The organism is Pseudomonas sp. LB-090624, from assembly GCF_003205205.1.
Lineage (GTDB): Bacteria > Pseudomonadota > Gammaproteobacteria > Pseudomonadales > Pseudomonadaceae > Aquipseudomonas.
Genome location: NZ_QJRL01000019.1, coordinates 57672 through 108915, shown reverse-complemented (window position 1 = coordinate 108915; position 51244 = coordinate 57672). Strand labels below are relative to the sequence as shown.

Annotated in this window: 31 protein-coding genes (1 of these 31 running past the window's edge); 14 read left to right on the top strand and 17 right to left on the bottom strand. The window is 64.7% G+C overall.

Annotated elements, in window-relative coordinates; translation table 11 throughout:
- Positions 1 to 159 precede the first annotated feature (159 nt).
- The 8 genes from DMX11_RS17760 to DMX11_RS17725 all read right to left on the bottom strand — a co-directional run bounded on the left by DMX11_RS17760 (position 160) and on the right by DMX11_RS17725 (position 6216).
- On the bottom strand, positions 160 to 1212 hold the full coding sequence (locus DMX11_RS17760; protein ID WP_110745689.1) for an AI-2E family transporter: 1053 nt from the start codon (positions 1210 to 1212) through the stop codon (positions 160 to 162).
- Between the two features lie 11 nt (positions 1213 to 1223).
- Positions 1224 to 2018: a DUF4892 domain-containing protein gene (locus DMX11_RS17755; RefSeq protein WP_110745685.1), complete on the bottom strand. Its 795-nt coding sequence runs from the start codon at positions 2016 to 2018 to the stop codon at positions 1224 to 1226.
- Positions 2019 to 2126: 108 nt separating this feature from the next.
- The gene (locus DMX11_RS17750) at positions 2127 to 2981 is read right to left on the bottom strand and encodes an alpha/beta hydrolase (protein WP_110745684.1); all 855 of its coding nucleotides are present in this window, start codon (positions 2979 to 2981) and stop codon (positions 2127 to 2129) included.
- Positions 2978 to 3766 (bottom strand): alpha/beta fold hydrolase, encoded by a 789-nt coding sequence (locus tag DMX11_RS17745; RefSeq protein WP_110745683.1) that lies wholly within the window; start codon positions 3764 to 3766, stop codon positions 2978 to 2980. Before DMX11_RS17745 ends, DMX11_RS17750 begins: the two co-directional genes overlap by 4 nt.
- Before the next feature lie 92 nt (positions 3767 to 3858).
- Positions 3859 to 4233, bottom strand: coding sequence for a hypothetical protein (locus tag DMX11_RS17740; protein WP_110745688.1), 375 nt, complete (start codon positions 4231 to 4233; stop codon positions 3859 to 3861).
- A 130-nt stretch (positions 4234 to 4363) separates the two neighbouring features.
- The gene (gene sixA, locus DMX11_RS17735) at positions 4364 to 4822 is read right to left on the bottom strand and encodes a phosphohistidine phosphatase SixA (RefSeq protein ID WP_110745682.1); all 459 of its coding nucleotides are present in this window, start codon (positions 4820 to 4822) and stop codon (positions 4364 to 4366) included.
- Positions 4819 to 5166 (bottom strand): DUF4389 domain-containing protein, encoded by a 348-nt coding sequence (locus DMX11_RS17730; RefSeq protein ID WP_110745681.1) that lies wholly within the window; start codon positions 5164 to 5166, stop codon positions 4819 to 4821. Before DMX11_RS17730 ends, sixA begins: the two co-directional genes overlap by 4 nt.
- Before the next feature lie 24 nt (positions 5167 to 5190).
- Entirely contained in the window at positions 5191 to 6216 is a 1026-nt protein-coding gene (locus DMX11_RS17725) for an NAD(P)H-dependent glycerol-3-phosphate dehydrogenase (protein WP_110745680.1), read from the bottom strand.
- A 239-nt stretch (positions 6217 to 6455) separates the two neighbouring features.
- Between DMX11_RS17725 and DMX11_RS17720 the strand changes: the two genes are divergently transcribed.
- The 5 genes from DMX11_RS17720 to fabB all read left to right on the top strand — a co-directional run bounded on the left by DMX11_RS17720 (position 6456) and on the right by fabB (position 13377).
- Entirely contained in the window at positions 6456 to 8603 is a 2148-nt protein-coding gene (locus tag DMX11_RS17720) for a TonB-dependent siderophore receptor (RefSeq protein ID WP_177410758.1), read from the top strand.
- The gene (locus DMX11_RS17715) at positions 8603 to 9493 is read left to right on the top strand and encodes an ABC transporter substrate-binding protein (protein ID WP_110745679.1); all 891 of its coding nucleotides are present in this window, start codon (positions 8603 to 8605) and stop codon (positions 9491 to 9493) included. Before DMX11_RS17720 ends, DMX11_RS17715 begins: the two co-directional genes overlap by 1 nt.
- Positions 9490 to 11421: an ATP-binding protein gene (locus DMX11_RS17710; RefSeq protein ID WP_110745678.1), complete on the top strand. Its 1932-nt coding sequence runs from the start codon at positions 9490 to 9492 to the stop codon at positions 11419 to 11421. Before DMX11_RS17715 ends, DMX11_RS17710 begins: the two co-directional genes overlap by 4 nt.
- A 208-nt stretch (positions 11422 to 11629) precedes the next feature.
- Positions 11630 to 12145, top strand: coding sequence for a 3-hydroxyacyl-[acyl-carrier-protein] dehydratase FabA (gene fabA, locus DMX11_RS17705; protein ID WP_008089108.1), 516 nt, complete (start codon positions 11630 to 11632; stop codon positions 12143 to 12145).
- 11 nt (positions 12146 to 12156) lie between these two features.
- On the top strand, positions 12157 to 13377 hold the full coding sequence (gene fabB / locus DMX11_RS17700; protein WP_110745677.1) for a beta-ketoacyl-ACP synthase I: 1221 nt from the start codon (positions 12157 to 12159) through the stop codon (positions 13375 to 13377).
- 63 nt (positions 13378 to 13440) lie between these two features.
- On the opposite strand, the gene DMX11_RS17695 is transcribed toward fabB, so the two are convergent.
- Positions 13441 to 14448: an amidohydrolase family protein gene (locus DMX11_RS17695; RefSeq protein WP_110745676.1), complete on the bottom strand. Its 1008-nt coding sequence runs from the start codon at positions 14446 to 14448 to the stop codon at positions 13441 to 13443.
- 116 nt (positions 14449 to 14564) lie between these two features.
- Here DMX11_RS17695 and DMX11_RS17690 point away from each other — a divergent pair, with 116 nt between their 5' ends.
- Positions 14565 to 15428, top strand: a complete 864-nt coding sequence (locus DMX11_RS17690; protein WP_110745675.1) for a pirin family protein — start codon at positions 14565 to 14567, stop codon at positions 15426 to 15428.
- A 30-nt stretch (positions 15429 to 15458) separates the two neighbouring features.
- Here the strand turns inward: DMX11_RS17690 and DMX11_RS17685 are convergent, their stop codons facing one another.
- The 4 genes from DMX11_RS17685 to DMX11_RS17670 all read right to left on the bottom strand — a co-directional run bounded on the left by DMX11_RS17685 (position 15459) and on the right by DMX11_RS17670 (position 19176).
- Positions 15459 to 16184, bottom strand: a complete 726-nt coding sequence (locus DMX11_RS17685; protein ID WP_110745674.1) for a dienelactone hydrolase family protein — start codon at positions 16182 to 16184, stop codon at positions 15459 to 15461.
- Between the two features lie 63 nt (positions 16185 to 16247).
- On the bottom strand, positions 16248 to 18152 hold the full coding sequence (gene htpG / locus DMX11_RS17680) for a molecular chaperone HtpG (protein WP_110745673.1): 1905 nt from the start codon (positions 18150 to 18152) through the stop codon (positions 16248 to 16250).
- Between the two features lie 68 nt (positions 18153 to 18220).
- Entirely contained in the window at positions 18221 to 18703 is a 483-nt protein-coding gene (locus DMX11_RS17675) for a PaaI family thioesterase (protein WP_110745672.1), read from the bottom strand.
- On the bottom strand, positions 18700 to 19176 hold the full coding sequence (locus DMX11_RS17670; RefSeq protein ID WP_110745671.1) for a PaaI family thioesterase: 477 nt from the start codon (positions 19174 to 19176) through the stop codon (positions 18700 to 18702). The genes DMX11_RS17675 and DMX11_RS17670 overlap by 4 nt, the downstream gene beginning before the upstream one ends.
- Positions 19177 to 19329: 153 nt before the next feature.
- Between DMX11_RS17670 and DMX11_RS17665 the strand changes: the two genes are divergently transcribed.
- The 8 genes from DMX11_RS17665 to DMX11_RS17630 all read left to right on the top strand — a co-directional run bounded on the left by DMX11_RS17665 (position 19330) and on the right by DMX11_RS17630 (position 32488).
- Positions 19330 to 19614 carry a hypothetical protein gene (locus DMX11_RS17665; RefSeq protein WP_023381347.1) on the top strand — a complete coding sequence of 95 codons (285 nt, stop codon included), beginning with the start codon at positions 19330 to 19332 and terminating at the stop codon, positions 19612 to 19614.
- A gap of 205 nt (positions 19615 to 19819) precedes the next feature.
- On the top strand, positions 19820 to 20983 hold the full coding sequence (locus tag DMX11_RS17660; protein ID WP_110745670.1) for an efflux RND transporter periplasmic adaptor subunit: 1164 nt from the start codon (positions 19820 to 19822) through the stop codon (positions 20981 to 20983).
- Positions 20984 to 22954, top strand: a complete 1971-nt coding sequence (locus DMX11_RS17655) for a MacB family efflux pump subunit (RefSeq protein WP_110745669.1) — start codon at positions 20984 to 20986, stop codon at positions 22952 to 22954.
- Positions 22951 to 24390 (top strand): efflux transporter outer membrane subunit, encoded by a 1440-nt coding sequence (locus DMX11_RS17650; RefSeq protein ID WP_110745668.1) that lies wholly within the window; start codon positions 22951 to 22953, stop codon positions 24388 to 24390. The genes DMX11_RS17655 and DMX11_RS17650 overlap by 4 nt, the downstream gene beginning before the upstream one ends.
- A 75-nt stretch (positions 24391 to 24465) precedes the next feature.
- Positions 24466 to 25485, top strand: coding sequence for a GNAT family N-acetyltransferase (locus DMX11_RS17645; protein WP_110745667.1), 1020 nt, complete (start codon positions 24466 to 24468; stop codon positions 25483 to 25485).
- Between the two features lie 22 nt (positions 25486 to 25507).
- The gene (locus DMX11_RS17640) at positions 25508 to 27157 is read left to right on the top strand and encodes a cyclic peptide export ABC transporter (protein WP_110745666.1); all 1650 of its coding nucleotides are present in this window, start codon (positions 25508 to 25510) and stop codon (positions 27155 to 27157) included.
- 167 nt (positions 27158 to 27324) lie between these two features.
- A complete protein-coding gene (locus DMX11_RS17635) occupies positions 27325 to 31572 on the top strand; it encodes a non-ribosomal peptide synthetase (RefSeq protein ID WP_256590630.1) in 4248 nt (1415 codons plus the stop codon).
- Between the two features lie 37 nt (positions 31573 to 31609).
- Positions 31610 to 32488 (top strand): formylglycine-generating enzyme family protein, encoded by an 879-nt coding sequence (locus tag DMX11_RS17630; RefSeq protein WP_110745665.1) that lies wholly within the window; start codon positions 31610 to 31612, stop codon positions 32486 to 32488.
- Between the two features lie 57 nt (positions 32489 to 32545).
- On the opposite strand, the gene DMX11_RS17625 is transcribed toward DMX11_RS17630, so the two are convergent.
- The 4 genes from DMX11_RS17625 to DMX11_RS17610 form a co-directional block, all read right to left on the bottom strand.
- Positions 32546 to 35038: a TonB-dependent receptor gene (locus tag DMX11_RS17625; protein WP_110745664.1), complete on the bottom strand. Its 2493-nt coding sequence runs from the start codon at positions 35036 to 35038 to the stop codon at positions 32546 to 32548.
- A gap of 298 nt (positions 35039 to 35336) precedes the next feature.
- Entirely contained in the window at positions 35337 to 38516 is a 3180-nt protein-coding gene (locus DMX11_RS17620) for an amino acid adenylation domain-containing protein (protein ID WP_110745663.1), read from the bottom strand.
- Positions 38513 to 48811: a non-ribosomal peptide synthetase gene (locus tag DMX11_RS17615; RefSeq protein ID WP_110745662.1), complete on the bottom strand. Its 10299-nt coding sequence runs from the start codon at positions 48809 to 48811 to the stop codon at positions 38513 to 38515. Before DMX11_RS17615 ends, DMX11_RS17620 begins: the two co-directional genes overlap by 4 nt.
- A gap of 12 nt (positions 48812 to 48823) precedes the next feature.
- Positions 48824 to 51244: the 3' portion of a non-ribosomal peptide synthetase gene (locus DMX11_RS17610; protein WP_110745661.1), read on the bottom strand. 969 nt of this gene lie beyond the right edge of the window; the window shows 2421 of its 3390 coding nt (coding positions 970–3390); its start codon lies beyond the right edge, outside the window; it ends in the stop codon at positions 48824 to 48826.

Below are 51244 nucleotides of genomic sequence, written 5' to 3'. Positions count from 1 at the left end.
GATCAGGGGGCGGGGGAGGGGATAAAGAATGCGTAAAGATCAGCGTTGGAGTTTGCCTGTAACGGCCTCTTCGCGGGCACGCCCGCTCCCGCAGGTACTGCACAGCCTTCAAGGCCTGTGTTGTACCTGCGGGTTTCCCCGCGAAAAGGGCGGCGCAGGCTACTGCTGTGGCGGCGGCTGCGTCGCGTTCCGGCTCCAGTCCAGCAGCAGGCTGTAGCCTACCGCCAGCAAGGTCGGCCCGATGAACAGGCCAATGAAGCCAAAGGCAAGCAAGCCACCGAACACCCCCAACAGCACGATCACCAGCGGCAGGTTGCCGCCCCGGCTGATCAGGTAGGGCTTGAGCACGTTATCCACGCCACTGATGACGAAGGTGCCCCAGACCCCCAGGAACACCGCCATGCCATATTCGCCCTTCCACACCAGCCAAGCCGTGGCCGGGATCCAGGCCAATGGCGGGCCCATGGGGATCAGGCTGAGCATGAAGGTCACCAGGCCCAGCACGATGGCGCCCGGCACCCCGGCGATCAGGAAACCGATCAACGCCAGCAGCGCTTGCGCCGCCGCAGTGCCGATGACCCCATTGACCACCCGCTGCACGGTGCCAGCCACCAGGTCCAGGTAGTACTCGGCACGGTCGCCCACCAACCGATGCAGCAAGCGCAGCACGAACGCTGACAAGCGCGGGCCGTCACGGTAGAAGAAGAATACGAACACCAGGCTCAGGGTCAGCTCCAGCACACCGCTGCCGATCTGCGCGCTGCGCGCCAGCAGCCAGTTGCCAACCTGCCCCAGGTAAGGCTTGAGCGAGGCCAGCAGAGCCGCGCCCTGCTGGTCCAGTGATTGCCACCAGCCGACCAGGCGCTCGCCCACGAACGGGATGCCGCCCAGCCAGGCCGGTGCATCGGGCAGGCCGTCGACCTGCACGTCACGCACGAACGCCGTAGCATCACGAATGTGATCGGCCAGGTTGAAACCCAGCCACACCAGTGGCAGCGCCACGATCAGGATCCAGGCCGTGGTCAGCAGGCCGGCCGCCAGTGTTTCGCGCCCGCCCAGCACACGCGTCAGCAATCGCATCAGTGGCCAACTGGCAAAGGCCAGGATGGCGCCCCACAGCAGCGCCGAGATGAACGGCGCCATCACCCACAGGCCGGCACCCAGCAACGCCAGCAGCAGAATCTGGACCAGCAGGCGATCATTGTTGACCATGGTGCGCTCGTTCATCGAATCAGTTCGAGGTGCAAGCCATCGGTTGGCTCATTGCCAACTTCCAGCCGACCGTTACGCACACCCGCCTTGACCAGTGCTTCGCGCCAGGCTTCGGCCTGGGTGCCACTGAGGCTGGCACGCAAGGTGCTGTCGAGGTTCAGGCTTCGCGCCAGCAGGTTGACCCAGGTGTCCTGCGGTGCGGCCAGGTCAGGGTAGTCGAGCTTGCCCGTGTCGCGCATTTCGCGCAGCACCGTGGCCGCAGTCGGCAGCAGTTCGCCCAGCGGGCTGCCGGAAACGAACTCTTCCACATGCAGGTAGGCGCGCCGATTGCCACGTGTGACGCTGTACAACGCGACCAGGGTGTCGGCCTCTTCTGCCGAACGACGCAGCAGGATGAACGCCTGCTGTTCGTCGCCACCGTTGAGGCGGGCGTTGGCGAATACATCGTTGGCCCACAAGCTGGCCTCGCCGCAATCGCGACCCTGGCACCAGAACAGCGGGTAGCCACCGTCGCGCTGCAGTGCTTCGCGGGCGCTGGTGAAGGCTTCGCGGGCAGTGCGTTCGACCGGCAGTTCATAGGTGACCGAGCTGACCTGGCCGCGGCTTTCGACCTTGTCGTCCAGCCGCAGGCGGCCACTGATCTTGCGCAACGGGCCCATCGGGTAGACCCGCTCTTGCTCAACGGCCGGGCGCTGATCGACCACCTTGGCGTCTGCGGGTACCGGCAGGCTACCGGCCCACAGCATGGGGCTGGCGAGTGCCAGGCAGGCAGCGACAGCGGTACGGATGGCTAGCGGCGCGCTCATTGGCGAACCGGACGGCGCCTTGCGCCGGATTGAAGCTCCAGGATGTCTGGCAGTTGCATGGTTGTCTCCCTTTCAACCCGCCAAGCCTCGACACTTGTCCGATGCAAGTCAAGCAAACCCAAAGAAGCGATTGAAACAGTCTGCGACAAGGGCCGCGCCCTGCTCATCGTTCAGGTGCAGGTGGTGGCCACCGGGCAGGGTCACCTGCTCAAAGGGTAGCTGCTCCAACAGCGCAGTGTGACGCACCAGCATGCCATCGGCGGCTACCACCAATTGCACCGGGCAGCTCACCCGGCGCACATAGGCCATCGCCTGCGCTTCACTCAGGCGCACCGGCGACGGCAGGGTCAGGCGGCTGTCGCTGCGCCAGCTGTAGCCACCGGGCACCGGCATCAGGCCGCGCCGGGCCAGCAGTTCGGCCGCCTCGCGGCTGACCGCGACCATGCCTTTCATGCGCGCCTGCACGCCCTGCTCGAGCGTCGTGTAGACGGATTTGCGCTTGCCATCCAGGCGCAGCTGGGCCTGCAGAGCGATGCCCAGGCGTTCGCCGGCATCCTGTTCGGCGCCGGTTGGCGGGATGACGCCGTCAATCAACGCCAAGTGGCTGACCCGCTCCGGCAACGCACCGGCCAGTTGCACCGAAATGATTGCCCCCAGCGAATGGCCCAACAGGGCGAAGCGCTGCCAGCCCAGTTGCTCGGCCACGCGCAGCACGTCATGGGCATAGTCGGCCAGGGCATAGCCGGCACCCGGCGGGCGGTGCTCCGAATAGCCATGCCCGGCCAAATCCAGGGCGACGATACGCAGACCCCGCAAGCGTGGCGCCAGGCGGGCGAAGCTGTTGGCGTTGTCCAGCCAACCGTGCAGGGCAATCACCGGCAGCCCGTCTTCGGGGCCGAACAGGTGCGCCGCCAGTTCGATATGGCCCAGGCTCAGGCGGATTTCCTCGACCTGCGCGCTCATGCCTGGCTCCAGCGGTCGAACAGGCCTTTGATCAGGCTGGCGGTGTCGGCCGGCCGTTCCAATGGGAACATGTGCCCGCCCGGCACGCTGTGGTACTCACCGTTGGGCATGCCACGTACCGCAAGGGTGTGGTGGCGACGAATGACATTGCTACGGTCGCCACGCACCATGGCCAGCGGCACCTGCAACTGTCGCGCGGGGGCGGGGCTGGTGTGGGGGATGCTGCGGTAGATGCTGATTTCGGTCGCCGGGTCGAAGCGCAGCTGCAGGCCCTGCTCCATCGCCTGCAGGCCGTGCTCGACATAGGCGTCAAGGCAGTCGGGGTCAAAATGACGGAACAGTGACTTGCCGGCAAAATAGTCCCGGGCGCTGTCGCGGTCATCGAAGGTTTCGCGGCGCCCCAAGGTGCGCCCGGCCGGGGTGATGCGGTCGATGAAGCCAAAGCGCTTGGCAGTGCGCAGCAACCACTGGTCAGCACGGGTGAGCACCGGCGAGTCGAGCATGACCACTCCCCGGTAGTACTCGGGGCAACGCAACGCCGCATGCAGGTGCAATACCCCGCCCAGCGAATGGCCAACGCCCCAGACTGGCTGGTCCTGCTGCGCCAGGTGATGCAGCAGTTCGTCCACCAGGCCCTGCCAGTTTTCGCCCACCGGAAACCGCGGGTCGTGACCGTGCTGGGCCAGGTGCTGCACCTGGTAGTCCGGCGCCAGCGCGGCGAACAGCTTGCCGTAGGTGGCCGAAGGGAAACCGTTGGCATGGGCGAAGAAGATCTGCTGCGACATGGCGCCGGGTCCGGACGGGAATAATGGCCCATTGTCGGTATCGCGGTGCCGTTCGGCAACGTTTGTAAAGGTCATCGGCGAGGGCTATCAGGTCATGCCGAGCGGTCGAAACTGCCCAGCGACCGGCGCAGGCAGGCTTGCATGTAGGCCAGCTGGCTCTCCAGCGCTTCACGGGCAAGGCGCTGGTCCTGACAGGACAGTTGCAGGCGGCGCAAAGCCAGGCAACTGGTTTGTAGCAGGTGGGATACACGCAGGCAGGCGTGTTGCAGCGTGCGCAGGTCGTGCTCGCTTTGTTGCCTGGCGGCGGTCTCCAGCCCGGTGTTGCCTTCGACCTTGCGCAGCAACTGGTAGAATTTGGCCTCAGCCGATTCACGCAGCAGGCTGTACTGGGCAAAGTCCAGCAAAGCGCCTTGTTCAACCTGCTCGAGGGTAGTTCGCAGGTCCAGTGAGGACAACAGCTCCCCCATCACATCGCTCATGCGCCGCTCCCTGACTGTGTTTGGGCCAACGCTAGCAAGGGGTGATGAAAGGTGACAACTGGCAGAAATGCCAGTTGTCTCGTCGATCTGCGGGGCTGCTGTGTGGCCTTGCCTGGGCTCAGTCAGGGGCGTTGAGCGCCCGCAGGGTCATCAAACCGGCCAGCGGCCACTCCCCTTCCAGCTCGGCAAGGCTGGCAGTGCTCATGGCTGCCGGGTGCTGCTTGTGGCCATGTTCCAGCGTACCGACCAACGTCCCTACCAGTGGCTGATGGCTGACCAGCAACACATGCTCCAGCCCCAGGCGCTCGAGCTCGGCAATGGCCTGCTGCACATCGGTCTCCGGGGTGAGCCACGGCACGGTGCGCACCGGCTCGGCAAAGCCCAGGGTGTCATGCACCAGCGCTGCCGTCTGCTGGGCGCGCACATAAGGGCTGGCGATGATCGCCTGCAACGGCTGCCCAAGCAGGCGCGCGGCGCTGTGCAACACCTGTTCGCGACCGTGGGCGGTCAGGCGGCGCTCGGCATCGGTATTGGCCCGGGGCTCCGCTTCACCATGACGCAGTACCCACAGCTTCACAGCTTGGGCTCCTCGTCCCGTACCGGGTGCGGTGCCGGCGCCACGGCGTGCGCTGCTTCACCTTCCGGGGCGCGCGGTGTCGGCCAGTCAGCGAACGGCCAAGGCTTCTGGTCGCTGTGGAAGCTGCCGAAACGGCCGATCTGCGCCAGGTACTGGCTCAGGCTGTCGCCAAAGTTCATCAGGCTGGCGCTGGGCGCGCCGTACACCAGGCGGTAGATCAGCTGTACCAGCACCAGCCCGCCCAGCAGCAACTCGGCCAGTTGCCAGACCACCAGGAACACCAGCATCCACAGCACCCGCAGGATGATCGACTCGCGCTGGGCGCGCTCCGGGGTATCGTTCATGTATCGCTCCTTGCTCTGCTTGGCTCAGTTGAAGCCGCTGATAGAAATGAAATCGACATCGGTCTTGGGTTCGGCGCGCATCAGGTGCTCGATCACCTGGTTCAGCGTGCGCCCTTCGAACAGGATGGCATGGAGGCCCGCCACCAGCGGCATGTACACCTGGACCTCCTGGGCCTTGGCCTTGAGTACCTTGAGCGTGTTGACGCCCTCGGCCACTTCGCCCAGGCGGTTCACCGCCTCCTCCAGGGTCTGGCCCTGGCCCAGTGCGTAGCCAACCTGGTAATTGCGGCTCTTGGGCGATGAGCATGTGACGATCAGGTCACCGACACCGGCCAGACCGAGGAAAGTCATGGGGTTGGCGCCCTGGCTGACGGCAAATCGGGTCATTTCGGCCAGGGCACGGGTAATCAGCATGCTCTTGGTGTTCTCGCCCATCCCCAAGGCCACGGCCATGCCGGCGATGATCGCGTAGACGTTCTTCAGCGCCCCACCCAGCTCGACGCCAAAGCGGTCGGCACTGGCGTAGACCCGGAAGGTGCGGCCGTGCAGCACCGCCTGCACCTGCTGGCACAGCTTTTCGTCTTCGCTGGCGACCACCGTGGCGGTCAGCGCATGCTCGGCGATCTCCCGTGCCAGGTTGGGCCCCGACAGCACACCGATACGCGCCTGCGGGGCGATCTCTTCAAGGATCTGGCTCATCAGCTTGAAGCTTTGCGCTTCGATGCCTTTGGTCAGGCTGACCAGGCCCTTGCCGCGCAGCAGCTCGGCATGCGGCGCCAGCACGCTGCGCAGGGCACTGGATGGCAGGGCGACGAATACCAGCTCGCTGGCCTGCAGTGTGGCCAGCAGGTCGTTGACCGGTTCAACGCCATCGTGCAGGCGAATACCCTTGAGATAGCGCGGGTTCTCACGATTGACGCGCATGGCCTCGGCTTGCGCCGGGTCGCGCATCCACTGGCGCACCGGCACACCGTTTTCCGCCAGCAGGTTCGCCACGGCGGTGCCGAAGCTGCCGCCCCCCAGAACTGCAACAGGTTGCTGTTCAGTCATATCCAATCCGTTAAAGCCAAAAGTTAAGTGGCGACCCGGCCATTATACGGCTCGCCTGCAATGCGCCAAGGCCAGCAACGCGAATGACACTGCCATGACCACGTTGCAACTGATGCAATCGCGGGCTTGCTCGCGGTGCGTCGCGCGGGCGGCGCTCGATTCCGCCCCATCAAGGCGTCAAGGCCAACACGCTGCAAAACCGCTGCAGATCACTGGAAAATGCGCCACGGTCAGTTACCATGCCTGTTTCAATCCTGATACAAGGCCGCCCTGTGTTCCCTGGCACGCCCCCGTACCCGCGCCTGCTGCTGTTGACCGCCCTGCTCGGTGGCCCGGCCGTGGCCGACGACCTGTTCATCGACAACAGCGACCTGCCGCAGGTTCTGACCGCTACGAGGCTGAAACAATCCCCTGCGGCGGTCCCTGGCAGCATGACCGTGCTCGACAGCGAGCTGATCCGCGCCAGCGGCGCCCGCGACATCCCCGAACTGCTGCGCCTGGTGCCGGGTATGATGATCGGCTACGGGGCCGGCAACCAGCCCACGGTCAACTACCACGGCAGCAACGTCAATGACGCCCGGCGCATGCAGGTGCTGATCGATGGCCGCTCGGTGTACCGTGCCGGCCTGGCCACCGTGGACTGGAGCGACATCCCCCTGGCCATGGAGGATATCGAGCGCATCGAAGTGTTCCGTGGCCCGAACACGGTCAGCTACGGCGCCAACGCGCTGATGGCGGTGGTCAACATCCTTACCCGCAACCCCGCCGACAGCCATGGCACACGCATGAAGCTGACGCGCGGCCAGGACGGCATCAACGATTACTACCTCAGCCACGGGTTCGGCTGGGAGGGCGGCAACATGCGCCTGTCGGTGTCCGGCCAGCAGGACGACGGTTTCGATGAAAACCAGTTCGGCCAGGACTACCGCGACAGCCGCCGCCTCAACCGCTTCAACCTCAGCGCCAGCCACAACCTGGCGGTCGACCAGACCCTGGAGTGGCAACTGGCGGCCAAGGAAGGCAGCAATCAGCGGCCTTATACCTACCAGCCGGTGTTCCCCTATGTCACCCAGCGGGGTGACAACGCTGACGTCAACGCCAAGGACTACGCGGGCTCCGTGCGCTGGAGCATCGATTTCAACCCCGAGCACAGCCTCTACGTCCAGGGCTCGGCACAACACTTCGATCGCCAGCAGGTCTGGCGCGCCTGCGATGCGGCGCTGTCGTTCAGCCCCGAGCTGACCCGACTGTGGCAGTTGAACCCGAATTTCGCCGAGCTGGTGGCGCGCGGGGCCAACAACCCGCCCTCCAGCAGCAACCCTGAAGAACAGGCCCTGGTCGATGCGATCAAGGACCAATGGAACAACCAGGGCGGCAGTAACGTTGTGTGCGGTGACGTCGACCAGAGCACCCGCGAAACCCGCTATGACCTGGAAATCCAGGACACGCTGAACCTGACCGACAGCCTGCGCCTGCTCAGCGGCATGAACTACCGCTATGATCGTGCCGACTCTCAAACCTATTTCAACGGCAGCATCGACGACCAGACCTGGCGCCTGTTCGGCCAGCTGGAATGGCGCGCCGACGAGCACTGGATCGTACAGGGCGGCGCCATGTTCGAGGACTCGCGGCTGTCCGGCAGTTCGCTGACCCCACGTGTCGCGGTCAACTACCTGATCACCCCACGCCATGGCCTGCGCGCAGTGTATTCCGAGGCAGTGCGCTCGCCCGACATGTTCGAGAACAACATCAACTGGAGCTACACGGTCAAGAACCTCAGCCCCAACGCGTTTGGCCAGCAAAACGGAGAGTACTTCGTCAAGACCCGTGGCCCGGGTGACCTCGACCAGGAGCGCATGCGTTCGCGCGAACTCGGCTACAACGGCTATTTCAGCGACATCGACCTGAGCATGGATGTGAAGCTGTTTTACGACGAGATCACCGGAATGATCAGCGAGCCCTTGAAAAACAACCAGTACATTGCCAGCAACGCCAACAAGGCCCGCTTCAGCGGCAGCGAGGCGCAATTGGACTGGCGCCCCACGCTGCGCGACCGCCTGCGCCTGACTTACGCCTACGTCGACGCCTGGGCCAGCAACCCCGACGACCGCCGCCTCAGCGCCCGCAACAGCGGCTCCGCCGGGTGGATGCGCGAATGGGGGGCCGGCTGGTCGAGCGCGCTGTTCTACTATGGCGACGATGCACTCAACCAATACCGCTATGAACGCCTGGACCTGCGCCTGGCCAAGCGCTTTCGGGTACAGGGCAGCAACCTGGAGCTGGCGGCGCTGTGGCAGCAGCGTCTGGACGACCAGCCGACCACAGCAATCCAGAACCGCTACGAAAGCCGTCACCGCCTGAGCGTCAGCGCGGAGCTGGAGTTCTGATGGCCCTGCTGCTGCGCCTGGTGCTGCTGTGCCTGTGGCCACTGGGGCCATTGTCAGCCAGCGAAATTTTGCTGGTGGGCGCGGAAGACCAGCCCGGCATCCGCAGCTTCGTTGCCGCGCTGGAAAGCCGCCGGCCGCATGACCATGTGCAGTTCCAGACCACCACCGACCTGCCACGCCCCGGGAAGCTCAAGGCCGACCAGCGCCTGATCCTGCTCGACAACGTCGCGCTGGAATGGCGCCTGGGCGAAACCGCCGGGCCGCCGGCCCTGGTCATGCGGGTCAGCCGGGTACAGGCTGAACAACGCCTGGGAAAGTCGCGACCCGCGTTCCTCACCTTGTTGTGGAGCGACGCACCACCGGGCCGGCAATTGCGCCTGGCGCGCTACCTGTTGCCGCAAGCCCAGCGCATCGGCGTGCTGTACGGCGAGCACAGCAGTTTTCTGCTTGACGAGTTGCGCCATGCCGCCCGCCCGCTGGGCCTGGAGATCGTCGCCCAGAACTGGTCCGACCCACGGGACAGCCGGCCGCTGCAGCAACTGCTGGGTAGCAGTGATGTGCTACTGGGCGTTGACGACCCCAACCTGTACAACTCCAAGACCGCAAAAAACCTGTTGCTCAGCAGCTATGGCCGGCAGATGGCGCTGATCGGCCCGAACGCCGGCTTCGTGCGCGCCGGCGCCCTGGCCAGCACGTTCAGCGACCAGGATGACTGGCTGGCGGAGCTTGACCAGTTGCTCGACCAGCCCCCCTCGCGCTGGCCACGCAGCCTGTATCCGGCTCGCTACGGCGTCAGTGGCAACCAGCAGGTCGCACGCGCCCTGGGCCTTGAACCGATCGATCCGAACGCCGCCGCCAAGGCCCTGGCCGAAGGAGAACCCACCCCATGAGCAAGCGCCTGAGCTGGGATATCCATACCCGCACCCAGATCATCAGCCTAGGCCCCGCCCTGCTGCTGACTTTGCTGCTGATCAGCTTCTTTACCTTCGTGCGTATCCAGGACTTGCGTCAGGAGCTCAACCACACCGGGCAACTGATCGCCAACCAGTTGGCACCCGCTTCGGAATACGGGGTGATCTCGGGCAACAACGAAGTGCTCGAAGGGTTGATGCGGGCTACCCTCAGCATCCCCCATGTGCGCTTCCTCGAGGTGCAGGACAGCCGCAACCACATCCTGGTGTACGTCGAGCAGTCCGACGAAAGCACCAACCGCGCTCAGCAGGTCGAAGTGTTCCAGGCGCCGATCCGCCTGCAACAGATCCGCCTGGACAGCGACTTCCTGCAGCAGGGCAAGGCCAGCACCCCGGCCATCGGCGACGACTACCTGGGCCGGGTGATCGTCGGCATGTCCGATGACGCCTTCAGCGAGCGCCAGCAGGAAATCGTGATCAAGGCCGGGATCCTGGCGCTGTTCGCCCTGCTGTTCACCTTCCTGCTCGCGCGCCGCCTGGCACTGAGCCTGGCCAAGCCGATCAGCGACATGGGCCATGCGGTCAAGGCCATCCAGCAGGGCGAATACAACACCCCCTTGCCGGTGGTCGACGACAGCGAACTGGGCCACCTGGCGCGCCATATCAACAACCTGGCCAGTGCCCTGGAACAGGCCAGCGATGAACAGAAGCAGGCCATTGCCGAGCTGATCCAGGCACGTGAAGAAGCCGAACAGGCCAACCGCGCCAAATCGGACTTCCTGGCGATGATGAGCCATGAGCTGCGCACCCCGATGAACGGCGTATTGGGCATGCTGCAATTGCTCGAAACCACCCCGCTAAGCCACGAACAGGCCGATTACACTGCAGTGGCCAGCGAGTCCACCGGGCATTTGCTCAAAGTCATCAACGACATTCTCGACTTCTCACGCATCGAACGCGCCGCGCTGCAGCTGGAGCATATCGACTTCAACCTCGGCGAGCTGATCACCAGCAGTGTCCAGTCGTTCCAGCACAGCGCCCAGCAGCGTGGCCTAGGCCTGCACCTGCACTTGCCGGCCGGGGTCGAGCAATTGCAAGTGAACGGCGACCCCACCCGCATCCGCCAGATCCTGCTGAACCTGGTAGGCAACGCGCTGAAGTTCACCGAGCACGGCCAGGTACAGGTCGAAGCGCACTGGCAGGTACTCGACCGGCAACTGATCTGGCTGACCTGCAGCGTGCGCGACACCGGCATCGGCATCGACAGCGAGCGCCTGGAGATGATGTTCGTCGCGTTCCAGCAGGCCGACAGCTCGATTTCCCGACGCTACGGCGGCACCGGGCTGGGCCTGTCGATCGCCCGCACCCTGGCCGAACGCATGGGCGGCAAGCTGCGCGGTGAAAGCCGCGAGGGGTTGGGTTCGACCTTTACCCTGGAAATGCCACTGGCCCTGGCCAGCCCTGCTCCCGTGCCACTGCCGCCCCACAGTGATAGCCAGGCGACGCCGCCAGGCAACGAGCAAGTGCTGCTGGTGGAGGACAACCCGGTCAACCAGAGTGTCATCGAGGCCATGCTGCGCAGCCTGGGGCTGACAGTGTGCACGGCTGAGGATGGCCTCGAGGCGGTTGAACTGGTCGGCCGGCAGCGTTTTGCCGCTGTGCTGATGGACTGCCGTTTACCGCACCTGGACGGCTATGAAGCGACCCGGCGTATCCGCCAGCTGGCCAATGGTGCCGGGCTACCGATCATCGCCCTGACCGCCAATGCCCTCGACGGCGACCGCGAGCGCTGCATGGCCGCCGGCATGGACGACTACCTGAGCAAACCCTTGCGCCGCATCGAACTGCAGCGGGTAATGCAACGCTGGTTGCCCGGTCAGACAACCGCGACTGGCGATAAATGCTAAAGTGCGGCAGTCTTAAACACTGGACAGGATCTTCATCGGACCTGAAAATAGACGTTTCAGTGCACACCTGTACTTCTTTCGCCAGGTGCGCTGTGACTTTCACCACAACGCAATAGTCTACCTGTAGGCTGCCGCCCCGAAGCCGATGGTTTTTCGGGCCGGCCGGGAAGATTCATCCCCTGCCACAGGGGGTTATTGAGGAGCTCGCATGACCAAACAACACGCCTTTACTCGGGAAGACCTGCTGCGCTGCAGTCGCGGTGAGCTGTTCGGCCCAGGTAATGCGCAACTGCCCGCGCCGAACATGCTGATGGTCGATCGCATCACCCATATCAGCGAAGAAGGCGGCAAGTACGGCAAAGGTGAATTGGTCGCCGAGCTGGATATCACCCCGGACCTGTGGTTCTTCGCCTGCCACTTCGAAGGCGACCCTGTCATGCCAGGCTGCCTGGGCCTCGACGCCATGTGGCAGCTGGTCGGTTTCTTCCTCGGCTGGCAGGGTCTGCCGGGCCGCGGTCGCGCCCTGGGTTCGGGCGAAGTGAAGTTCTTCGGTCAGGTTCTGCCTACCGCCAAGAAAGTCACCTACAACATTCACATCAAGCGCGTCCTGAAGGGCAAGCTGAACATGGCCATCGCCGATGGCTCGGTCAGCGTCGACGGCCGCGAGATCTACACTGCCGAAGGCCTGCGGGTCGGCGTGTTCACCTCCACTGACAATTTCTAAGGGTTATTCGCATGCGCCGCGTCGTTATCACTGGTCTGGGCATCGTATCGTGCCTGGGCAATGACAAAGCTACCGTCACCGAAAACCTGCGCAACAGCCGTCCGGGTATCCGTTACAACCCGGAATACAAGGAAATGGGGCTGCGTAGCCAGGTTTCCGGGTCCATCGACCTCAACCTCGAAGAACTGATCGACCGCAAGGTCTACCGTTTCGTCGGCCACGCTGCTGCCTACGCCTACCTGGCGATGCAGGACGCGATCAAGGATTCCGGCCTGACCGAAGAGCAGGTGTCCAACCCGCGTACCGGCCTGGTGGCTGGCTCCGGCGGCGCCTCGACCCTGAACCAGATGGAAGCGCTGGACACCCTGCGTGAGAAAGGCGTCAAGCGCGTCGGCCCATACCGCGTTACCCGCACCATGGGCAGCACCGTTTCGGCGTGCCTGGCCACCCCGTTCAAGATCAAGGGCATCAACTACTCGATCTCGTCGGCCTGCGCCACTTCGGCACACTGCATCGGTACTGCGCTGGAGCAGATCCAGTGGGGCAAGCAGGACATCGTCTTCGCCGGTGGCGGTGAAGAAGAACACTGGAGCCAGTCGTTCCTGTTCGATGCCATGGGCGCCCTGTCGACCAAGCGCAACGACACCCCGGAACTGGCCTCGCGCGCCTACGACGCCGACCGTGATGGCTTCGTCATCGCTGGCGGTGGTGGCATGGTGGTGGTCGAGGAACTGGAACACGCCCTGGCCCGCGGCGCCAAGATCTACGCCGAAATCGTCGGCTACGGTGCTACTTCCGACGGCTACGACATGGTTGCACCGAGCGGCGAAGGTGCCATCCGCTGCATGCAGCAGGCCCTGTCCACCGTCGACACCCCGATCGACTACCTGAACACCCACGGCACTTCGACCCCGGTCGGTGACGTTGCCGAGATGAAAGGTGTTCGCGAGGTATTCAAGGACAAGGCGCCGAAGATCAGCTCGACCAAGAGCTTGTCGGGCCACTCCCTGGGCGCCGCGGGTGTTCACGAGGCAATCTACTGCCTGCTGATGATGGAGAACAACTTCATCGCCGGCTCCGCCAACATCGACGAGCTGGACCCGGAGGTCGCTGACCTGCCGATCCTGCGTAAAACCGAAGAGAACGCCAAGATCGACACGGTCATGAGCAACAGCTTCGGCTTCGGCGGCACCAACGCCACCCTGGTGCTCAAGCGCTGGGAAGGCAAGTAAGACCCTGCTGCTGTAAGCAAAAACGCCCCGACTGGTTCGGGGCGTTTTCATTTGCATGCCTGGTCACTGCTTGATCTTGGGCAGCACCGCCAGAAAGTTCTCCCGGGCCACCTTGTTGGCCACCTGCTCCGGCAAAGCATCCAGAAACGGCTTGAACCCGTGCATCTGCTCCCCCAGGCTGCCGAACCGCCCCACCACATCCGAACCCAACATGAAGCGCTCCGGGTGCTGCTCGACCAGCGCCAGCCATGCCTTGCGCGGTACGCCTTTCTCATCCAGCAAATACGGCTGCAGCACACTCCACGACAAATCGACGTACAGGTTCGGGTAGTCCTCCAGCAGCCGCGTCAGCACCGGCAGCAGAAAGTCCATCTGCGTCTGGTGCCGGTGGATTTCCATGCTACTGCCGGCATGCGCCCAAATGAACCGTGTGTGCGGGTGATTGCGCAGCGGCTCCTCGATCTCAGCCAGGTACAACGGGTTGCGCTCGCGCTTGGAGGTGATGTTGGAATGCAGCAGCACGGGCAGGTCGCGCTCGGCCGCCAGGTGGTAGATACGCGTCATGGCTTCATTGTTGGCACGTGGCGTGTCGCCGCTGGTCAGCGCTGTCAGGTCATCATGCCGGGTGAACACCTCGCCGATGCCCTGCCACAGCCCCGGGTACATATCGAGCATGCGCTCGATATGGCTGACAGCATTCTTGTCCACCGGGTTGAAGCCGCTGAGAAACGGGTGGAAGCGCTTGCGCTGTTCACTGGGTAATTGCTGCAGCGCCGCTGCCACGTATGTATCGGTGGCGCTGTACCAATAGGCGTCGGCGTCATCGCCGGCGTAATAGCGCGGGCGCTTGGGCTCGTCTTCGTGCCATTTTTTGGCTACCGGTATTCCGGAAATCATCGACTGCTCAATGCCCGCGGCATCCATGGCTTCAAGCAGGGCCGGCATGCCTTCGCTTTCCTGGAAAAAGTCCACGTAATGCAAGTGGGCATCGCTGTAGCGGTAGTCGCGCGCCTGGGCCGCCTGGCTCAGACAGGCAGACAACATCACGCAGGCCAGCGCTCTGGCAATCATGGGCAAGTTCCTTCTACGAGTATGAAAACAGTAGACCGGCCGGCCAGCGAGACGGTTCAGCCACAGCAGGCAAACCGTTATGCTTGGAGCACTGTCACCTCCCTTGGAGCCGTCCCATGAGCAGCCCCCTGGTCATTCACCCCCGCGCCGAATCGGTCGAGGGCCAGCCGATCCTGCGCCCGCTGCCATCGGCCCAGTGCCGCAGCGTTGGCCCGTTCGTGTTTTTCGACCACATGCTCGAAACCGACTACGCCCCGGGGCATGGCATGGACATCCGCCAGCACCCGCATATCGGTCTGTCCACCTTGACCTACCTGTTCGAAGGGGCAATCCAGCACAAGGACAGCCTGGGTTCGGACCAGCACGTGCTGCCCGGTGATGTCAGCTGGATGACGGCTGGCAGCGGCGTGGCCCACGTCGAGCGCACGCCAGCGGACGCCCTGGCGCACGGCTCACGCCTGCACGGCCTGCAGGTATGGCTGGCGTCGCCGCGCGAGCATGAACAAGGCCCGGCAAGTTACAGCCATCACCCTGCGGCGAGCCTGCCGGTCAGCGACAACCTAGGGGTGCGTATCTGCATGATTGCCGGCAGCGGGTTTTGCCTGACGTCCCCGGTACCGGTACTGTCCCCCACCCTGTATGCCCATGTTCGGATGCAGCCGGCGACCACCCTGCTGGTGCCAGAAGAACCTGCGCAGCGTGCGCTGTACCTGCTCGACGGAGAGCTGGTAATGAATGATGAGGATGTGGCGCCGTGCAGCCTGGTGGTGCTCCCGGAGGGCGAAGCGGTAACGTTGTACGCGGAGGGTGAGTGTGAGCTGGTGCTGATAGGTGGCGCGCCGCTGGATGGGCCGCGGCGGATGAACTGGAATTTCGTGGCCAGCGACCCAGAGCTGATCGAGCAGGCAAGGGCCAGGTGGGCCGCCGGAGATTGGCCTGTGGTGCCGGGGGAAATTTCGAGGATCGAGTTGCCGCGGTGATGGGGGGCCGCCTGGCGGCCCCATGCACGCTCAGCGCTGGAACACTTCAGTCAGCAGGTTATGCATCGAGCGGAACGCCCGCTCCGAGGTACGCCGGTCATACTGCATCTTGCCCGGCACATTGGCACTCGGGTCGGTGAACGAATGCACCGCCCCACCGTAGCTGAGCAACTGCCAGTCCACCTTTGCCGCGTTCATTTCCGCTTCGAACGCCGGCAACTGCTCTTTCGGCACCAGCGGGTCGGAGGCACCATGCAGCACCAGCACCGAACCCTTGATGTGCTTGGCATCTTCAAGGTCCGGTGTGTCCAGGGTGCCGTGGAACGACACCGTCGCGCGCAGGTCGGCGCCGGTACGTGCCAGCTCCAGCGCACAGCAACCCCCGAAGCAGAACCCGAAGGTAGCGACCTTGCCGGGCTCCAGCAGCGCCTTCGACTGGCCAAGCAGTTGCGCCAAGGCTTCCTTCATGCGCTTGCGCAATTCATTACGATCGTTCTTCAGCGGCATCATCGCCGCGCCAGCCTCCTCGGCGTTGGACGGGCGCACCGATTGCCCGTACAGGTCGGCGATCAGCACCACATAGCCCTTCTCGGCCACTTCCTTGGCGATGCGTTCGGCACCTTCACCAATGCCCATCCAGTTCGGCGCCATCACCAGCCCTGGGCGGCCCAGCGCACCCGGCTCATAGACCAGGCGGCTTTCGTAGGTCTTGCCGGACAGGTGATAAACCAGCGATTCGACGATTACTTTGCTCATCAAGCACTCCTTTGGCACTCGTCATAAAAAAGCCCGCCGAAGCGGGCTTTGCTGTGCATCAACTCAAGCAGACAGCTCGACCAGTAGCTTGTTCAGGCGACGAACGTACGCTGCCGGGTCTTTCAGGCTGTCACCGGCCGCCAGCGCTGCCTGATCGAACAGGATATGCGACAGCTCGGCGAAGCGGTCTTCGCTCTGCTCGTTGTCCAGCTTCTCGATCAGCGGGTGGCTCGGGTTGAATTCGAAGATCGGCTTCGACTCCGGCACTTTCTGCCCGCTGGCTTCGAGGATCTGGCGCATCTGCAGGCCCAGGTCCTGCTCGCCAATGGCGAGAATTGCCGGCGAGTCGGTCAGGCGGTGCGAGACCCGCACTTCGGCCACGCTGTCACCCAGCGCACCTTTAAGGCGCTCGACCAGGCCTTCCTTGTCCTTGGCCACTTCTTCCTGGGCTTTCTTGTCTTCTTCCGAATCCAGCTTGCCCAGGTCCAGGTCGCCACGGGCAACGTCTACGAAGGCCTTGCCGTCGAACTCGTTGAGGTAGCTCATCAGCCACTCGTCGATGCGGTCGGTCAGCAACAGCACTTCGATGCCTTTCTTGCGGAAGACCTCCAGGTGCGGGCTGTTCTTGACCTGTGCGTACGACTCGCCGGTGAGGTAGTAGATCTTGTCCTGGCCTTCCTTGGCGCGGGCCAGGTAGTCAGCCAGGGCAACACTTTGCTCGCCGCTGTCATCGTGGGTGGAAGCGAAGCGCAGCAGGCCGGCGATCTTTTCCTTGTTGGCGAAGTCTTCGGCCGGGCCTTCCTTCAGCACCTGGCCGAAGTTTTTCCAGAAGCCCTTGTACTGCTCAGGCTCGTTCTTCGCCAGCTTTTCCAGCATGTCCAGCACGCGCTTGGTCAGCGCGGTCTTCATCGAGTCGATGATCGGGTCTTTCTGCAGGATTTCACGCGACACGTTCAGCGACAGGTCATTGGAGTCGACCACGCCCTTGATGAAGCGCAGGTACAGCGGCAGGAACGACTCGGCCTGGTCCATGATGAACACGCGCTGCACATACAGCTTCAGGCCGCGTGGCGCTTCACGCTGGTACAGGTCGAACGGCGCACGGGCCGGCACATACAGCAACGAGTTGTATTCGAGCTTGCCTTCTACCTTGTTGTGGCTCCAGGCCAGCGGGTTCTCGAAGTCATGGCCGATGTGCTTGTAGAACTCCTGGTACTCCTCGTCCTTCACCTCGGTGCGCGAACGGGTCCACAGGGCGCTGGCGCGGTTGACGGTTTCCCACTCTTCGGCCGGCTGCTCTTCACCTTCGGCGGCAGCTTGCTCTTTCGGCAGCTGGATCGGCAGGGCGATGTGGTCGGAGTATTTCTTGACCACGTTGCGCAGGCGCCAGCCGTCGGCGAATTCCTGCTCGTCCTTCTTCAGGTGCAGGACGATACGGGTACCGCGCTGTGGCTTGTCGATGGTGGCGACTTCGAATTCGCCCTCGCCTTGCGACGACCAGTGCACGCCTTCGGCCGCTGGCTGGCCGGCACGGCGGCTGTACACATCGACCTTGTCGGCAACGATGAACGCGGAGTAGAAGCCCACGCCGAACTGGCCGATCAGGTGCGAGTCCTTCTTCTGGTCACCGGTGAGGTTCTTCATGAAGTCGGCAGTGCCGGACTTGGCAATGGTGCCCAAGTGGGCAATGACGTCTTCGCGGCTCATGCCGATGCCGTTGTCCTCGAGGGTGACGGTACCGGCGTCCTTGTCGAAGCTCAGGCGAATCTTGAGGTCGGCATCGCCTTCGAACAGCTCAGGCTTGGACAGGGCTTCGAAACGCAGCTTGTCGGCAGCGTCGGAGGCGTTGGAGATCAGCTCCCGCAGGAAGATCTCCTTGTTCGAGTACAGGGAATGGATCATGAGGTGCAGCAGTTGCTTTACCTCGGTCTGGAAGCCAAGCGTTTCTTTTTGAGTCTCCACACTCATGGTCTTCAAAACTCCGATCTGATGGCAGTGGCGCCTGGCGGCCGGTCTGGCCTGCGTCAAGGCGGATGTCATGCAGATGGGGGCTGCCCGGATGATTTCAAGGGCTTTTCCGGCTCGATCTTGAAATGCGCACGGGCCGTGGCGATTGGTGATTGCCTGTCACCCTGCCAGGCGGTGATGGCCACGTTGGTCACGCGTCGGCCCTGCCGCCACAACTGGCACTGGGCGTAGGTATCGCGAAAATGCCCGGCGCGCAGGTAGTCGATGGAAAAATCGATGATCTTCGGAATGCTGGCGCTCTCGCTGTAGATCAGCAGGTACAACGCTGCCGACAGCTCCATGAAGCCGGCGATCACCCCGCCATGAATAGCCGGCAGCAGCGGGTTGCCAATGTTGTCCTGGCTGGCCGGCAGGCGGAACAGCAGGTCTTCGCCCTGGCGCTCGCATTCGATGCCGATCAAGCCGGCGTAGGGAATCAGCGCCAGCAGTGGTCGATAGTCGCCTACCGCGTGGGCTGCGTTGAGCTGCTGGCGAACCGCGTGCGGAATCATGCCCCGCCCTCCTTCAGGCTGTTGCCGAAACGGATGCCGCCCTTGATGTCCTGGCCCAGGCGCATGAACGTCCCCACCACCTGGCAGATGGGCTGGCCGGGGTCGTCCTGGTAGGCGCTGCCACGGGTGAAGATCACGTCGCGGGTAACCCGGTAGCACTGCGCGTGGCCATAGATGTCCTTGCCGGCCTCGGCTGGGTGCATGTAGTCGATGCGCAGGTCCAGCGTGGGGCACACTTCGAAACGCGGCAACACGCACAAGGTGGCCATGCCGCAGGTGGTATCCATCAGGGTGGTCAGCGCGCCGCCGTGCACGGCGCCGGTTTGCGGGTTGCCGACAATGGCCGGCGACCACGGCAGGACCAGGGTCATGCCATCGCCATCCGCCTGCGCCACACGCATTTGCAATAACTGGCAATGTTTTAATGCCGAGAGAAAACGCTCGGCCATGGCCATCAAGGTTGAATCGCTCATTGGCAGCTTCCACCCGCTTTGTCGCAGCGGCATAAATTTATTGAAAAGTCTATGTAGAACGGTACGTTATATATCTGTAATCTTCGCGGAACTTATTCCGCGTAGTTGCATCGAAGGAACAAGTCACTTATTCCACCAAGGAGAAACACCCCCATGCGTAAACCTTTTGCTTTTGCTCTGATGCTGGCCGCTGCCATGGGCCTGGCCGCTTGCGATAAAGCGAGCGAAGACAAAGCCCAGGACGCACAGCAACACGCCGAGCAAGCCCAGGAAAAAATGGGCGAAGCTCAGGATAAAATGAACGAAGCAGCCAAGGAAAACGCCGAAGCTGCCAAAGATCAGGCCGAAGCCGAGCAGAAGGCTGCCGAAGAAGCCGCACCGGCTACTCCGGCTCCGGAAGCCGCGCCAGCTACTCCGGCAGAACCTGCCAAGCAGTAATGTGAGCTCACAAAAAAACCCGACAACTGTCGGGTTTTTTTGTTTCTGCTAGTTGTAGCTTAATCGATTAATCAGACAGTTACCGCGGCACCGGCAACTATCAAGACCTGCGGCATGCCGCGCAGTAAATTTTGCAGGCTACTTCTCGTTCAAAGGACAACCCCGCGACGCGTCTCGGAGGAATTCACTTTGGCCGGAACCCTGCATGAATCGTCCCCCCTTGGCCCGCCGGGCCCTGATCATCGTATTTGGCCTGGCAACGCTGCTGGCCGTGAGTGCCTGGCAGATCATGCCGCCCAGCCACGACGGCCTGAACACCGTCACTGTCAGCCGGGGTGATATCGAGAGCAGCGTGACCGCCATCGGCACGTTGCAGCCGCGCCGCTATGTGGATGTCGGCGCCCAGGCCTCCGGGCAGATCCGCGCCATCAAGGTCGAGGTTGGCGACGCCGTGCAAGAAGGCCAGTTGCTGGTTGAAATCGACCCGTCCACGCAACAGGCCAAGCTGGACGCGGGACGCTACTCGGTCGAGAACCTGCAGGCGCAGTTGCAAGAGCAACGTGCCCAGCATGAGCTGGCCCGGCAAAAGGCCGAGCGCCAGCAGAGCCTGGCGGCAGGCGGCGCCACGCGCGAAGAGGACGTGCAAACGGCGCGTGCCGAACTCAAGGCCACCCAGGCGCGCATCGACATGATCAAGGCGCAGATTCGCCAGGCCCAGGCCAGCCTGCGCAGCGACCAGGCCGAACTGGGTTACACACGCATCTATGCGCCCATGAGTGGCACTGTGGTCGCACTGGATGCCCGCGAGGGGCAGACACTCAACGCCCAGCAGCAAACACCGCTGATCCTGCGCATTGCCAAGCTGTCACCGATGACCGTCTGGGCAGAGGTCTCGGAAGCGGACATCGGCCATGTCAAACCCGGCATGCACGCCTACTTCACCACCCTTAGCGGCGGCACCCGGCGCTGGAGCAGCAGGGTGCGGCAGATCCTGCCGGTGCCCCCCAAGCCGCTGGAGCATGCCAACCAGGGCAGCGGCAGCCCGGCCAGCAAAAGCAATGGCCGCGTGGTGCTGTATACGGTCTTGCTGGACGTCGACAACGCCGACGGCGCCCTGATGGCGGAAATGACCGCCCAGGTGTTCTTCGTCGCTGACCGCGCGCAGAACGTGCTGACCGCCCCGATTTCCGCGCTCAACCCGGGCAAGCAGCCCGATCTTAGGCTGGCACAGGTACTGACGAAACAAGGCGCCATTGAAAATCGCGAAGTGCGCACCGGCATCAGCGACCGCCTGCGCGTGCAGATTCTCGAAGGGCTGGAAGAAGGTGACCACCTGCTGATCAGCCCCTTGCTCAGTGCAGGAGGGTGAATGCCGGTTCCCCTGATTGAGCTGCGCGATATCCGCAAATGCTATGGCGGCGTCGATACACCGCGAATCGAGGTCTTGCGTGGCATCGACCTGAGCATCCATGCCGGTGAATTCGTCGCCATTGTCGGTACCTCTGGCTCAGGCAAATCTACGCTGATGAACATCCTCGGCTGCCTGGACCGCCCCTCCAGTGGCGACTACCTGTTCGCGGGTGAACAGGTGGCCAGCCTGGACAGTGACGCACTCGCCTGGCTGCGGCGGGAAGCCTTCGGTTTCGTGTTCCAGGGCTATCACCTGATTGCCTCCGGCACCGCCCAGGAAAACGTCGAAATGCCGGCGATCTATGCCGGCACGCCTGCCGCCGAGCGCCACGCACGCGCCCATGCCCTGCTGACCCGCCTGGGCCTGGCCGAACGTACCGGTAATCGCCCGCACCAGTTGTCTGGCGGCCAGCAGCAACGCGTATCGATAGCCCGCGCGCTGATGAACGGTGGCCATATCATTCTGGCAGACGAACCTACCGGCGCCCTCGACAGCCGCAGCGGTACCGAAGTCATGGCCCTGCTCGACGAACTGGCCAGCCAGGGCCATGTGGTGATCCTCATCACCCACGACCGGGAAGTCGCCGCACGGGCCAAGCGCATCATCGAAATACGCGATGGCCAAATCATCAGCGACCAGGCCCAGCCTGAGCCACGGCCCGCTTCGACACCCAAGGCCAGCGCGCTGCAGGCCGTTGACCTGCGTCAACGCCTGAACGACGGCAGCGAGCACAACGGTGCCTGGAAAGGCGAACTGCTCGACGCCGTCAAGGCGGCATGGAGGGTGATGTGGATCAACCGCTTTCGCACCGCACTGACGTTGCTGGGCATCATCATCGGCGTGGCGTCGGTGGTCGTCATGCTGGCAGTGGGTGAAGGCAGCAAGCGCCAGGTCATGGCCCAGATGGGCGCCTTCGGCTCCAACATCATCTACCTCAACGGCAAGCCACCCGCCCCCAGGGCGCCGGAAGGCATCATCACCCTGGACGACACCCGCGCCATCGCCACCCTGCCCCAGGTACGCATGATCATGCCCGTCAATGGCGGCAAGGCCGGCGTCCGCTATGGCAACCAGGACCTGAAGCTGTATGTAGGCGGCTCCAACACCTACTTCCCGCAGATATTCAACTGGCCGGTCGTGCAAGGCAGCTTCTTCACCGAGGCCGACGAAGCCGCCGGCGCGGCAGTGGCGGTAATTGGCGAAAAGACCCGGGAAAAACTGTTTGCCGACCGCAACCCGGTGGGCCAGTACATTCTCATCGAGAACGCACCGTTCCAGGTCATCGGGGTGCTGGCCGGCAAGGGCGCCAGCTCTGGCGACCAGGATGCCGATGCCCGGGTGATGGTGCCCTACACCACCGCCAGCGTGCGCCTGTTCGGCAACCAGGCCCCGGAATACGTGGTGATCGCCGCTGCGGATGCGCGCCAGGTGAAGCAGACCGAGCAGGTCATCGACCAGTTGCTGCTGAAACTGCACAACGGCGTAACCGATTTCGAACTCACCAACAATGCGGCGATGATCCAGGCCGAAGCCAAAACGCAGAACGCACTGTCGCTGATGCTGGGCGCCATTGCCGCCATTTCGCTGCTGGTGGGCGGCATCGGGGTGATGAACATCATGCTGATGACCGTGCGCGAGCGCACACGGGAAATTGGTATCCGCATGGCCACCGGCGCGCGCCAGCGCGACATCCTGCGCCAGTTCCTTACCGAAGCCGTGATGCTGACCATGGTCGGCGGCGTCAGCGGCATCGCCCTGGCATTGCTGATTGGCGGCGCCCTGAGCCTCGGCCAGGTCGCCGTCGCCTTCTCGCTGCCCGCCGCCATGGGTGCCTTCGGCTGCGCCGTGGTCACCGGTATCGCGTTCGGCTTCATGCCCGCCCGCAAGGCTGCCCGGCTCGACCCGGTGGCCGCCCTTACCAGCGTATGAGTACCCCAACGTTGATCAAACCCTTGCCCCTGCTCGGCGCCTGCCTGCTGCTGAGCGCCTGCGCCACCCCTGCACTGCCGCCGCAACACGGCGTGCCTGCCCCGGCCCGCTGGCAGGCAGCCACGCCCGAGGCGCCTCCCCGCAACCTGACCGGCTGGTGGCAGTCGTTCGGCAGCCCGACACTGAACCAGCTGGTGGAGCAAGCCCGCACCGACAGCTTCGAAGTCGGTGCGGCCATGGCCCGGGTCCGCCAGGCGCAGGCCGATGCGGTCATTGCCGGCGGCCCCTTGCTGCCTGAGGTGACCGGGGCAGCCAATGCCAACCGCGAGCGCCTGCAGCACGGCGACGGCTACAGCCAGCTGAATTCCAGCCCGACCCAGCGCACCACTCATTACCTGGATGTGGCCCTGAAGGCCAGCTACGAGGTGGACTTCTGGGGCGGCAACGCGGCAGCGCGCGAAAGTGCCCTGCACAGCCTGCAAGCCAGCGAGTTCGACCGCGCGACCGTTGAACTGACCTTGCTCGGCAAGGTTGCCGACAGCTACATGCAGGCGCTGGCCTTCCAGCAGCAGGGGCGGATTGCCGAACTTAACCTAACCAATGCCGAGCGTGTCCTGCAACTGGTGCAAACCCGCTTCGATGCAGGCTCGGCCACGGCACTGGAACTGGCCCAGCAACAAAGCCTGGTCGCCGCCCAGCAACGGCAACGCCCACTGTACCAACAACAGGCCCGGGAGGCCCTGATCACCCTGGCGACCCTGGTCGGGCAGCCGGTGCAGGACCTGCAACTGGGCAACACGCGCTTTGAACAGCTCAACTGGCCCTCGATCGATGCGGGCCTGCCCAGCGAACTGATCAGCCGACGGCCGGATATCGCCAATGCCGAGGCCAAGCTGGCGGCGGCTCAGGCCAATGTGCGTGTAGCCCGCGCGGCGATGCTGCCCAAACTCAACCTGACGCTGATCGTCGGCAGCGGCGCCGATCATTTCCCGGACGTCTTGCGCAACCCCTTCACCAGCCTCGCCGCAGGCTTGGTTACCCCGGTGTTCGACAACGGCCGACTGGGCGCCGAGCGCGACAAAGCGGTGGCAGCCCAGGACGAACTGCTGCAGGACTACCGCGGCGCCATCCTGGCCGGTTTCAGCGATGTGGAAAAGGCCCTCAATACCCTGGACGGCATCGACCGGCAACTGCATTGGCAGGCGATCGAACTGCAACAGGCGCGCAAAGCCTTCGACATTGCCGAAAGCCGCTACCAGGCGGGCGCCGAGGACCTGCTGACCGTCCTGCAGACCCAACGCACCCTGTACCAGGCTCAGGACGAGGATGTGCAACTGCGCCTCAAGCGGGTCATGGGCAGCATCGCCCTGTACAAGGCCCTGGGCGGCGGCTGGCAGGTCGCTGGCGCTGAACCAGGTGCCGCACCCGGCGCTTAAACATCGGCAGGTGCGGTTCGTCTTTATCCATGGACAGCACCCGATAAGTCGCACCCGCCCCTCACAGGAAGCCCTATGAACGCACCCTCTTTCAGTCTGATCCTGGCCGATGGCCGCAAAGCCAGTGCCCAGGATGAAACGCCAGAGAGCGGCAGCCTGCGCCTCGACAGCAGCGCCGCCATCCCCTACCGGGAGGTCGACCACAGTATCGTCTTCGAGCCACTTCCGCCTGCGTTCCCGGCCAGCGCGATGCTGGCGGTACTGGCGACCCGTTTCTGCCACCACAAACAATGTGACGAGGTGACTGTGCGGGTCCCTGGCGACCGAGAATTTGCCGTGCGTGCGGTACGTGAAGGCATTTTCGATCACTGGCAGGTCGACGACCAAGGCCGGCTTGCCCTGCGCTGCACCCGCCAGACGTTCTGGCAGCAACCCCTGCCATGGCTTCGTGAGCCGGCCAGCGTGCACACGGCCCCGCGTTACTGCTTCAGCGGCGAAAAACGCCACCCGCAACGCCCGCCAAAACCGGCGGGCGAAGTCTATCGACGCCACCTGCCGAAGCTGAACACCACCTTTTCACTGCGCACCATCGACCCGGTGAAAGACCTTGCAGCCTTCAACCGCTGGATGAACCTGGAGCAAGTCGCGTTCTTCTGGGAGCAGACCGGCACCCCGGAAGAACATGCGCAATACATTCGCGAAATGCTCGACGACCCGCGCGTGCACCCACTGATCGGCTGCTTCGATGACGAACCCTTCGCCTACTTTGAAGTGTACTGGTGCAAGGAAGACCGCATCGCACCCTACTACGACGTCGCCGACTACGACCGTGGCTGGCATGTGGTGATCGGCGAGCCCAAGCACCAGGGCATTGGCAAACTGCGCGGCTGGTTCCGTTCCCTGATGCATTACATGTTCCTCGATGACCCCCGCACCCAGCGCATCCTCGGCGAGCCGCGCATCGACCATACCCGCCAGATCGACTTCCTCAAGTCCCAGGGGTTCGGCCACCTGAAGGACATTCAACTGGCTCACAAGAAAGCCGCCCTGCTGCGCCTTGAGCGTGAAGCCTTCTTTGCTGACCACGTCCTTTGATCCGCCTGGAGAAGACTTCCCCATGATTCGCAAACCGCTCAGCGCGACCCGCGAGCTTGCCCAGTTGCTCAAGCCGTTCTGGCCCATCGTGCTGGTGTCCACCCTGCTGGGCATCCTCGGCGGCTTCAGCGTCACCACGCTGCTGGCCACCATCAACCGCGCCCTCAACAGCGAAGCAGGGCTGACCCATGCCGTGCTGTGGTTATTCGCCAGCCTTTGCGTGCTCACCCTGCTCAGCAGCATCTTCTCCGACATGGGCACCAACTTCGTTGGCCAGAAGATCATCGCCAAACTGCGCAAAGAGCTGGGCGAAAAAGTGCTTTCGGCGCCCATCGAGCAGATCGAGCGCTATCGCAGCCACCGCCTGATCCCGGTGCTGACCCACGATATCGATACCATCAGCGATTTCTCGTTCGCCTTCGCCCCCCTGACCATTTCGCTGGCGGTGACGCTGGGCTGCATGGGCTACCTGGCAACATTGTCCGGCCCGCTGTTCCTGCTGATGCTGCTGGCATTGGGCGCCGGCATCACCGCCCAGGTCATCGCCCGCACGCGCGGCATCAAGGGGTTCAACACCGCCCGCGAGGCCGAGGACGACCTGCAGAAGCATTACAACGCCATTGCCCAGGGCGCCAAGGAGCTGCGCATACACCGGCCGCGCCGGTATCGCATGTTCACCCGGCATATCCAGGGGATCAGCGAGCGGATCAGCGCCATCCAGATCAAGGCAGTCAATACCTACATCCTGGCCAAGACGTTCGGCTCGACGCTGTTCTTCATCGTCATCGGCCTGGCCCTGGCGCTGCAAAGCACCTGGACAAGCGTCGATCAGGCCGCAATGACCGGTTTCGTGCTGGTGCTGCTGTACATGAAAGGCCCACTGGACCATCTGGTCAGCGTACTGCCGCTGGTCAGCAAGGCACAGGTGTCATTCCAGCGCATTGCCGAGCTGTCAGAGCAGTTTTCCTCGCCCGAACCGAACCTGCTGCTCGACGGTCAAGGCGCACCGCGCCAGACCATCACCAGCCTGGAACTGCGCAATGTGCAGTACGCATTTCCGGCTGTCGAGGGCAGCACGCCGTTTCGCCTGGGCCCGGTGAACCTCACGATCAACCAGGGCGACATCGTGTTCATCGTCGGCGAGAACGGTTGTGGCAAGACCACGCTGATCAAGCTGCTGCTTGGCCTGTATGCGCCGCACAGTGGGGACATCCTGCTGGATGGCCAGCCGGTGTCGGTGCTTGACCGGGATGACTACCGGCAGCTGTTCACCACCATTTTCGCCGACTACTACCTGTTCGACGACGTGGTCCAGGGTGACCAGCAAATCCCCGACGATGCGACCCAATACCTGCAACGCCTGGAGATCGCGCACAAGGTCAGCGTACGCGAAGGCGCCTTCACCACCACCGACCTGTCCACTGGGCAACGCAAGCGCCTGGCACTGATCAGCGCCTGGCTGGAGCAGCGCCCGGTACTGGTGTTCGACGAGTGGGCAGCCGATCAGGACCCAACCTTCCGCCGCATCTTCTACACAGAGCTGCTGCCGGACCTCAAGCGCCTGGGCAAGACCATCATCGTCATCTCCCACGACGACCGCTACTTCGATATTGCCGACCAGTTGGTAAACATGGACAGCGGCAAGGTTCGCACCGCAGCCCAGCCGGCCTGACCGGCTGCATCCCTCGCCCCGACCAGGTCGGCTACAACCCTGGCCGGGGCCTGCCCACCCGCCCCGTCACCCACGCGCCCGCCGGTAAATTTGCCGTGCGGCGGCTCGTTTACTGGCCATACACCTCTCCAGAGGACAGCGGCCATTCGCCGGCAAGGCCGGCCCCCATGCTGCTGTCCTTCGCCTCGACTGCCACAGGGACCGCCATGCACGAATCACTGGATGCCGACTCGCTCGCTGAAGACTTGCTGGACGACGCCTTGCTCGCCCTCCTCCAGGATGAGCTGCCTGAACCCGACCAGATAGCACCACGCGAGAGCGCCGGGCCTGCCCCCCTCTCCTTCGCCCAGCAGCGCCTGTGGTACCTGCAGCAGTTCAACCCGCAGAGCGCGGCGTACAACCTGCCACGGGCACTGTCACTGAAGGGTGAACTGCATGACCAGCACCTGGCCATGGCCTTGCAGGCGGTGGTCGACCGCCATGACATCCTGCGCAGCAGGTTCGCCGAGGTCGAGGGCATACCGCAGCAGTTCGTCGAAGCCGACGCACGCCTCGAAATGCCCTGCGACGACCTGACCGCCATGCCCGCCACGCAACGCCCTCATGCATTGCAGCGGCTCATCGAAGCGGATGCGCTGGCACCGTTCGACCTCGGCAAGGCGCCCCTGATCCGGGCCCGGCTGGTGAAAGTACAAGGTGACGAGCATGTGTTGCTGCTGAACATGCACCACATCGTTTCAGACGCCTGGTCCAATCCAATCCTGCTGCAGGACCTGCTGGGCGCCTATTCGCAGGCAGCCGCCCAGGGAGCCTGCAAGCTGCAAAGGCCCGCCATCCAGTATGCCGATTACGCCATCTGGCAACGCCAGGCCTACCTGCAAAGCGATGCGTGCCAAGCGTCTGCCCGCTACTGGCATACCCGGCTGGGTGACGAACTGCAGCCGTTGATGTTGCCGGGTGACGTCGACCCGCGCTGCGCTGACGCACCGCCCGAGGGCACCAGTGCCCGCTACCATGGCCTGCAGCTGGACGCCGAGGTGTTCCGGGCCCTGCAGGAGCTCAGCCGGCAGCAGGGCGTGCAACCCTTCGTCATCGCCCTGGCCGCCTGGCAGGTGCTGCTGGGCCGCTACAGCGGCCAGCGGCAATTTACCCTCGGCGTGCCCAGCGCCGGGCGCAACCGCAGCGAAACCCAGCAGTTGGTAGGGTTCTTCGTCAGCACCCAGATCTACCGCGCCGAACTCGACCCGCAGCAATCCGTGCAGACCCTGCTGCAAAACCTGCGCGAGCAGTCTATTGCGGCCCTGAGCCACAGCGACTACCCGATGGAGCTGTACCTGGAGACGCTGCAGCACAACGGCCAGGTGCTACCCACCCAGTTGTTCCAGGCCCTGTTCAACTGGCGCGTGGCCGGGACTGCCAGCGGCCCGCTGGCCCTGGGCCCACTGCAGCTGGACTTCCTCGATACCGCCAGCGCCCAGGCCAAATGCCTGATCGGCATCGACCTTGAATACGCAGCCGATGGCCTTGGCTTCAGCCTGGAATACGACTGCAGCCAGTTCAGCCACGCCACCGTGCAACGCATGGCCCGGCACTGGCAGAACCTGCTGCTGGCCATGGCCCGGGGGCCCGAACAACGCTTGGGCGAGCTCGACATGCTGGGCACGCCGGAACAGCAGGCCACCTTCGCCCAGTGGAACCCGGCCCCCGCCGAGCACCCGGCCGACCAGGCCCTGCACAGCCGGATCGAGGCCCAGGTACAGCGCACCCCCGATGCCATCGCCGTCACCTGCGAGGGCCAGGCCCTGAGCTATGCCCAGCTCAACCAGCGTGCCAACGCCCTGGCCCGGCGCCTGGTCGACGACGGGGTCGGGCCTGACGTGCTGGTCGGCCTGGCTGCCGAGCGCTCGCTGGACATGGTCGTTGGCATCTTCGCCATTCTCAAGGCTGGCGGTGCCTATGTGCCGCTGGACCCGGCCTACCCGGCCGACCGTTTGGCCTACATGATCGAAGACAGCGGCCTGCAGCGCGTGCTGGCCCAGCCCCAGGTGCTGGCCAGCCTGCCGGTGCCGGCAGGCGTGCGCGTGCTCAGTCTGGAAAGCAACGATGACAGCAGCCAGGCCGACCCGCTGGCCTGCTCGCCGGTCACCGTCAGCCCGGACAACCTCGCCTATGTGATCTACACCTCCGGTTCCACCGGCAAGCCCAAGGGCGTGCTGTTGCCGCAGCGCAACGTGCTGCGCCTGTTCACGGCCACCGACGCCGACTTCCGCTTCGGCAGCGACGACGTGTGGAGCCTGTTCCACTCCTATGCCTTCGACTTCTCGGTGTGGGAAATCTTCGGCGCCCTGCTGTACGGCGGGCGCCTGGTGATCGTGCCGCAGCACACCAGCCGCTCGCCCGAGGCCTTCTACCAGCTGCTGGCCGACGAGCAGGTCACGGTGCTGAACCAGACCCCGTCGGCGTTCAAGCAACTGATGGCAGTGGCCACCACGGCCGAGCCGCAGCGGCCACTGGCATTGCGCAGCGTGGTGTTCGGGGGCGAGGCGCTGGACGTCAACAGCCTGGCACCGTGGTTCGAACGCTTCGGCGACCGCCAGCCGCAGCTGGTGAACATGTACGGCATCACCGAAACCACCGTGCATGTCAGCTACCGGCCGCTGTCGCTGGCGGACCTGGGCAAGGCGGCCAGCAGCCCGATGGGCGTGCCGATCCCCGACCTGTCCTGGTATGTGCTCGACGGCGACCTGAACCCGGTAGCCAAAGGCTGCATCGGCGAGCTGTACGTCGGCCGCGCCGGCCTGGCGCGCGGCTACCTCAAGCGCAGCGACCTGAGCGCCACGCGCTTCGTGCCGGACCCGTTCGGTGCCCCTGGCGGGCGCCTGTACCGCACCGGTGACCTGGCGCGCTACCACGCCGACGGGGTGATCGAATACGCCGGGCGCATCGACCACCAGGTGAAGATCCGCGGCTTCCGCATCGAGCTGGGTGAAATCGAAGCCCGCCTGCAGGCGCAACCACAAGTGCGCGAGGCCCTGGTGCTGGCCCAGGAAGGCGCGACCGGCCAGCAGCTGGTGGCCTACCTGATCCCCGCTGCCGAGGTAGCGCTGGAGCAGCAGGCCGGGCTGCGTGCGCAGCTGCGCGAACAGTTGAAGGAAGCGCTGCCGGACTACATGGTCCCGGCGCACCTGCTGCTGCTCGACCGGTGGCCGCTGACAGCCAACGGCAAGCTCGACCGCAAGGCCCTGCCCAAGGCCGATGCCAGCCTGTTGCAACAGGCCTACAATGCCCCCCAGGGCACGCTGGAACAGGCCTTGGCCAGGTTGTGGCAAACCGCGCTCAACGTCGAACGCATCAGCCGTGACGATCACTTCTTCGAACTGGGTGGCCACTCGTTGCTGGCCATCCAGCTGCTGGCCAGCATCAAGCAGGAACTCGGCCTGGCAGTGCGTATCCAGGACCTGCTCGCCTACTCCCGCATCGACCTGTTGGCTGCACATCTGGGCCGTGAGCATACAGGTGCGAGCCCGTGCATCGTGCCCCTCAACCGCCCGGCCACACCGCTGCCTGCATTGTTCTGTATCCACCCCAGCGGCGGCATGGTCTTCAGCTATCAGCCGCTGGCCAGGTGCCTGGAGCCGCAGGCTTGCGTCTACGGCGTGCAGCACCGGGGCGGCAGCCCGGCGCCGGCCGAACGGCAGGGCTGGCAAGCGATGATCGCCGACTACACCGCACAGATCCGCCAGGCACAACCCTCCGGGCCATACCGCCTGATGGGCTGGTCCCTGGGCGGCAGCATTGCCTGGGACATCGCCCGGCAGTTGGAACAGGCCGGCTGCGAGGTCGCATTCCTGGGGCTGGTCGACAGCACCCTGCCCGCGGCGCAGTTAAGCCGCGCCGCGTTCCCCCAGCACACCCCTCGCCCAGCCCGCCACAGCGATGCACCGGGCCAGCGCGAGCTGCAAGACACCGTCGAACTGTTCGGGCTGTTGTTCCCGCAGGCCAAACAGGCCGCCGCCGAGCAGCTGCACGCCAACCCTACTCAGGACGTCAAGGCGTTCTACCAGTGGGCCACGGCGCACCTGGCTGACGCTGGCAGCGATGTCCAGGGCGTGCTGGCCAGTGCCAAGGCCCAGATCATGAATGCCCAGGCGTTCGACATCCACGATCAGCTGGAAGCGAGCTTCGCCGATTTCACCCTCGCGCCGCTCAGGGTCAAGCCCAGTTGCTGGTGGTCGCAGGTGCACAAGAGCGCAGCACACATTCACGCCGCCGAGCAGGTCATCCGCCAGTTCTGCGCAGGGGGTGAGCTGGACGTTTCGCTGCACTCACCCTACCCACACGAAACCATGATGCTGGAGCAGCCCCTGATCGACTCGTTCATCGAGGCGTTCGGCCGTAGCTACCCGGCACCCTGAATACCCCGTCACACCTGCCAAAAAGGAAACGTTCGCCATGAAGTGCGCCCCCTACACCGTCACCGGCCTGGCCCTTGCCATGGCCATGGCGGCCTGCCCGCTACTCGCCCAGGCTGCCGGCAAGACCCCGGGCGAGGTCTTTCAGGATTGCAAGGCCGGCTGCCCGGAAATGGTCGTGCTGCCTGCGGGCAGTTTCGTCATGGGCACGCCGGATGACGAACCGGGCAAGCAGCCCGACGAAGGCCCGCAACATACCGTGACCTTCGCCAAACCCTTCGCTATCAGCCGCTTCCAGGTCACCGCTGGCGAGCTGGATGCCTATATCAAGGAAACCGGCGTGGTCATCAAGGACGGTGACAAACGCCCAGGGCGCCTGTGCCAGGCCAGCAAGCCTCGCTACCAGCAGGGGCCGCGCCAGCCGGCAGTGTGCGTCGATTACTACGATGTGCAGGCCTATGCGCAGTGGCTGAGCAAGAAAACCGGCCACACTTACCGCATGCTCAGCGAGGCCGAACGCGAGTACGCGGCACGGGCCGGCTCCACCGGGCCGTTCCCGTTCCCGTTCGACGAAGAAGGCGACTACCAGATCAGCAAGCACGCCAATACCTACGGCCCCAAGGACGGCTTCAGCTACACCTCACCGGTAGGCAGCTACCCGCCCAATGCCTTTGGCGTCTATGACATGCACGGTAACGTGTATGAATGGGTCGCCGACTGCTACCACAAGGACTACGTCGGCGCGCCCAGCGATGGCAGCGCCTGGATGGAGGCCGACGGCGGGCTTTGCCAGGCGGCGCACATGCGCGGTAATGACTGGGGTGAAGCGCCGATCTTCTCGCGTTCGGGCAATCGCAATGATCGCGAACGCACGGTACGTGGCGACTTCCTGGGCTTTCGTGTAGCGCGGGAGCTGTGACCTGGCGCAGGCCATCTGGGCGGGGTACCCGCCAAGATGGCCTGCGTGGCCCCAGGTTCAGAACTGTGGGGTGTATTTGACCGAGAACATGAAGTTGCGAGGGTCGCCGTAGTAGTTGTTGGCACTGACCGCAGCATACGACGGGATGTAGTACACCTTGTCGAAGATGTTGTTGAAGTTGACCGCCAGGCTGACTTCATCGCTGACCTTGTAACCAAGGCGCGCATTCCAGATGGTGAAGCCGGGCGAATCGAATTTGCGGTCGTAGGCAACGGTGCTGCTCTGGCTGTTGAAACCGCCGCCGACACTGAAGCGGCTGAAGTCACCAGGCAGGGTGTAGTCCGTCCACACCTTCACCGAGTGTTTAGGCGTCCAGGTGGAGAAGATCTTACCCTCGTAGGTGTTGTCCCTGAGGAACTTGGTGGTGTTGTAGACGTAACTGGCCGACGCTTGCAGGCCTGGCAGCACCTCACCGCTGATCTCCGCTTCAAGGCCTTGGCTACGCACTTTGCCAGACGCTGCCGAGCAGTTGGAGCCGCCACACAACGATTCGGTGTTCAGAATCGGCACCGCGCGGTTTTCATGGTCATAGCGGAACAGCGCGACGCTGGTATTGACCTGGCCGTCGTTGAGCTCGCCCTTCAAGCCCAGCTCGTAGTTGCTACCTGTGATCGGCTCGATCGTGGAACCACCCACGCCAATGGCACTCTGCGGGATGAAGACGTCGGCATAGCTGGCGTAGGCCGACCATTGCGGCGTCAATTCGTACACCAGGCCCGCGTAAGGGGTGACGACACCGTTGTTGGCCTTGGAGGCCGGGCTGTCGTACTGATGGACGCCGGCCTGATAGACCTGGGAATCGTAATCGTAGGAGTACCAGCTGGTACGCCCGCCCAGGATCAAGGTCAGCGGGTCGGTCAGCTTGACGCGCCAGGTACCGTAGATACCTTTCTGCACGATCGTGTACTGGCTGTCGGTACGCGTGCCACGGGCCGCCAGGCTGTCGTAGTTCTCGAAGGGCAAGTGGTTGTCGAGATCGAAAATGTTCGCCCCGGCGCTGCGCACCACCGCCATGGTGTTGTCGCTGGTAAAGCGTGAGTAGTTACCGCCGAACACCACTTCCTGGTCGAAGCCAAAACCGTTGAAGTCGCCATCGACGAACATGTCCAGGCCGCGGCTGTGGGAGTTGAAATCAGTGGCATAGCGCCAGTCGAACAAACCGGACCCATCGTTGGCCAGGCCGGTCGGCGCTACCACGTAGGCGTAGGTCATTTCGTTGCGCTCGTTGATCGCCACCGCCGCGGTCTTGAACTTCCAGTGGTCGTTGAAGCGGTGCTCGAGGTCGACATACAACGCCAGCTGCTCGGTCATGCCGCGGTTCCAGTCGGAGCCGGTGAAGGTCGAACGCGACAAGCCTACGTCCCGGCCATCACTGAAGCGCGGCAAACCCGCGACCATGGGCGTGAAACGCGTCTTGCGATCACTGATGCCGACACCGAGGGTGGTGTCTTCAGACAGGTCGAAGTCCAGCGCACCGTAGACCTTCTGCTCCCAGCCGCCCACATGGTCGATGAAAGAGTTGCGCGTATCGTAGTCGACCACAGCACGCCCACGGATGTTGCCCGCCTCGTTCAGCGGGCCGCCAACGTCAACCTGGGTGGCATAGTGGTCCCAGGAACCGGCCTGGGCGGTCAGGGTGACTGTCGGCTTGGCCTGGCCGCGCTTGCGCACGAAGTTGATCGCGCCACCGGGGCTGTTGGCCCCTTGCAGCAGCGCAGCGCCGCCACGCAGCAGTTCGACACGGTCATAGAATGCCGTGGGTTCCGTCAGGTAGCTGCCCAGCGCGTAGATGCCACGGGTCATGGGCACGCCATCGTACTGCAGCGAGTCGATCTCAAAGCCGCGCGAGGTGATGAAGCCGCCGGTACCCGGGCTTTTGGCGAAGGTCATGCCCGGCGCGTTGGCCAACAGCGTCGGCAAGTCGGTGATGTTCTGGTCATCCATGCGCTTGCGGGTCATCACCGTCACGCTCTGCGGGATGTCCTTGAGCTTGTGTTCGCTCTTGCCGATGGTGACGCCACCGGTGGTATACGAGTTGCTGCCTTCGGTGGTCACGCCCAGGGTGTTGCCCGTGATGTTGGTGGCGCCCAGTTCCAGCGCCGAGGACGCTGCCCGCTCACGCCGCACCAGGGTCAGGGTATTGCCGTCCAGGCTGTAGCTGACCGGCAGGCCGCGCAACAGTTGCGCCACTGCCGCGTCGACGGTGTAGCTGCCGCGCACTTCGTTGCCACGCAGGTCGGCCATTTCCGAGGCGTTGTAGATGAACTGCACATCGGCCTGCTCGCCAAGCGCACGCAAAGCGTTGGGCAGCGACTGGGCGGCGATGTCGAAGCTGACACCCTGAGCCCAGACCTGGGCGGCCACGGGCAGCATCAATGCGACGCCCAGCACCCCTTTGCCGAGCAACGCCCGTGATGAGCGGGCGCCGATGGAGCCGTACACGCAGAGCGCCTTGACCAATGGTTTGAACTCGAAAAATCCTGCTGGCATGGTATTTCTCTATTTATATCGTGTAATGAAATCGTCCCGCGCCTGCCAACGGCCCACTGGGCCGATCTGCCCATCCTCCCCCGGGCAGATCCCGCGACAGGCGCCTGACACGCAATTCAGAACGGCTGGCCACGCGTGGCTTTCAGCGCGCTCCTACATAAGACGCACCACTGCGTAAAATCCAGAATGAGAATTTTTTGCATTAGTACCTTCACGCGTGACGCTACGCAATTGGCACGGCGACACGGGGGGCTGCAATGAAAAATGCAGGGGCGGATGGGCCGCCCCTGAGGGATGCTCAGCGGCTCTTTTCCAGCAACCGGGTTTTTTCTTCGGGGCTCATGCTGTCGAGCCGCAAACGGGCCTGGGCCAGCTTGAGCAACTGGCCAGGGTTGGCTTCGCGTTCGCGCAGCGCCTGGGCAAGGGTAGCAACCGTAGGGTGGTCGAAAATGACACCCGGATTGACGTCGCACTGCAGCGACTTGCGGATACCGGCTGCCAGCTTGATGACCAGCAGCGAATGCCCGCCCAGCGCGAAAAAGTCCTGCTCGATACCTACCTGCTCCAGCCCCAGCAATTGCGCCATACGCTGTGCAATCACGGTTTCCAGTGCATCACGCGGGGCCTGCAAGCCCGCCGCAGGTTCACTGCCCACTTGCCGCAACGCTTGCCGATCGAGCTTGCCGTTACCCAGGCGCGGCAGACGCGGCAGCGCCTGCAGGGTACGCGGCAACATCACCGCCGGCAGTTGCCGGGCAAGGTGCTCGCGGATCGCGTCAAGGGCAGCCGGCGTGGCCGCGTCGCGCAGGCCGACGTAGGCGCTCAGCGTTTCGCCGTCGCACACCACCGCTGCCTCGACCACCTCAGGGGCGCCCGACAGCTGCGCCTCGATCTCGGCCAGTTCGATGCGAAAGCCGCGTATCTTCACCTGATGGTCGCGCCGCCCCTGCAGCTCGATGGCACCGTCCGGACGATAGCGCGCCAGGTCGCCGGTGCGGTAAAGCCGCTCGCCTGCCACGAACGGGCTCTCGACGAAAGCCGGCTGGTCACCCTGCACCTCTTGCAGGTAACCGCGGCACACCTGCTGCCCACCAATGTACAGTTCGCCCAGCACGCCGGTGACCGCCAACTGCACGTGTTGATCCAGCACATAGACCTGGTTGTTAGGCAATACCTGCGACAACCCGAGGGTACCTGTGGGCACCGCCCGCACCGGGTGCACCATGACCCCGACCGTGGTTTCGGTCGGGCCATAATGGTTGAACAGTCGGCAGTCCGGGCGAATCTGCAACAGGCGCTGCAGCAACGTCGCATTTGGGGCTTCGCCACCCAGGATGACCGTTGCCGGCAATACCGGTGCCTTCGACTCCAGCAAAGCGCTCAGGTGCGACGGCACGATCTTCAGGCAGTCGATGGCCTGCTGCTCGATGTACGCAGCGAACAGTTCGGCATCCTTCATCACCTCGTCGGCAGCTACGTGCAGTGTCGCGCCCACATGCAAGGCAGCGAACAGCGTGGTATGGCCAAGGTCGGCCGACACGGTCGAGCCGAAGGCGAAGTGACGGCAGTGTTCCAGCGCCAGCGTGTGGCACACGCCTGCGGTGTAGTTCAGCAGTTGCCGGTGCTCGATCACCACCCCTTTTGGGGTGCCTGTCGAGCCCGAGGTGAACAGGACATAGGCGGCATCGCTGGCGCTGGCTGCATGCGGTTGCAGCGGTGCAGTGTCAACCGCCAGCAGGTACAGGCTGTCAAGGCTCAGCGCCGCTATGCCCTGCTCACGCAGGCTGGCCACCGCTGCCGGTTCGACCAGCACCTGCGTCGCCCCGGCCTGTGTCATCAGGCGCACCTGCCGGGCAACGGGCCAGTGCGGCTCAAGCGCCAGGTAGGCCGCGCCGACGCGCCAACTGGCCAACATCGCCACGACCCAGTCCAGCGAGCGCGGCAACGCCAGTGCCAGCACCGCCCCGGGTTGCACGCCGGCCTGCTGCAGCGCCAGCGCCAGGCGCTGCACCGCCTGCTCCAGCTGGGCATAACTCAGGCCCGAGTCCCCCGCGACCAGCGCCAGCGCGTCGGGGCTGTCGATTGCCCACTGGCTGATCCGTGCCGCCAGCGACGCCGCACCCAGTGGTTGTGGCGCAGGGTTGATCGACAACAGGCGCTGGCGCTCGGCTTCACCCAGCAGGTTCAACTGCCGCAGCGGGCGGTCCGGTGCCTGGGCGATGCTGCGCAGCAATTCGATGTACTGTTCCAGCAGGCCTTGCATGCCGCGGGCACTGTAGCGCCCGGCCAGGTAATCCAGGCTCACGGTAATCGGTTGGTCAGCACCCGCCGCAGGGCAGATGCGCAGCTGCAGCTCGATGCCCGCCGGCAGGCGTGGCGCCAGTAGTTCGCCCTGCCAGCACAGCCCGCCAGCAACCTGCGGCGCCAGCGCCGGAGTAGTGGAAAACGCCACGGTCGGCACGGCTGTGGGTACCCATTCCGGGACCCAGTACTCCTGCCACGTCCCATGCTGCTCCAGCAGTGCCCCCAGCGTTGCCAGATGCTCGCCGAAAGTGGCTCGTTCAGCCCACTGCAGGTACACCGGCAAGCACTTGCTGAACGACCCCGCACTGGCTGCGAAGTAGTCATAATCCTGTCGCGCATCGTGCTGCCAGGCGCCCAACAACCGGTTGCTATCGCCAAGCCGGCCGAGCAAGCCCCACCACGCCGCCTGCAGCAGGGTATCCAGGCTGACCTGACGGGCTGCGGCCAACTGCTGCAACTGCCCCTGCAAGCCCAGCGGCAGGCTGACCTGGTGATGCGCCTGGTGTGTCGCTGGCTGGTCCTGACGGTAGGCTGGCCACGGCGCGCTCATGCCCTGCGCCGTTGGCATCAGGTGCCCTTGCCAGTAGCCGCGGGCTGCCGCTGCATCCTCATCCTGGGCTACCTCGGCACGCCACTCCAGGTACTGGCCGAAGGCTTCGGGCAGGTCTTCATCCAGCCCGCTTGGCGTGTTGTCATACAGGGCCAACAGGTCCCGGTACAGCATGGCCATGCCAGCCCCATCGCCAGCGAAGCCCGCCACGCCCAGCCACAACTGCCAGTGCCCGGCATCGGCGGCAGGTACCAGCAAGGCCTGTGCAGCTGGCAGCTGGTCGATGTCGAAGCGCTGCTGCAGCCAAGGCTCAAGCAGTGCCGCCCCCTGCGCATCGGCCTGCACCGCCAACTGAAGGGCTGGCTGGCGAGCACCGATGAACTGGCGCAGGCCACGGTATCCCGAAGCAGTGCCCAGGCGCCCGGCCAATATCGGGTGGCGCTCGACCAGGCGCACAAGCGCCTGGCTCAGACGCGCCGGGTCCGGCCTGCCCTGAATGCAGACCTTCAGCAACGTCGCGGCCTGTGACCAGCCCGGGCGGGCGGGCAAGGCGTCGAGCCAGTGTTGCTGGTCGACGGTCAGGGCAAAACCGATATCCTCGGCCTGGTCTACGTAACTGTTCATTCCTCGCCCCCCTCGGTCGCCATCACTTGCATGGCCGCAGCCGCCTCCAGCGCGGCCCGGTCGAACATGTCGCCCATCGCCACGACGATCTTGCGCGGCCCCTCGTACGGGTCACGGGCATGCGCCGCCAGCATGTTGTCGACCAGGATCACGTCGCCTTTCTGCCATTGGAACCGCACGGCACAGGCTTCATACAGCTCGCCGATCAGTTGCATGTCCTGGTCGGGGATCGGCGAACCATCGCCGAAGTACACATGCCGTGGCATGCGCTCCAGGCCGAACATGGCCAGCAGGTCTTCGCGTGCATCGGGCTCCAGCCAATAGATGTGGTGCAACTGCACCTGGTTGAAGAACGAACGTGCGCCGGTGATCGGGTGCGTGATGATTGCCGGGCAGCGGGTGCGGGTCTGCAACTCGTCGTTGTCCAGCCAGCGCCATTCGATGCCAGCGGCACGGCAACGGGCCTCGACCTCGGCGCGGTCATCGGTGCGGAAGAAATGCTGCCATGGCACATCGAGCTTGTCGGCGAACGTGCGCACGTAAAGCAGCCCTTGGTCCTCGAGGGTCTGCCGCAGCGCCTGCGGCAGCCTTTCGTACATCAGGCGGCAGTCGACTACCGGGGTAGCACCGCCGACCGGCGAAGGCTGCTCGCAATAGAACATCTGCTTGCGCGGCCAGCTGTCCTGGTGCGCACTCTCGTTATGGAACAGGATCATTTTCTTTTCCGGATACGGCGTGGAGCGGTAGGTGTTCTTGCCCCCCTCCTTCTTCGGCAGGTCACCGTATTGACCGTAAAGCCCCGGCTGGACAGCTTCAGCGAATGCTTCGAACCCCTGGATGCCATCCAGGGCAAAGCCGCGGAACAGGATCCCGGCATGCTCGCCCAGCTTGCGTTCGACCAGCGGCCGGTTGTTACGCACCCACTCGATCAGGTCGATCGATGCATCGCCGGGCTCGACAAGCAACGGGAACAGCTGGCCTGGCACCAGCAGCGACTCGCGCACCGCAGCCCGTGGCGGTGCAGCTGCAGTGGCGCCGGCAGAGCGCTTGAGGAATTTGCCCAGCTTGTCGGCCTTGCTGGCCGGGGCGCTTACCGGTGTGCTGCCGGCCAGGCCGCCACCCTGTAATGGAACGTTCATCGCTTGCCACCTCGTATCCTGAACACTGACGATCTGTTCGAGCATCGCGATCCATGCGCTGACGAGTCGCTGGATATGCTCTTGCCTGAAAAGCGTTGTCGCAAACTGCCAGTTGCCACTGAGCTGCCCGGCCTCCTGTTCGATGAACAGGGCCATGTCGAACTTCGAATACAGCGCCGGGGCGGGCAGCGCCTGCACGGTAATGTCGGCCAGGGCTTCGCTGCGTACGGGCAGGTTGTTCATCACGAACAGCACCTGCACCAGCGGGTTCATGCCGCGCACCCGCGGGGCGCCATGGGCCTCGACGATCATGTCGAACGGCAGGTCCTGATGCTCCAGGGCCGCGAGCAAGGTGCGCTGGGTGCCCTGCACGAAGTCACCGAAGGCCAGCCCGTCGCTCACCCTGGAACGCAGCGGCAACACATTGACGAAGAAGCCGATCAGGCCTTCCAGTTCGCTGTGCTGCCGGCCTGCGGTGTCGGCCCCGACCAGTACGTCGTGGGCACCGCTGGTCTGGTGCATCAACCACTGGAACGCTGCCAGCAGCGTGCTGTACAGGGTCACCCCGGCCTTGGCCGCGAACTGGCCAAGCGCATCGGTCAATGCCGGCGACAGGCTGAAGTCCACCGCACCGCCGGCATGGGAGGCCTGCTCGCTGCGCGGCTGCTCCAGTGGCAGCTCAAGGCGGCCGGTATGGCCGGCCAAGGCCTGCTGCCAGTAGTTTGCCTGGCGCTGCAGCTCACCCGCCTGCTCGAGGGCCTGCTGCCACAAGGCAAAGTCTGAATACTGCAGCGGTAACGGCGCCAAAAGGTGGGTCTGCCCTGGGGCGCTGTGACGGTAGATTTCAACCAGGTCGCGGACCAGCACGCCCATCGACCAGCCATCGGAGATGATGTGGTGCATGGCGAAGAACAGCACATGTTCCTGGTCTGCCAGGCGCGCCAGACGGCAGCGCAACAACGGCGCATGCTCCAGTGCAATCGGTGTGCTGGCGTTGGCCAGGGTGGCGTCGGCAATGCACCGTTGCTGCTCCTGCGGGCTGAACCCGGACCAGTCGTCGAGGGCGATATCCACCTCGATCCGGTCGGCAATCAGCGCCAGCGGATCACCCTCGTCGTCCTGCACGTAGGCCGTACGCAACACTTCATGTCGCTGCGCCAGCGCGTTCAGGCTGTTGCGCAACACCTCGACCTGCAGCGGCCCTTGCAGGCGCAGGGCCAATGGCATGCCGTAAGCAGCGCTGCCCCCGGACAATTGCTCGGCAACCCACAAGCGCCGCTGCATCAACGACAACGGTGCGGTGGTTTTTTCGCCATGGGCCAATAGCTCGACACCGTGCGCGGTCGCAGCCTTGCCAGCGCCGCCGAGCGCTGCCAGCAGGCGCTCCAGCACCGGGTGATCGAACAGGTCACGCAACGTCACTTGCACACCCGGCAGCTTGCGCATCCGCGATACCGCCTGGGTGGCCAGCAACGAGTGCCCACCCAGCTCGAAGAAGTGGTCGCCAAGGCCCACCCGCTCAAGGCCGAGCACCTCCTGCCAGATACCCGCAACGTGCTGCTCGAGCGCGGTTTGCGGCGCCCGGTAGGCCTGCTGCAGGGCGCTGTTGTCGGGCTTGGGCAACGCCTTGCGGTCGAGCTTGCCGTTGGCCGTCACCGGCCAGGCCTGCACCTGCAGGATGTGCGTCGGCACCATGTAGTCCGGCAGGCTGCCCTTGAGCTGTTCGCGAAGGCTGTCGCGCAGTTCGGCGGCGTCCACTGCCATGCCCTGCTCTTCGGCCAGTACGTAGGCCACCAGCTGCTGGCCATGGCCGCTGTCCTGGGCCAGCACCACCGCCTCGCGCACCTGCGGGTGCTCCAGCACCCGTGCCTCGATTTCACCCAGTTCGATACGCAGCCCGCGCACCTTCACCTGATGGTCGATTCGCCCGCAGTACTCGATCACCCCGCTGTCGCGGTAGCGCGCCAAATCCCCGGTGCGGTACAGCCGCTGGCCGTGGCTGCCGAACGGGTCGGGCACGAAACGCTCGGCCGTCAGCGACGGGCGACGATGGTAACCACGCGCCAGGCCCTGGCCACCGAGCATCAGCTCGCCCATGGCCACCTGGGGCAAGGCTTCGAACGCCGGGCCAAGGATGTGCGTGTACAGGTTGGCGATCGGCTGGCCGATCGGCACGCTGTCACGCCCTTCGTCGACACAGGTCCAGTGGGTGACGTCGATCGCTGCCTCGGTCGGCCCGTACAGGTTGTGCAGGCGGGCACCGGGCAGGTGGCTGAACACCTGCTGCTGGGTGTCCACCGCCAGCGCCTCGCCGCTGCAGATCACCTGCCGCACGCTGTGGCAGCGCTGCAGGCCCGGCTCGCGGACGAACACCTGCAGCATCGACGGCACGAAGTGCAAGGTGGTGACCTGGTGGCGCTCGATGGTGTCGATCAGCCGCTCCGGCTCGCGATGCTCCCCCGGCGCCGCCAGGGCCAGCCGTGCACCGGTCATCAGTGGCCAGAAGAACTCCCACACCGACACGTCAAAACTGAACGGGGTTTTCTGCAACACCGTGTCGGCGCTGTCCAGCGCATACGCCTGCTGCATCCACGCCAGCCGGTTGTACAGCGCCAGGTGGCGGTTGCCGGCGCCTTTCGGCCGCCCGGTCGAGCCGGAGGTATAGATCACGTAGGCCAGGTTCTCGGGGTGCAGCCGGCACGCCGGCACCTGCCGCGCGTAACCGCCCAGTTCGCCGGGCTGGTCCAGCAAAAGGACCTGCCCGGCAAACGCCGGCAGCTGCTCGCGCAGGTGGGCCTGGGTCAGCAGCAGTTCGATGCCGCTGTCTTCGAACATGTAGGCCAGCCGCTCGGCCGGGTAGTCCGGGTCCAGCGGTACATAGGCGGCGCCGGCTTTAAGGATCGCCAGCAGGCCAACGACCATTTCCAGCGAGCGCTCGGCGGCGATACCCACCAGGCTTTCCGGGCCGACACCCTGTTCGATCAGCTTGTGCGCCCACTGGCTGGACAGCTCGCTCAACGCCCGGTAGCTCATGCGCTGGTCGCCGAACAGCAGTGCCGTGGCGTCCGGCTGACGACGCGCCTGCGCCTCGAACAGCTGGTGCACGCGCCAGTCGCCGGGGTAGTCGGTGGCGGTGTCGTTAAGGTCGTGCAGCACCGCTTGCGCCTGCTGCGGGCTCAGCATCGGCAACTCGCCCAACGCCGTTTCGGCGCTGCTCTCAAGCATCTGCTGCAACACCTGCAACAGGTGCTCGCCAAGTTGCTCGGCCAACCGGGCACTGAACCGTGCCCGATCGGCTTTCAACTGCAGCGACAGGTGCGTACCCAGGTTCACCACCAGCGTCAGCGGGTAGTTGGTCTGTTCGTGGTTCGCCACCTCACCAAACACCAGGCTGCTGGTGGTATCGGCCTGCAGCGCTTCGGACACCGGGTAGTTCTCGAACACCAGGATGCTGTCGAACAGCGCTTCGCCGCCCTGCCCGGCCCAGCGCTGGATATCGAACAATGGCGTGTGATCGTACTCACGCAGGGCGATGTTCAGCGCCTGCACGGTGTCCAGCCAGTCACCCAGCGCTTGCTCCGGGCGGGGGCTGGCAATGACCGGCAAGGTATTGATGAACAGGCCGATCTGCTGCTCGATGCCCTTGAGTTCGGCCGGCCGCCCAGCCGTGGTCGCGCCAAAGGCGACGCAGGCCTGGCCGGTATAGCGCTGCAGCACCAGCAGCCAGGCCGCTTGCACCACGGTATTGAGGGTGACCTTGCGCTCACGGGCAAAGGCGTCCAGGCGGGCGGTCTGCCGGGCATCCAGTTGCTGCACCCGCTCGACCTGCCCCTGCCCTTCACTACCGGCTGCCCAGTCCGTGGCCCTGGCCAGCAAAGTGGGTGCATCCAGGTCTTGCAACTGGCGGGTCCAGAACGCCTGGCGGGCGGCGCCATCCTGGCGCTGCAGCCAGGCGATATAGTCACGGAAACGCCCCGGCCCTTGCTCTGGCACGCTGCCATGGTAGCGCTGCAGCACCTCGCCCAGCAGCCGGGTATTGCTCCAGCCATCCATCAGGATGTGGTGGCTGGTGTAGATCAGGTGATAACGCTGCGCATCCAGGCGAATCAGGGTCAGGCGCAACAGCGGCGGCCGGACCAGGTCGAAGCCGGCCGCGCGGTCTGCAGCAGCGAACGCCTCCAGCGCATCGGCAAGGTCGTCACGGCCACGCCAGTCATGCACCGCGAACGGCAATTGCGCCTCGCGCTGAATGATCTGCAACGGGCTGGCCAGCTCACCCCAGATGAAGCTGCCACGCAGCAGGTCATGGCAGTCGACTGCCGCTTGCCAGGCCGCACGGAAGCGCTCGGGATCCACGCCAGTCACATCGACCCGCAGCTGGTTGATGTAATCCCCGCCCTGCTGCAGCAGCGTATGGAACATCATGCCTTGCTGCATGGGTGAAAGCGGGAAGATGTCTTCGACCATCGCTGGCGGCAGCGGCAGGCTGTCGAGCTGGGCCTGGGTCAGGCCGGCCAGCGGAAAGTCCGACGGGGTCATACCGGCGTGTTCGCGCTGGCAGCAGTGTTCGACCAGGGCGCGCAGCTCGTGGCTGTATTCATCGGCCAGGCGCTGCACGGTGGCGACTTCGAACATCTCGCTGCTGAAGGTCCAGCCCAGGCTCAGCTCACCGGCGTAGACCTGGCCATTGAGCGTCAGCCAGTTACCCAATGGCGCGTCCAGGCTTTGCTCATCGCCTTTGGGGTCTGCGCAGGGCACCAGCAGCGCCTGCTCATCGGTTGCCAGGTGGCCATCCAGCTGGCCCAGATAGTTGAAGGTGATGCGCGGCACCGGCAAGGCACGCAGGCACTCACGGCTGGCAGCGTCTGCCAGGTAGCGCAGCACACCATAGCCAATGCCCTTTTCGGGCACGGCGCGCAGCTGTTCCTTGACCTGCTTGATCGACCCATCCAGCGTTGCCGCCGGGCTCAGCCGCAGCGGGAACAGGCTGGTGAACCAGCCGACCGTGCGGCCCAGGTCGAGGTTGTCGAACAGGGCTTCGCGCCCGTGCCCTTCCAGTTCGATCAGCGTCGAGGGTTCGCCGCTCCAGCGGCAGATTACCCGCGCAAGCGCAGTCAGCAGCAGGTCGTTGACCTGGGTACGATAAGCGGCCGGGGCCTGCTGCAACAGCTGTCGGGTCAGCGCCCCGTCCAGGTGGCTGTAGACCGTGTGGGCGTACCGGTTGCTCAGGGCGCCAGCGCTGTTGTCCTGCGGCAGGCTGCCGCTGGCATGGCTCAACTGCGCCTGCCAATAGCTCAGTTCGGCCTGCAACGTGTCGCTGCCGGCGTAGGCCTGCAGCTGTTCGGCCCAGGCCCTGAAGGCACTGGTCTTGGCGGGCAACTGTGGCACCTGCCCGGCCGCACACTGTTGGTAGGCCCGGTGCAAGTCCTCCAGCAGAATACGCCAGGACACCCCATCGACGACCAGATGGTGGATCGCCAGTAACAGGCGCTGACTGCCGTCCGCCAAGGTTGCCAGCACCGCGCGCAGCATCGGCCCATCGGCCAGGTTGAGGCTGCGCTGGGCCTCGGTGCCCAATGCCTTTAGCTCACCGGCATCGGCCAGTGTCGCGCACCATAGCAAAGGTGGCTGTACCTTTCCGGCAGGACGGTAGCTGGCCTGCCATTGCCCACCAACCTCGACGAAGCTCAGGCGCAGGCTGTCGTGGTGCGTGACCAAGGCCTGCAGCGCCTGCTCCAGTGCCTGAGCATCAAGCGCCTGCAACGGGCGGAACAGCACCGACTGGTTCCACTGCTGGCGTTCGGCAATGGCTGTGTCGAAGAAGGCATGCTGCACCGCCAGCAGCGGTGTGGGCCCGTGCAATGGGCGCTGGTCGGCCTCTGCCGCACACCCCACCTGGGCGACTGCGGCCAGGTCTTGTACCGTCTGGTGCTGGAACAGGTCCTTGGTGGTGAAGCGGATGCCCGCCTGGCGGGCGCGGCTGACCACCTGGATCGAGACGATCGAGTCGCCACCGAGGGTGAAGAAGTTGTCGCTGCGGCCGACCCGCTCCAGCTTGAGCAGGTCCTGCCAGATCGCCGCGATCTGCTGTTCCAGCAGACCTTGCGGTGCACTGTAGGCCTGCTGCAGGGCGCTGTTGTCGGGCTTGGGCAAGGCCTTGCGGTCGAGCTTGCCGTTGGCCGTCACCGGCCAGGCCTGCACCTGCAGGATGTGCGTCGGCACCATGTAGTCCGGCAGGCTGCCCTTGAGCTGTTCGCGAAGGCTGTCGCGCAGTTCGGCGGCGTCCACTGCCATGCCCTGCTCTTCGGCCAGTACGTAGGCCACCAGCTGCTGGCCATGGCCGCTGTCCTGGGCCAGCACCACCGCCTCGCGCACCTGCGGGTGCTCCAGCACCCGTGCCTCGATTTCACCCAGTTCGATACGCAGCCCGCGCACCTTCACCTGATGGTCGATTCGCCCGCAGTACTCGATCACCCCGCTGTCGCGGTAGCGCGCCAAATCCCCGGTGCGGTACAGCCGCTGGCCGTGGCTGCCGAACGGGTCGGGCACGAAACGCTCGGCCGTCAGCGACGGGCGACGATGGTAACCACGCGCCAGGCCCTGGCCACCGAGCATCAGCTCGCCCATGGCCACCTGGGGCAAGGCTTCGAACGCCGGGCCAAGGATGTGCGTGTACAGGTTGGCGATCGGCTGGCCGATCGGCACGCTGTCACGCCCTTCGTCGACACAGGTCCAGTGGGTGACGTCGATCGCTGCCTCGGTCGGCCCGTACAGGTTGTGCAGGCGGGCACCGGGCAGGTGGCTGAACACCTGCTGCTGGGTGTCCACCGCCAGCGCCTCGCCGCTGCAGATCACCTGCCGCACGCTGTGGCAGCGCTGCAGGCCCGGCTCGCGGACGAACACCTGCAGCATCGACGGCACGAAATGCAAGGTGGTCACCTGGTGGCGCTCGATGGTGTCGATCAGCCGCTCCGGCTCGCGATGCTCCCCCGGCGCCGCCAGGGCCAGCCGTGCACCGGTCATCAGCGGCCAGAAGAACTCCCACACCGACACGTCAAAACTGAACGGGGTCTTCTGCAACACCGTGTCGGCGCTGTCCAGCGCATACGCCTGCTGCATCCATGCCAGCCGGTTGTACAACGCCAGGTGGCGGTTGCCGGCGCCTTTCGGCCGCCCGGTCGAGCCGGAGGTGTAGATGACGTAGGCCAGGTTCTCCGGGTGCAGCCGGCACGCCGGCACCTGCCGCGCGTAACCGCCCAGCTCGCCGGGCTGGTCCAGCAGCAGCACCTGCCCGGCAAACGCCGGCAGCTGCTCGCGCAAGTGCGCCTGGGTCAGCAGCAGCTCGATGCCGCTGTCTTCGAACATGTAGGCCAGCCGCTCGGCCGGGTAGTCCGGGTCCAGCGGTACATAGGCGGCGCCAGCTTTAAGGATCGCCAATAGGCCAACGACCATTTCCAGCGAACGCTCGGCGGCGATACCCACCAGGCTTTCCGGGCCGACACCCTGCTCGATCAGCTTGTGCGCCCACTGGCTGGACAGCTCGCTCAACGCCCGGTAGCTCATGCGCTGGTCGCCGAACAGCAGTGCCGTGGCGTCCGGCTGGCGACGCGCCTGCGCCTCGAACAGCTGGTGCACGCGCCAGTCGCCGGGGTAGTCGGTGGCGGTGTCGTTAAGGTCGTGCAGCACCGCTTGCGTCTGCTGCGGGCTCAGCATCGGCAACTCGCCCACCGGCTGTTGCGGCTGGGCTACCACACTGTGCAACAGGTGCTGCCAATGCTGCCCCATGCGCTCGACGCTTGGCGCGTCGAACAGGTCGGTGGCGTAGGTCAGCGATGCCCACAGGCCATCCGCGGTCTCGACCGTGTCCAGGGTCAGGTCGAACTGGGCGTTCACTTCTTCCCACGCCAGCAGTTCCACGCTCAAGCCTGGCAGCTGTGTGGCCCCTGGCAGCCGGCGCTCGGCGCTGCGATGGTTGAACATGACCTGGAACAACGGGCTGCGGTTCAGGCTCCGCTCGACCTGCAGGGCATCCACCAACTGCTCGAAGGGCAAGTCCTGGTGCGCCTGGGCCTCCAGCGCAGTGGCCTTGACCTGCTGCAACAGGCGCACGAACGGTTGGTGCGTATCGATTTCAGCCTTGTGCACCTGAGTATTGACGAAGAAGCCGATCAGGCCTTCGGTTTCCTTGCGGGTGCGGTTGGCGACCGGCACGCCGACGCGGATGTCCGACTGCCCGGTATAGCGGTGCAACAGGCACTGGAAGGTCGCCAGCAACAGCATGAACAGGGTCACCCCTTCGCGCCGTGCCAGTTGCCGCAGGCCTTCGGCCAGTACCGGGCTCAGCGGCAGGTCGATGCGGGCGCCGCGGTAGCTGCTGTGCAACGGCCGCGGGCGATCAGCGGGCAGCGCCAGCACAGGCTGCTCACCGCCCAGCTGGGCGGTCCAGTAGGCTAGCTGGCGCTGCCGTTCACCGCCATCCATCCATTGGCGCTGCCAGGCGGCATAGTCGGCGTACTGGATCGGCAACGCCGGCAGGCTGGCAGGCTGGCCGCTGCTGTACGCGCGATACAGGTGCACCAGCTCCTGCACCATCAGCGCCAGCGACCAGCCATCCGAAACAATGTGGTGCTGGGTGATCAGCAACACATGATCGTCCGGCCCCAGGCACAGCAGGCTGGCTCTCAGGAGCGGGCCCTGGGCCAGGTCGAACGGCTGGCGGATTTCTTCGGTGATACAGGTGCGCAGCCGCGCCGCCCGGTCCTCGCCAGGCGCCAGGGCCAGGGTGTGCCTGGCAATGCTCACCGGCGCGGGGGCATGGATCACTGGCGTGGTGCGCTCACTGTCAGTGGCGAAGGTGGTGCGCAGCGACTCGTGGCGCGCCACCAGCGCATCGAAGCTTTGCTGCAGGGCAGTCAGGTCCAGTGTGCCACGCAGGTTCAGCGCACTGGGCAGGTGATAGGCGGCGCTGTCTGGCTCAAGGTGCCAAAGAAACAGCTGCCGCTCCTGGGCGAAGGACAGCGAAAGCGGCTCGGTCGGATCGCGTCGAAAAACAGGTGCCACGCTGTACAGATCGACACCTTGCTGCTTGAGCAGCACTGCCAGCGCCTTGCGTTGCTTTGCCGACAGTGTTGCTACCGATTCGATTAACTTTTGCACGCCCTTCCCCTGTCAAGAGATCAGATTTTCCAGATCTTCGGCTGATAGACGTTTGAGGGCCTCCAAGGATTTAGCCAAGGCATCGTTGACCGCCTGGGTTTGCGGCTGAGCGCCAGCGATCTCGGCGCAGTAGGCTTGCAGGTCATTGGTGGTGAACAGCGCCTTGACCGCTGTTTCCAGCTTCAACTGCTCACGCAGCCGCACGGTGACCTGGGTGGCCAGCAGCGAATGCCCGCCGAGGTCGAAGAAGTTGTCGGCAAGGCCGACCTGATCGACGTGCAGCACCTCCTGCCAGATCTGCGCCACTTGCTGCTGCAGCTCGCTCTGCGGTGCCAGGTAGGCCACCCGGGCGACACTCAGGTCAGGGGCTGGCAGGCGGTTGCGGTCAAGCTTGCCATTGGGGGTGTGGGGGAAGGTTGCGACGAACGTCGTCCAGGTCGGCACCATGTACTCCGGCAATGCGCTGCGCAGTTGCCGCTTCAGCGCCTCGCCCAGTGCCTCCCGCGTTTGCGCATCGTCGACCACGGCCACGTCCTGCGGCACCAGGTAAGCCACCAGCTGCTGGCCACCAGGCCCCGGCCGGGCGACTACCGCCGCTTCGCGAATGGCGGGATGACGCGCCAGTTGTGCCTCGATTTCACCGAGTTCGATACGGTAGCCACGCATCTTCACTTGCTGGTCGATTCGCCCGAGGTATTCCACCACACCCTCGGCCCGGTAACGCGCCAGGTCGCCGGTGCGGTACAGCCGTTCACCGTTCCCGGCGAACGGGTCGGGGACGAAACGCTCGGCGGTCAGCCCTGGCCGCTGGTAATACCCGCGCGCCAGCCCCGCCCCGCCAATCAGCAGCTCGCCGGCAACGCCAACAGGCACTGGCGCCAGGTCCTCACCCAGCAGGTAGAGCCGGGTATTGTCCACTGGCCTGCCTAGCAATGCCTGCGGCCTGGCGGGCTGCAAGCGGTGCAGCGCCGACCAGATGGTGGTTTCGGTCGGCCCGTACAGGTTCCACAACGGCCCGCCCAGGGCCAGCAGCCGCTGGGCCAGGTCATCGCTCAGCGCTTCGCCGCCACACAGCTTCGTGCAGCCGGCCAGCACCTCGCCGCGACCGCTGTCTAGCAGCATGCGCCAGGTCGAAGGGGTAGCCTGAAGCACGGTCACCGCCTGCCGCGCTACCAGCTCCAGCACCCGCTGCGGGTCCTGTGCAGTATCCGGACCGGCCAGGACCACGCAGGCGCCCTGCACCAGCGGCAGGTACATCTCCAGCCCGAAGATATCGAACGAGAACGTGGTCAACGACAACAGGCGGTCTCCGGTAGCCAGCCCCGGCGCCTTGGCCATGCTGGCGATGAAGTTGACCAGCGCACCGTGGGGCACCATCACCCCTTTTGGCCTGCCGGTGGAGCCCGAGGTGTAGATCATGTAGGCGAGGTGCTCGGCCGACAGGTGGGGCTGCGGGTTGTGCACACCGTAGGCTGCCGCGTTGCAACCACTGCCCAGCGGGTGTTCGGGCGCCAGCAACAGGCACTGGACCGTGGCCGGTATCGGCAGGCGTGCCTGGAGCGACGGCTGGGTCAGCAGCAGCCTGATGCCGCTGTCCTCCATCATGTAGGCGAGCCGCTCGTCCGGGTAGTGAGGGTCCAGCGGTACATAGGCACCCCCGGCCTTGAGCACGGCCAGCAAGGCGACGAGCATCTGTGGCGAGCGTTCGAGGGCCACCCCGACTTTGACGTCCGGCCCCACGCCGCCTTCGATCAGGCGCCAGGCCAGGCGGTTGGCGTGTTCGTTGAGTTGCTGGTAGCTCAGCGTCTGGTCTTCGAACTGCACGGCCGGTGCATGCGGTGTGGCATGGGCACGCTGCTCGATCATGTGCTGGATACAGGCGTCGGCAACCGGCACCGCCGTGTCATTCCAGGCCTGGCCGATCACGTCCAGCTCGCTGTCGCTGAGCAGTGGCAACGCAGCGACTCGCTGGCCCGCGTCGGCCACGATGCCGTCCAGCAATTGCAGCCAGTGCCCGGCCATGCGCGCCACGGTCGTGGCATCGAACAGATCGGTGGCGTAGTTGAACGAGGCGCCGATCTGCCCTGGCGCTTCGAAGGTTTCCAGGGTGAGGTCAAACGGCGCGGTGCGCGTTTCGCCAGGCAAAGCCTCGATACGCAGCGCTGTGTCGCTGGCGGCTTGCTGGCCATTGCCCTGGCGCTGGTGGTTGAACATGACCTGGAACAACGGGCTGTGACTCAGGCTGCGCCCCGGCTGCAAGGCTTCGACCAGTTGTTCGAACGGCAGCTCTTGATGGGCCTGGGCGTCGCTGGCGGCCTGGCGGGCTTGCTGCAACAGCGCGCGGAAGGTCTGCTGCGGCTCGATTTGCGCGCGCAGCACCTGGGTGTTGACGAAAAACCCGATCAACCCTTCGGTTTCTACCCGGTTGCGGTT

Excerpts from the sequence above, each read along its gene's own strand:
- DMX11_RS17760 (WP_110745689.1), bottom strand. The coding sequence starts at position 1,212 with ATGGTCAACAATGATCGCCTGCTGGTCCAGATTCTGCTGCTGGCGTTG.
- DMX11_RS17755 (WP_110745685.1), bottom strand. The coding sequence starts at position 2,018 with ATGAGCGCGCCGCTAGCCATCCGTACCGCTGTCGCTGCCTGCCTGGCA.
- DMX11_RS17750 (WP_110745684.1), bottom strand. The coding sequence starts at position 2,981 with ATGAGCGCGCAGGTCGAGGAAATCCGCCTGAGCCTGGGCCATATCGAA.
- DMX11_RS17745 (WP_110745683.1), bottom strand. The coding sequence starts at position 3,766 with ATGTCGCAGCAGATCTTCTTCGCCCATGCCAACGGTTTCCCTTCGGCC.
- DMX11_RS17740 (WP_110745688.1), bottom strand. The coding sequence starts at position 4,233 with ATGGGGGAGCTGTTGTCCTCACTGGACCTGCGAACTACCCTCGAGCAG.
- DMX11_RS17730 (WP_110745681.1), bottom strand. The coding sequence starts at position 5,166 with ATGAACGATACCCCGGAGCGCGCCCAGCGCGAGTCGATCATCCTGCGG.
- DMX11_RS17725 (WP_110745680.1), bottom strand. The coding sequence starts at position 6,216 with ATGACTGAACAGCAACCTGTTGCAGTTCTGGGGGGCGGCAGCTTCGGC.
- DMX11_RS17720 (WP_177410758.1), top strand. The coding sequence starts at position 6,456 with ATGCCTGTTTCAATCCTGATACAAGGCCGCCCTGTGTTCCCTGGCACG.
- DMX11_RS17715 (WP_110745679.1), top strand. The coding sequence starts at position 8,603 with ATGGCCCTGCTGCTGCGCCTGGTGCTGCTGTGCCTGTGGCCACTGGGG.
- DMX11_RS17710 (WP_110745678.1), top strand. The coding sequence starts at position 9,490 with ATGAGCAAGCGCCTGAGCTGGGATATCCATACCCGCACCCAGATCATC.
- fabA (WP_008089108.1), top strand. The coding sequence starts at position 11,630 with ATGACCAAACAACACGCCTTTACTCGGGAAGACCTGCTGCGCTGCAGT.
- fabB (WP_110745677.1), top strand. The coding sequence starts at position 12,157 with ATGCGCCGCGTCGTTATCACTGGTCTGGGCATCGTATCGTGCCTGGGC.
- DMX11_RS17695 (WP_110745676.1), bottom strand. The coding sequence starts at position 14,448 with ATGATTGCCAGAGCGCTGGCCTGCGTGATGTTGTCTGCCTGTCTGAGC.
- DMX11_RS17690 (WP_110745675.1), top strand. The coding sequence starts at position 14,565 with ATGAGCAGCCCCCTGGTCATTCACCCCCGCGCCGAATCGGTCGAGGGC.
- DMX11_RS17685 (WP_110745674.1), bottom strand. The coding sequence starts at position 16,184 with ATGAGCAAAGTAATCGTCGAATCGCTGGTTTATCACCTGTCCGGCAAG.
- htpG (WP_110745673.1), bottom strand. The coding sequence starts at position 18,152 with ATGAGTGTGGAGACTCAAAAAGAAACGCTTGGCTTCCAGACCGAGGTA.
- DMX11_RS17675 (WP_110745672.1), bottom strand. The coding sequence starts at position 18,703 with ATGATTCCGCACGCGGTTCGCCAGCAGCTCAACGCAGCCCACGCGGTA.
- DMX11_RS17670 (WP_110745671.1), bottom strand. The coding sequence starts at position 19,176 with ATGAGCGATTCAACCTTGATGGCCATGGCCGAGCGTTTTCTCTCGGCA.
- DMX11_RS17665 (WP_023381347.1), top strand. The coding sequence starts at position 19,330 with ATGCGTAAACCTTTTGCTTTTGCTCTGATGCTGGCCGCTGCCATGGGC.
- DMX11_RS17660 (WP_110745670.1), top strand. The coding sequence starts at position 19,820 with ATGAATCGTCCCCCCTTGGCCCGCCGGGCCCTGATCATCGTATTTGGC.
- DMX11_RS17655 (WP_110745669.1), top strand. The coding sequence starts at position 20,984 with ATGCCGGTTCCCCTGATTGAGCTGCGCGATATCCGCAAATGCTATGGC.
- DMX11_RS17650 (WP_110745668.1), top strand. The coding sequence starts at position 22,951 with ATGAGTACCCCAACGTTGATCAAACCCTTGCCCCTGCTCGGCGCCTGC.
- DMX11_RS17645 (WP_110745667.1), top strand. The coding sequence starts at position 24,466 with ATGAACGCACCCTCTTTCAGTCTGATCCTGGCCGATGGCCGCAAAGCC.
- DMX11_RS17640 (WP_110745666.1), top strand. The coding sequence starts at position 25,508 with ATGATTCGCAAACCGCTCAGCGCGACCCGCGAGCTTGCCCAGTTGCTC.
- DMX11_RS17635 (WP_256590630.1), top strand. The coding sequence starts at position 27,325 with ATGCTGCTGTCCTTCGCCTCGACTGCCACAGGGACCGCCATGCACGAA.
- DMX11_RS17630 (WP_110745665.1), top strand. The coding sequence starts at position 31,610 with ATGAAGTGCGCCCCCTACACCGTCACCGGCCTGGCCCTTGCCATGGCC.
- DMX11_RS17625 (WP_110745664.1), bottom strand. The coding sequence starts at position 35,038 with ATGCCAGCAGGATTTTTCGAGTTCAAACCATTGGTCAAGGCGCTCTGC.
- DMX11_RS17620 (WP_110745663.1), bottom strand. The coding sequence starts at position 38,516 with ATGAACAGTTACGTAGACCAGGCCGAGGATATCGGTTTTGCCCTGACC.